At 63.0% G+C, this 56,666-nt stretch carries 49 protein-coding genes and 1 pseudogene (1 of these 50 running past the window's edge); 22 read left to right on the forward strand and 28 right to left on the reverse strand.

What is annotated here, in order from left to right; translation table 11 throughout:
- Positions 1-308 precede the first annotated feature (308 nt).
- A pseudogene (locus ACYCCG_RS16195) lies at positions 309-1,259 on the reverse strand (EAL domain-containing protein); the annotation flags it as partial.
- A 118-nt stretch (positions 1,260-1,377) separates the two neighbouring features.
- Positions 1,378-3,459 (reverse strand): carboxy terminal-processing peptidase, encoded by a 2,082-nt coding sequence (locus ACYCCG_RS16200; RefSeq protein ID WP_176685015.1) that lies wholly within the window; start codon positions 3,457-3,459, stop codon positions 1,378-1,380.
- 139 nt (positions 3,460-3,598) lie between these two features.
- On the opposite strand from ACYCCG_RS16200, the gene ACYCCG_RS16205 reads away from it, so the two are divergent.
- Positions 3,599-4,561 carry an NAD(P)H-quinone oxidoreductase gene (locus ACYCCG_RS16205; RefSeq protein ID WP_176685016.1) on the forward strand — a complete coding sequence of 321 codons (963 nt, stop codon included), beginning with the start codon at positions 3,599-3,601 and terminating at the stop codon, positions 4,559-4,561.
- A gap of 119 nt (positions 4,562-4,680) precedes the next feature.
- On the opposite strand, the gene ACYCCG_RS16210 is transcribed toward ACYCCG_RS16205, so the two are convergent.
- The 6 genes from ACYCCG_RS16210 to ACYCCG_RS16235 form a co-directional block, all read right to left on the reverse strand.
- Positions 4,681-5,334, reverse strand: a complete 654-nt coding sequence (locus ACYCCG_RS16210; RefSeq protein WP_176685017.1) for an HAD family hydrolase — start codon at positions 5,332-5,334, stop codon at positions 4,681-4,683.
- Positions 5,335-5,348: 14 nt separating this feature from the next.
- Positions 5,349-6,338, reverse strand: coding sequence for an ABC transporter ATP-binding protein (locus ACYCCG_RS16215; RefSeq protein ID WP_176685018.1), 990 nt, complete (start codon positions 6,336-6,338; stop codon positions 5,349-5,351).
- A gap of 1 nt (position 6,339) precedes the next feature.
- A complete protein-coding gene (locus ACYCCG_RS16220) occupies positions 6,340-7,134 on the reverse strand; it encodes an ABC transporter permease (protein WP_176685019.1) in 795 nt (264 codons plus the stop codon).
- Entirely contained in the window at positions 7,124-7,963 is an 840-nt protein-coding gene (locus ACYCCG_RS16225; RefSeq protein WP_103469327.1) for an ABC transporter permease, read from the reverse strand. The genes ACYCCG_RS16220 and ACYCCG_RS16225 overlap by 11 nt, the downstream gene beginning before the upstream one ends.
- Entirely contained in the window at positions 7,960-8,766 is an 807-nt protein-coding gene (locus tag ACYCCG_RS16230; protein WP_003252558.1) for an alkaline phosphatase family protein, read from the reverse strand. Before ACYCCG_RS16230 ends, ACYCCG_RS16225 begins: the two co-directional genes overlap by 4 nt.
- Positions 8,767-8,895: 129 nt before the next feature.
- The gene (locus tag ACYCCG_RS16235; protein ID WP_401100966.1) at positions 8,896-9,960 is read right to left on the reverse strand and encodes an ABC transporter substrate-binding protein; all 1,065 of its coding nucleotides are present in this window, start codon (positions 9,958-9,960) and stop codon (positions 8,896-8,898) included.
- A gap of 328 nt (positions 9,961-10,288) precedes the next feature.
- Here ACYCCG_RS16235 and ACYCCG_RS16240 point away from each other — a divergent pair, with 328 nt between their 5' ends.
- Positions 10,289-11,002 (forward strand): UTRA domain-containing protein, encoded by a 714-nt coding sequence (locus tag ACYCCG_RS16240; protein WP_176685021.1) that lies wholly within the window; start codon positions 10,289-10,291, stop codon positions 11,000-11,002.
- A 31-nt stretch (positions 11,003-11,033) separates the two neighbouring features.
- Here the strand turns inward: ACYCCG_RS16240 and ACYCCG_RS16245 are convergent, their stop codons facing one another.
- The 7 genes from ACYCCG_RS16245 to minC form a co-directional block, all read right to left on the reverse strand.
- Complete coding sequence (locus ACYCCG_RS16245; protein ID WP_459671138.1) at positions 11,034-13,181, reverse strand: mechanosensitive ion channel family protein; 2,148 nt, start codon at positions 13,179-13,181, stop codon at positions 11,034-11,036.
- Between the two features lie 44 nt (positions 13,182-13,225).
- On the reverse strand, positions 13,226-13,393 hold the full coding sequence (locus tag ACYCCG_RS16250; RefSeq protein WP_016501052.1) for a hypothetical protein: 168 nt from the start codon (positions 13,391-13,393) through the stop codon (positions 13,226-13,228).
- Between the two features lie 179 nt (positions 13,394-13,572).
- On the reverse strand, positions 13,573-14,862 hold the full coding sequence (locus ACYCCG_RS16255) for a M18 family aminopeptidase (protein ID WP_209964122.1): 1,290 nt from the start codon (positions 14,860-14,862) through the stop codon (positions 13,573-13,575).
- Positions 14,863-15,031: 169 nt separating this feature from the next.
- On the reverse strand, positions 15,032-15,667 hold the full coding sequence (locus ACYCCG_RS16260; protein ID WP_003252569.1) for an RluA family pseudouridine synthase: 636 nt from the start codon (positions 15,665-15,667) through the stop codon (positions 15,032-15,034).
- A gap of 151 nt (positions 15,668-15,818) precedes the next feature.
- Entirely contained in the window at positions 15,819-16,073 is a 255-nt protein-coding gene (gene minE / locus ACYCCG_RS16265; RefSeq protein ID WP_003252572.1) for a cell division topological specificity factor MinE, read from the reverse strand.
- Positions 16,074-16,076: 3 nt separating this feature from the next.
- Positions 16,077-16,889, reverse strand: coding sequence for a septum site-determining protein MinD (gene minD, locus ACYCCG_RS16270; RefSeq protein ID WP_003252574.1), 813 nt, complete (start codon positions 16,887-16,889; stop codon positions 16,077-16,079).
- Positions 16,890-16,998: 109 nt separating this feature from the next.
- On the reverse strand, positions 16,999-17,760 hold the full coding sequence (minC, locus tag ACYCCG_RS16275) for a septum site-determining protein MinC (protein ID WP_021782475.1): 762 nt from the start codon (positions 17,758-17,760) through the stop codon (positions 16,999-17,001).
- Positions 17,761-17,871: 111 nt separating this feature from the next.
- Here minC and ACYCCG_RS16280 point away from each other — a divergent pair, with 111 nt between their 5' ends.
- Both ACYCCG_RS16280 and ACYCCG_RS16285 read left to right on the forward strand, forming a co-directional pair.
- Entirely contained in the window at positions 17,872-18,807 is a 936-nt protein-coding gene (locus ACYCCG_RS16280; protein ID WP_209964125.1) for a lipid A biosynthesis lauroyl acyltransferase, read from the forward strand.
- 140 nt (positions 18,808-18,947) lie between these two features.
- Complete coding sequence (locus ACYCCG_RS16285; RefSeq protein WP_176685025.1) at positions 18,948-20,096, forward strand: patatin-like phospholipase family protein; 1,149 nt, start codon at positions 18,948-18,950, stop codon at positions 20,094-20,096.
- 87 nt (positions 20,097-20,183) lie between these two features.
- Here the strand turns inward: ACYCCG_RS16285 and ACYCCG_RS16290 are convergent, their stop codons facing one another.
- Positions 20,184-20,930, reverse strand: coding sequence for an MlaA family lipoprotein (locus tag ACYCCG_RS16290; protein WP_370844494.1), 747 nt, complete (start codon positions 20,928-20,930; stop codon positions 20,184-20,186).
- Between the two features lie 73 nt (positions 20,931-21,003).
- Positions 21,004-22,302, reverse strand: a complete 1,299-nt coding sequence (locus ACYCCG_RS16295) for an alpha/beta fold hydrolase (RefSeq protein ID WP_176685027.1) — start codon at positions 22,300-22,302, stop codon at positions 21,004-21,006.
- 190 nt (positions 22,303-22,492) lie between these two features.
- Here ACYCCG_RS16295 and ACYCCG_RS16300 point away from each other — a divergent pair, with 190 nt between their 5' ends.
- Positions 22,493-22,858: a hypothetical protein gene (locus ACYCCG_RS16300; RefSeq protein WP_176685028.1), complete on the forward strand. Its 366-nt coding sequence runs from the start codon at positions 22,493-22,495 to the stop codon at positions 22,856-22,858.
- Between the two features lie 145 nt (positions 22,859-23,003).
- On the opposite strand, the gene ACYCCG_RS16305 is transcribed toward ACYCCG_RS16300, so the two are convergent.
- Entirely contained in the window at positions 23,004-24,569 is a 1,566-nt protein-coding gene (locus ACYCCG_RS16305; protein ID WP_459671142.1) for a glycoside hydrolase family 17 protein, read from the reverse strand.
- A gap of 197 nt (positions 24,570-24,766) precedes the next feature.
- Between ACYCCG_RS16305 and ACYCCG_RS16310 the strand changes: the two genes are divergently transcribed.
- From ACYCCG_RS16310 to ACYCCG_RS16320, 3 genes are all read left to right on the forward strand, one after another.
- On the forward strand, positions 24,767-25,627 hold the full coding sequence (locus tag ACYCCG_RS16310) for a glycine betaine ABC transporter substrate-binding protein (protein ID WP_176685030.1): 861 nt from the start codon (positions 24,767-24,769) through the stop codon (positions 25,625-25,627).
- Between the two features lie 224 nt (positions 25,628-25,851).
- Positions 25,852-26,163, forward strand: coding sequence for a DUF485 domain-containing protein (locus ACYCCG_RS16315; protein WP_010952786.1), 312 nt, complete (start codon positions 25,852-25,854; stop codon positions 26,161-26,163).
- Positions 26,160-27,824, forward strand: coding sequence for a cation acetate symporter (locus ACYCCG_RS16320; protein WP_176685031.1), 1,665 nt, complete (start codon positions 26,160-26,162; stop codon positions 27,822-27,824). Before ACYCCG_RS16315 ends, ACYCCG_RS16320 begins: the two co-directional genes overlap by 4 nt.
- A gap of 115 nt (positions 27,825-27,939) precedes the next feature.
- Here ACYCCG_RS16320 and ACYCCG_RS16325 read toward each other — a convergent pair whose 3' ends face one another.
- Entirely contained in the window at positions 27,940-28,092 is a 153-nt protein-coding gene (locus ACYCCG_RS16325; protein ID WP_003252624.1) for a DUF3309 family protein, read from the reverse strand.
- Between the two features lie 206 nt (positions 28,093-28,298).
- Between ACYCCG_RS16325 and ACYCCG_RS16330 the strand changes: the two genes are divergently transcribed.
- Both ACYCCG_RS16330 and csrA read left to right on the forward strand, forming a co-directional pair.
- Positions 28,299-29,108, forward strand: a complete 810-nt coding sequence (locus ACYCCG_RS16330; RefSeq protein WP_252458988.1) for an SDR family oxidoreductase — start codon at positions 28,299-28,301, stop codon at positions 29,106-29,108.
- 120 nt (positions 29,109-29,228) lie between these two features.
- Entirely contained in the window at positions 29,229-29,408 is a 180-nt protein-coding gene (gene csrA / locus ACYCCG_RS16335; protein ID WP_176685033.1) for a carbon storage regulator CsrA, read from the forward strand.
- 14 nt (positions 29,409-29,422) lie between these two features.
- Here csrA and ACYCCG_RS16340 read toward each other — a convergent pair whose 3' ends face one another.
- From ACYCCG_RS16340 to mnmC, 5 genes are all read right to left on the reverse strand, one after another.
- On the reverse strand, positions 29,423-29,650 hold the full coding sequence (locus ACYCCG_RS16340) for a YheU family protein (RefSeq protein ID WP_004575803.1): 228 nt from the start codon (positions 29,648-29,650) through the stop codon (positions 29,423-29,425).
- A gap of 83 nt (positions 29,651-29,733) precedes the next feature.
- Positions 29,734-30,918, reverse strand: coding sequence for an osmoprotectant NAGGN system M42 family peptidase (locus ACYCCG_RS16345; RefSeq protein ID WP_176685034.1), 1,185 nt, complete (start codon positions 30,916-30,918; stop codon positions 29,734-29,736).
- Between the two features lie 205 nt (positions 30,919-31,123).
- Positions 31,124-32,869, reverse strand: coding sequence for an N-acetylglutaminylglutamine synthetase (gene ngg, locus ACYCCG_RS16350; RefSeq protein WP_459671145.1), 1,746 nt, complete (start codon positions 32,867-32,869; stop codon positions 31,124-31,126).
- A 3-nt stretch (positions 32,870-32,872) separates the two neighbouring features.
- Positions 32,873-34,660 carry an N-acetylglutaminylglutamine amidotransferase gene (locus ACYCCG_RS16355; protein ID WP_209964134.1) on the reverse strand — a complete coding sequence of 596 codons (1,788 nt, stop codon included), beginning with the start codon at positions 34,658-34,660 and terminating at the stop codon, positions 32,873-32,875.
- Between the two features lie 130 nt (positions 34,661-34,790).
- Complete coding sequence (mnmC, locus tag ACYCCG_RS16360) at positions 34,791-36,755, reverse strand: bifunctional tRNA (5-methylaminomethyl-2-thiouridine)(34)-methyltransferase MnmD/FAD-dependent 5-carboxymethylaminomethyl-2-thiouridine(34) oxidoreductase MnmC (RefSeq protein ID WP_459671147.1); 1,965 nt, start codon at positions 36,753-36,755, stop codon at positions 34,791-34,793.
- A gap of 136 nt (positions 36,756-36,891) precedes the next feature.
- Here mnmC and pap point away from each other — a divergent pair, with 136 nt between their 5' ends.
- Together pap and ACYCCG_RS16370 are read left to right on the forward strand one after the other, a co-directional pair.
- Positions 36,892-38,385 (forward strand): polyphosphate:AMP phosphotransferase, encoded by a 1,494-nt coding sequence (gene pap, locus ACYCCG_RS16365; RefSeq protein ID WP_339535333.1) that lies wholly within the window; start codon positions 36,892-36,894, stop codon positions 38,383-38,385.
- Positions 38,386-38,676: 291 nt separating this feature from the next.
- Positions 38,677-39,630 carry a DMT family transporter gene (locus ACYCCG_RS16370; protein ID WP_339444558.1) on the forward strand — a complete coding sequence of 318 codons (954 nt, stop codon included), beginning with the start codon at positions 38,677-38,679 and terminating at the stop codon, positions 39,628-39,630.
- 115 nt (positions 39,631-39,745) lie between these two features.
- Here ACYCCG_RS16370 and ACYCCG_RS16375 read toward each other — a convergent pair whose 3' ends face one another.
- Positions 39,746-41,140: a class II fumarate hydratase gene (locus ACYCCG_RS16375; protein ID WP_209964147.1), complete on the reverse strand. Its 1,395-nt coding sequence runs from the start codon at positions 41,138-41,140 to the stop codon at positions 39,746-39,748.
- 154 nt (positions 41,141-41,294) lie between these two features.
- On the opposite strand from ACYCCG_RS16375, the gene ACYCCG_RS16380 reads away from it, so the two are divergent.
- The 7 genes from ACYCCG_RS16380 (at position 41,295) to ACYCCG_RS16410 (ending at position 49,309) form a co-directional block, all read left to right on the forward strand.
- Positions 41,295-41,819 (forward strand): DUF2059 domain-containing protein, encoded by a 525-nt coding sequence (locus ACYCCG_RS16380; RefSeq protein WP_176685042.1) that lies wholly within the window; start codon positions 41,295-41,297, stop codon positions 41,817-41,819.
- Positions 41,820-41,829: 10 nt separating this feature from the next.
- Positions 41,830-42,126: a BolA family protein gene (locus ACYCCG_RS16385; RefSeq protein ID WP_010952797.1), complete on the forward strand. Its 297-nt coding sequence runs from the start codon at positions 41,830-41,832 to the stop codon at positions 42,124-42,126.
- A 227-nt stretch (positions 42,127-42,353) separates the two neighbouring features.
- Complete coding sequence (gene trhO, locus ACYCCG_RS16390; RefSeq protein WP_339444641.1) at positions 42,354-43,286, forward strand: oxygen-dependent tRNA uridine(34) hydroxylase TrhO; 933 nt, start codon at positions 42,354-42,356, stop codon at positions 43,284-43,286.
- Between the two features lie 3 nt (positions 43,287-43,289).
- A complete protein-coding gene (locus ACYCCG_RS16395; protein ID WP_339444642.1) occupies positions 43,290-43,922 on the forward strand; it encodes a DsbA family protein in 633 nt (210 codons plus the stop codon).
- Positions 43,915-45,747 carry an ABC transporter ATP-binding protein gene (locus ACYCCG_RS16400; protein WP_209964156.1) on the forward strand — a complete coding sequence of 611 codons (1,833 nt, stop codon included), beginning with the start codon at positions 43,915-43,917 and terminating at the stop codon, positions 45,745-45,747. The genes ACYCCG_RS16395 and ACYCCG_RS16400 overlap by 8 nt, the downstream gene beginning before the upstream one ends.
- A 289-nt stretch (positions 45,748-46,036) precedes the next feature.
- A complete protein-coding gene (locus ACYCCG_RS16405; RefSeq protein WP_459671152.1) occupies positions 46,037-48,493 on the forward strand; it encodes an EAL domain-containing protein in 2,457 nt (818 codons plus the stop codon).
- Between the two features lie 30 nt (positions 48,494-48,523).
- Positions 48,524-49,309: a TenA family transcriptional regulator gene (locus tag ACYCCG_RS16410; protein WP_010952802.1), complete on the forward strand. Its 786-nt coding sequence runs from the start codon at positions 48,524-48,526 to the stop codon at positions 49,307-49,309.
- A 118-nt stretch (positions 49,310-49,427) separates the two neighbouring features.
- Here ACYCCG_RS16410 and ACYCCG_RS16415 read toward each other — a convergent pair whose 3' ends face one another.
- The 3 genes from ACYCCG_RS16415 to ubiG all read right to left on the reverse strand — a co-directional run bounded on the left by ACYCCG_RS16415 (position 49,428) and on the right by ubiG (position 51,698).
- A complete protein-coding gene (locus ACYCCG_RS16415) occupies positions 49,428-50,168 on the reverse strand; it encodes a YciK family oxidoreductase (protein WP_176685048.1) in 741 nt (246 codons plus the stop codon).
- A gap of 157 nt (positions 50,169-50,325) precedes the next feature.
- Complete coding sequence (gene mupP, locus ACYCCG_RS16420) at positions 50,326-50,997, reverse strand: N-acetylmuramic acid 6-phosphate phosphatase MupP (protein WP_176685049.1); 672 nt, start codon at positions 50,995-50,997, stop codon at positions 50,326-50,328.
- A 2-nt stretch (positions 50,998-50,999) separates the two neighbouring features.
- The gene (gene ubiG, locus ACYCCG_RS16425) at positions 51,000-51,698 is read right to left on the reverse strand and encodes a bifunctional 2-polyprenyl-6-hydroxyphenol methylase/3-demethylubiquinol 3-O-methyltransferase UbiG (protein ID WP_012271034.1); all 699 of its coding nucleotides are present in this window, start codon (positions 51,696-51,698) and stop codon (positions 51,000-51,002) included.
- A 110-nt stretch (positions 51,699-51,808) separates the two neighbouring features.
- Between ubiG and mtnA the strand changes: the two genes are divergently transcribed.
- The 3 genes from mtnA to serC all read left to right on the forward strand — a co-directional run.
- Positions 51,809-52,885: an S-methyl-5-thioribose-1-phosphate isomerase gene (gene mtnA, locus ACYCCG_RS16430; RefSeq protein ID WP_176685051.1), complete on the forward strand. Its 1,077-nt coding sequence runs from the start codon at positions 51,809-51,811 to the stop codon at positions 52,883-52,885.
- Between the two features lie 365 nt (positions 52,886-53,250).
- Positions 53,251-56,022, forward strand: coding sequence for a DNA gyrase subunit A (gene gyrA, locus ACYCCG_RS16435; protein WP_459671155.1), 2,772 nt, complete (start codon positions 53,251-53,253; stop codon positions 56,020-56,022).
- 214 nt (positions 56,023-56,236) lie between these two features.
- Positions 56,237-56,666, forward strand: partial view of a 3-phosphoserine/phosphohydroxythreonine transaminase gene (serC, locus tag ACYCCG_RS16440; RefSeq protein ID WP_176685053.1) — the beginning only. Its footprint extends 656 nt past the window's final position; 430 of the gene's 1,086 nt are visible here — the first part of the coding sequence; it begins with the start codon at positions 56,237-56,239; the stop codon falls past the right edge of the window.

The raw sequence follows: 56,666 nt of genomic DNA on the forward strand, positions 1-56,666 counted from the left end.
ACTCAGGCCGTCGTGTAGGAGCGGGTTCACCCGCGAAGAGGCCGGCCCTGCTGGCCAATATCCACCCGCCGTTCACCGTTGCCGCCGCCACCGTATTCGCGGGTAAACCCGCTCCTACGCAGATCGGTGGTGGACACGCATCTGGGGTCGGACTCAGGCCGTCGTGTAGGAGCGGGTTCACCCGCGAAGAGGCCGGTCCTGCTGGCCAATATCCATCCGCCGTTCACCGTTGCCGCCGCCACCGTATTCGCGGGTAAACCCGCTCCTACCACGGTGGTGGGCACACATCGGGGGTTGGAATCAGGCTGTTGTAGGAGCGGGTTCACCCGCGAATAGGCCGGCACAGGCAGCGCATCCCTGTGAATCAACCCGCACCCCCTGCCATCGGCATCCACCACTTCCAATGCCTCCAGGTGCTGGTATCGGCCAAATAGCTCCAGCAGCTGCCCGATCGTGGCATTCAAGTGCACTGTCGGTTGTTCAGCCAGTGGCACCTGCGTCAGTGCTGGTAAAAGCCCGCTGTCGCGTACCCCCATCTCCTGTGGCCGCCCTAACAAGTAGCCCTGCACCAGGTCCACGCCCATCTCCACCAGCACCGCCAGCTCTTCCGCCAGCTCGATGCCCTCGGCAATCACCTGTGCCTTCGACGCTCGGGCGATCTGCAGAATGGAGCCAACAAACTCGCGCTTGAGCGGGTCACGGTGGATGCCGTCAATGAAGTGCCGGTCGATCTTCACGTATTCGGGGCGCAGCTCCGACCACAGGCGCAGGCTGGAATATCCCGCGCCCAGGTCGTCGATGGCAATCGAGAAGCCCATGTCGCGATAGTGGTGCAGGGCATTGGACAGCAGCTGGAAATCGTCGGTGGGCGTGTGCTCGGTCAACTCGATCACCACCCGGCTGGGCGGCAGGCCAACCTGTTCGAGCAGTTTCAGGGTCAGGCCAGAAGGGTAGTGCGGCTCCAGCAGCGATTCGGGCGAGATGTTGAGAAACAGTTTGCCCTGCAGTTGCTGCTCGCTGAAGCGTCGGCAGGCGCTTTCTCGGCAAGCGGCTTCCAGCTCGGTCAGGCGGCCGGCCTGGCGGGCGATGGTAAACAGGTTGAGCGGCGCATGCAGCGGGCTGTTGGACGGACCACGGCTCAGCGCCTCATGGCCGAACACCCTATGTTCACTCAGGCACACGATAGGCTGGAACAGACTGTGAATACTGCGTTGAGCCAGGATGGCACTCAAGGCACTGAGCTGTTCGGCAACGGTCATGATGTATTCCTGAAAATGAAAAGGCCGGGCATCTACATGCCCGGCCCCCATATTTCACGACAGCACGATGACTGTTTGATGACAGGTCGCATTATTCTGCCATCATTGCTGAGGTGCCTTACTTCTTGGCCACCTTGGTGCTGGCACTGAGGTAGTCGATCAGGATGCGACCGGTTTCCGCAAGGTAAGCGTCGTCTTCCGGCTTGGTGTTTTCATCCTCGACCGGCAGAGCGTCTTCGTCCTCTTTCTTCAGCTCTTTCAGCGGTTCTTCACCCTTGGCCTTGCGGCGGATGTTTTCCAGCGCCAGTTGCTTGGTCTCGATGCTGTCGTGGCGGGCGCGGCGTTCCTGTTCGTTGAGGCTGACGGTTTTCTCGTTCATCAGCTTCTGGGTCAGGGCCAGGCGGTCGCGGATGTAGGTGAACTCGGCATCCTTGTCGCTGCGTGCCTCATGCTGCGCCTTGAGCTGGGCCAGGAACGGCCTGAACGGATCGGCCACAGGCTTGACCACCGGGCGGATAGTGTCCCACGGCATGGCCTCTGGCAGGGCGCTCTCGCCGATTTCCTTGGTGTCGATGATCGATGGGTAGTCGATGTCCGGCAGTACCCCCTGATGCTGGGTGCTCTGCCCGGAAACGCGGTAGAACTTGGCCAGGGTCAGCTTCAGCTCGCCATGGTTGAGCGGCTGGATGGTCTGCACGGTGCCTTTGCCGAAGGTCTGGCCACCGATGATCAGCGCGCGGTGGTAGTCCTGCATGGCACCGGCGAAGATCTCCGATGCCGAGGCCGACAGGCGGTTGACCAGCAGTGCCAGCGGGCCCTTGTAGAAGGCCCCCGGGTTTTCGTCTTCCAGCACGTCGACGCGGCCGTCACTATTGCGCACCAGCACGGTCGGGCCTTTTTCGATGAACAGGCTGGTCAGCTCGGTGGCTTCCTGCAGCGAGCCGCCGCCGTTGTTGCGCAGGTCGATGACCACGCCATCGACTTTTTCTTTTTGCAGTTCGGTGAGCAGCTTCTTCACGTCACGCGTGGTGCTCTTGTACTCCGGGTCGCCCGCACGGTAGGCCTTGAAGTCCAGGTAGAAGGCTGGAATCTCGATGATGCCCAGCTTGTAGTCACGCCCGTCCTGCTTGAGCTTGAGCACCGACTTCTTCGCCGCCTGCTCTTCAAGCTTCACCGCTTCACGGGTGATCGACACAATCTTGCTGGTCTGGTCGCTAGGTGCATTGCTGGCCGGGATGATTTCCAGGCGCACCACCGAGCCTTTTGGGCCACGGATCAGCTTGACCACTTCGTCCAGGCGCCAGCCCACCACGTCGACCATTTCCTTGTTGCCCTGGGCTACGCCGATGATTTTGTCGGCCGGGGCCACCTGCTTGGTCTTGGCTGCCGGGCCTGCCGGCACCAGGCGCACGATCTTGACCTGGTCGTTGTCGCTTTGCAGCACCGCACCGATGCCTTCGAGCGACAGGCTCATGTTGATGTCGAAGTTCTCGGCGTTGTCCGGCGACAGGTAGTTGGTGTGTGGGTCGTAGGACTGGGCGAAGGTGTTGATGTAGGCCTGGAAGATGTCCTCGGCACGGGTCTGATCCAGGCGCGCGAGCTGGTTCTTGTAACGCTTGATCAGGGTTTCCTGGATCTGCTTGGGTTCCTTGCCGGCGATCTTCTGGCGCAGCACTTCGTCTTTCACGCGTTTGCGCCACAAGTCGTCGAGCTCGGCCTGGTTCTTCATCCACGGTGCGTCCTTGCGATCGATCAGCAAGGTTTCCTTGGTGGTGAAGTCCATCTTGTCCACGCCCTTGTTCAGCTCGGCCAGGGCGAAGTCCAGGCGTTGCTTGACGCGGTCGAGGTAGCGTTTGTAGATGGTGAAGCCCGGGTCCAGGTTGCCGCTCTTGAGGAAATCGTCGAATTGCCTTTTCCATTTATCGAATTCGGCAATGTCGGCAGCGGTGAAGTAGCTGCGCGCCGGGTCCAGCAGCTTGATGTAGCTGTCGTAGATAATGACCGAACGGGCATCGTCCAGAGGTGGCTTGCTGTAGTGGTGGCGCTTGAGCAATTCCACCACGTTGAGGCTGGCGACGATCTCGTCGCGGTCGGGCTGCAGGCTGTCCCACTTGTTGGCGGCCGCCGCATTGCCGCCGAGCGTGAGGCTGCCCAGGCCGATCATCACAGCCAGTGCGGTGCTTGGAAGGAAATGCTTCATGCTGATTCGACGTGGAGGCAATTGATCACGCATAGTAGGCCGTCTTTTCCGTTGCCGGTTCCATGGAGCCGGGCAAATACTGCAAAAGGCCTGAGGTAAGCGACCTCAGGCCCAGTCATGATTCAACTATGGAGGCACTGTGAAGGCATTGCAAGGCGTTGACGGACATGTGGAGTGGGTCGAGGCCGAGCGCCCGACCTGTGACGCGGGCCAAGTGCGCATTCGCGTGGCCGCAGCGGGGCTGAACCGCGCCGACCTGCTGCAGATGAAAGGTTTGTACCCGCCACCACCAGGTGCCAGCCCGTACATGGGACTGGAGTGTTCCGGGGTGATTGAAGAGGTGGGGGCTGGTGCCGATTGGCGCGTGGGTGACCGCGTTTGCGCCCTGCTGGCCAGCGGCGCCATGGCCGAGGAAGTGGTGGTCGATGCCCGTCACGTCCTGCCGGTACCCGAAGGCCTTGGCCTGCATGAGGCGGCAGCGCTGCCGGAGGTGTATGCCACCGCCTGGCTGAACATCTTCCAGCTCGGTGCGGTGAAGGCTGGCGAGAAGGTGCTGGTGCACGCCGGCGCCAGTGGCGTTGGCTCGGCCGCCATCCAGCTGTGCAAGGCGTTCGGCAGCCCGGTATGGGTCAGCGTCGGTTCGCAGGATCGTCTGGCCTACTGCCAAGCGCTGGGCGCTGCGGGTGGTGTGGTCCGTAACGAGAACCTGGACGAGCTGGAAGGTTTTGGCCCGTTCGACGTGATTCTCGACCCGGTGGGCGCTAGCTACGGTGAGCTGAACCTCAAACTGCTGGCCCGCGACGGTCGCTGGGTGATCATCGGCCTGATGGGCGGACGCAAGTTTGAGCTGGACCTGGCCCAAGTGCTGGGCAAGCGCCTGGAAATCACCGGTTCCACCCTGCGCAACCGTGACGACGGCTTCAAGGCCGAGCTGCTGAGCGAACTGCAGCAGCACGTATGGCCACTGTTTGCCGAGGGGCGTTTGTCGCCGCAGCTGGTCGATACCTATCCGGTGGAGTTTGCCCAGGCGGCGTATGCCGAGCTGGAGACCAATCAGGTGTCGGGCAAGCTGGTGATGGTGATCGACCCTAGCCTGGTGTAAGCCGGCCAGGCCCCTTCACGGGTAAACCCGCACCTGCATTGAGATCGCCACAATTTGAACACTGTGCGATGTAGGAGCGGGTTTACCCGCGAAGAAGCCGGCACAACCCACAAAAACCTTCAGCTCCAGCTCAGAATCGGCCACCCATTGATCTCGGCATGCTCGCGCAACACCGCATCCGGGTTCACCACATGCGGATGATCCACCTTCAATAGCAACGGCAAGTCATTCCTCGAATCGGAATAGAAACTCGCGCCTTCCAGGTTTTCCTGCTCCTGATCCAGCCACTCCAGCAAGCGAGTGATCTTGCCCTCACGATAGGTCAGCACCCCGAGGGTCTTGCCGGTGTACACCCCGTTCACTGCCTCCAGCTCGATGGCCAGGTATTCATCCACGCCCAGTCTCGCGGCAATCGGCCCGACCAGATGCGTACCCGAAGCGGAAATGATCAGGATGCGATCCCCACGCTTGCGGTGCTCGGCAATGCAGCGGCAGGCGTCACCGTAGATGATCGGTTCGATCACTTCTTCGACCCACGGTGCCACCAGGTGCTCGACTTCTTCCAGGGTACGCCCGGCAATCGGCTCCAGGCTGAAGGCCATGTAGTCCTCCATCTGCAGGTGGCCCCTGCCATAAGCTTCCATCAGTTCATGGTCGCGGCGCAGGAAATCCTTGCCGTCGACCCAGCCCAACCGGGCCATCTGCTCGCTCCACAGTGAGGCGCAGTCGCCGTGGATCAGGGTTTCATCCAGATCGAAAATTGCCAGTGCCATGGTGTTGAGTCTCCTTAAGCCACTTCCCGCAGCGCAGTGGGGTCGATCGACACGCTTACCCGTTTCCCGTCCGCGTGCAGGTCGGCCGGCGAGCGGTTGAGCACATCGACCACCAGCTCCACTTCGCGCACCCGCACCCGGTAGCGGATCACGTTGCCCAGCAGGCTGTGGCTGCGCACCTCGGCGTCCAGCTCGCCGTGCTCGCCAAGGGTGATCGACTCCGGGCGGATCGCCAGGCGGCTGGCCACCGGGCGCTGCAGCAGGCGGCTGGCGCTGTCGGCGTCGAGCAGGTTGTAGTTGCCGATAAAGCCGGCGGCAAACAGGTCCACGGGAGCGGTGTAGAGGGTTTCGGCATCGCCGCTCTGGACGATGCGCCCCTGGTTCATCAGGAAGATGCGGTCGGACATGGTTAGCGCTTCCTCCTGATCGTGAGTGACGAATATGGTGGTCAGCCCCAGTTCGCGCTGGATGGCGCGAATCTGCTCGCGCAGGTGCTTGCGGATACGCGCATCCAGCGCCGACAACGGTTCGTCGAGCAGCAGCAGGCGCGGGCGGGTGACCAGTGAGCGTGCCAGGGCCACGCGCTGGCACTGGCCACCGGAAAGCTGGTGCGGGTAGCGCCCGGCGAACTTGCCCAGCTCCACCAGCGCCAGCACCTCGTGTACCCGCAGTTGGCTTTCGTCGGCCTTGACCTTCTGCATGCGCAGGCCAAAGGCAACATTCTGCTCCACGGTCATGTTAGGGAACAGCGCGTAGCTCTGGAACACCATGCCGATGCCACGCTTTTGCGGGCTTAGCGGCACGATGTCTTGGCCGTCGAGCAGTATCTGCCCGCTGTCCACCGGGGTCAGCCCGGCAATGCAACGCAGCAGGGTGGACTTGCCGCAGCCGGACGGGCCGAGCAGGGTGACGAATTCGCCGCGTTCGATGTGGCAGTCGATACTCTCGAACACCGGGCTGCCGGCGTAGCTTTTCTGTAGTTTCTGTACGCTGACGAAGCTCATGTCAGGTCTTGTCCTTGTTCAGGCGGTTGGCGACCCAGGTCAGTACCAGCACGAAGGCGAAGTAGGAGATCACCAGCGCGCTGTTGAAGTGGCCGCTGCTGTTGCGCATGTTGTTCAGGTACACCTGCAGGGTCTCGTAGCGGGTGCCGACCAGCAGGTTGGCAAACACGAATTCGCCGAACAGGAACGAGAACGACAGCAGCACTGCCACCATCAGGCCCTGGCGCAGGTTCGGCAGCACCACCAGCAGTGCGGCCTGCCAGGTGCTGGCGCCGAGCAGCTGCGCGGCGTCCATCAGGTCGCGCAGGTTGATGGCCTGCAGGTTGTTGGTGATGGCCCGGTACATGAACGGCAGGGCGATGGTGAAGTAGCAGCCGATCAGGATCCACGGTGTGCCGACCATGGCCATCGGCCCGCTGCCATACAGCTGCAGCAGCCCCACCGACGACACCACTGGCGGCACCGCGAATGGCAGCAGGATGAGGATGTTCATCAGCGCGTCGAGCCGCGGGAAGTGGTAATGCACCACGAACAGCAGTGGCAAGATCAGCACCACCGACAGCAGCAGTGCACCTACGCACACCAGCAGCGACTGGCCGAAGGCCGCAAGGAAGCGCGGCTCGCTCCACAGCGCCGCATACCACTTGAGGGTCAGGCCGCTGGGCAGCAGGGTCGCCGACCAGCTGGTGGCCAGCGAGTAGAGGAGGGTGCCGGCCAGGGGCAGCAGCAGGATCAGGAACAGCAGGTAGACCACGAGGCGGTGGTACCAGCCGCCGGAACGGATGTCAGCGCGCATGGTAGCTCCTTTTCAGCAGCCATTGATGCACCACCGTGACCAGCGTCATCAGCCCCACCAGCACCATTGCCAGGGCGCTGGCCAGGTTCGGATCGAGGCTGATGTCGCCCGCCACCAGGCCGGCGATGCGGATCGGCAGTACGTTGAAGTTGCCGGTGGTCAGTGCGTACACGGTGGCGTAGGCGCCGAGGGCATTGGCCAGCAGGATGACGAAAGTGCCCAGCAGCGCCGGGGCCAGCACCGGCAGGCCGATGTGCCGCCAGTACTGCCAGTGGTTGGCGCCCAGCAGCGCGGCTGACTCGCGCCAGTCTTCGCGCAGGGCGTCGAAGGCGGGGTAGAGCAGCAATACGCCCAGCGGGATCTGGAAGTAGGTGTACACCAGGATCAACCCGCTTTTGGAATAGATACTGAAGTCCTCCAGCAGGCCAACTTGCTTCAGCAGCAGGGTCAGCGCGCCGTTGAAGCCGAGCAGGATGATGAAGGCAAAGGCCAGCGGCACACCGGCAAAGTTGCTGGTCATGTTGGCGAAGGCGCTGACGAAGTCGCGCAGCTTCGAGTCCACCTGGCGCAGCGAGTAGGCGCCGAGGGTCGCAATGACGATGCCGAACACGCTCGACCAGAAGCTGATTTCCAGGCTGCGTTGCAACGCCTGCAGGTAGAACTTGGAGGCGAACACCTTGCTGAAGTTGTCGATGCCCCAGCCGGCTTCCGATTGCAGGCTGTTGATCGCCACCCAGGCCAGTGGGGCGACCTGGAAGATGACGAAGAACACGGCGAACGGCAGCAGGCAGAGCAGGGCCAGGTAGCGGCCACGTATGCCGCCACTCACTTCAGTAGCTCCCGGCAAACCGTCTTGTCGTGCGCGGCGCCCAGCAGCTCGCAGATGGTGCCGCACAGTTCGGTCTGCAGTGGTTTGGCGGCCGGGTCCAGGCTGAAGGCGTCGCCGAAGACGAACAGCGGCACTTCACGTTCTTCAGCCAGCAGGCCGTTGTGCGAACGGTCGTTGTTCATGCCGTGGTCGGCGGTGACCAATACCTGGTAGCCCTCTTCGAGCCAACCGGGCAGGTAGTCGGCCAGCAGGATGTCGACGCTGCGTGCAGCATTGCGATACTGGCTGCTGTCCAGGCCGTGGCGGTGACCCACGTCGTCAACGCTCATCGGGTGCACCAGCAGGAAGTTGGGGGCGTGACGGCGGCGCAGGTACTCGCCATCGGCCAGAAGGTGCGAATCGGGGTAACGGTCGTCCCAGTAGAACAGCCCGTGCTGGATCGGCAGCTTCGGCGCGTGGGTGTGGCGGTCGCGCTGCGGGTCGAAGGGCGAGCGATTGTACAGCTCGCTCATCCAGTGATAGGCCGCCGCCGCGGTGCCCAGGTTGGCCTCGCGGGCGTAGTGAAACACGCTGCGCTGGTTGGACAGGCGGTTGATGTTGTTGTGCACGATGCCGCTGTCGATTGGCGGCACGCCGGTGAGGATGCATTCGTACAGCGGCCGCGACAGCGATGGCAGCTCGCATTCCACGCGGTACAGCGCGGCACGGTCGGCCTCGACGTAGGCGTGCAGGTGGCCCATCGCATGGTGGGCGACCTGGTAGTTGAGGCCGTCGAGCAGGACCAGGATGACGTTGTGTTGCATGTTTTCTCCAGTCATGAACCGCGTTGGCATCTTCGCGGGTAAACCCGCTCCTACATGTATCGCGTATCCCTGTGTAGGAGCGGGTTTACCCGCGAAAGGGCCGGATCAGGCGCTACAAAGCCCAGCCCCTTACTCCATCTCGATGATCACCTGCTCCTGCCACATCTGCGGCAGTTTCTTCGAGGTGGCTTCCCAGGCTTCGGCATTCTTGATCGGCTGGGCGGCAGCGTACTGGTCGTTGGGCAGCAGCTTGGCCTGCACATCCGCCGGCAGCTTCAGGTGCTCGGCCCGGATCGGCCGCGCATGGCCCTTGGCCAGGTTGATCTGCCCGGCGTCGCTGAAGATGTATTCACGGGTCAGCTTGGCCGCATTGGGGTGCTTGGCATACTTGTTGATGATGGTGGTATAGCCGGAGATCACCGTTCCGTCCGACGGGATCAGCACTTCAAAACGCTTGGGGTCGATCTGTTCACGGTAGCTCAGGCCGTTGAAGTCCCACACTACGCCAACTTCCACTTCGCCCTTTTCCAGGGTCTGGATGGTCGGGTTGGCCAGTGACAGGCGCTTCTGCTGCGCCAGCTTGGTGAACAACTGCAGGCCTGGCTGGATGTTCTGCTCGTCACCTTTGTAGGCGATGGCCGCAGCCAGCACGCCGTTGGCGGCCTGGGCGGCGGTGCCGACGTCACCGATGGCGACCTTGTACTTGCCTTTTTCCAGGTCATGCCAGGTTTTCGGCCGTTCCTCTTCCTTGACCAGGTCCTTGTTGATGATGAAGGCGATGGTCCCGGTATAGGCCAGCGCCCAGTGGCCGTCCTTGTCCTTGGCCCATTCCGGCACCTGGTCCCAGGTGCTTGGCTTGTAAGGCTGGCTGACGCCCTTGGTCACCGCGATCGGGCCGAAGGCGGCCCCCACGTCACCGATGTCGGCGCTGGCGTTGTCCTTCTCGGCTTCGAACTTGGCCAGTTCCTGGGCCGAACTCATGTCGGTGTCGCTGTGCTTGAGTCCGTACTTGCTGGCCAGGTCTTCCCAGGTGCCTTTCCAGTTGGCCCAGGCGTCGGGCATGCCCACGCTGTTGACAGTGCCTTCCTTGCGGGCGGCGTCTTCCAGGGCCTTGAGGTCAGTGCCAGCGGCCATGGCCGTGGTACACAACGCGATGGCCGAACCGAGCAGTGACGCCATGAAGAACTTTTTCATCCGAAGCTCCTTTGGGTGGGTGCCTTTACGATCGTTGTTCTGGGTAAAGCCGTTGCAAGCCTTTGACTGGCACCTTTGGTCTAGGTCAGCAAACCTTGAGCCAAGGTAGGCCGCTTGCGTGACAGTTTGATGTAGGGAGGGGGCCGGTGAGGGCCCTGAAGCTACAGCGTAGACCAGGTAATCGCCCCGGTTCTTCTGGCTTGGCGCGTTTCTGGCAGTACCTGGCACAAGCCTTTGTCACAGGATGTTCATCAGCCCTGCATAGGCTTGCACTATTCTCAATCTGCCCTGTGATGGGGCTGGACTAGTCCAGATAGGTAACCTTTTGATGCAGTCGACGCCCCCGCGTGCGGTAACAGCCATCTGCCATGCCCTGCAGGAGCAGATCGAGCATGGCCTGCTGGCGCCGGGAGGCAAGCTGCCGGCCGAGCGGCGGCTCAGCGAGGTGTTCGACACCACGCGCATTACCCTGCGTGAGGCGTTGGTGCAGCTTGAGGCCCAAGGCTTGATCTACCGCGAAGAGCGCCGAGGCTGGTTCGTTGCGCCGCAGCGCTTGACCTATGACCTGATCGAGCGCAGCCACTTCCATGCCATGGTGCGCGATCAGGGGCGGGTGGCCAGCACCGAACTGCTGTCGGCGAGGCTGCAGCCGGCTTCGGCTGCCATCTGTGCACGCTTGCAGCTGCCGGCGTTGTCCAGCGTGGTGCGCGTCTGCCGGTTACGGCGGATTGACGGGCGGGCGGTGCTGTATGCCGAGCACTACCTCAACCCCCGGTACTTTCCCGGCATTCTCGAACACGACCTGGCGCAGTCACTGACCGAGGTTTATGGGCGCGTGTATGGCATCGAATACGGGCAGGTGTGCTTCGAGATCCTGCCGACAGCGTTGCCGGTGGAGGCGGCCAGTGCCTTGAAAGTGTCGGCGGGCAGCCCGGGCTTGCACATTACCCGGGTCAACAGTGACCAGCATGGGCACTTGATCGACTGCGACCTCGAGTATTGGCGGCATGATGCGATCCGCATTCGTGCCCAGGCTGGATGAGGTGTTGCCTTCTTCGCGGGTAAACCCGCTCCTACGAACTGGCCTCCGTCATCCCACCCCCACCGGCTGTCACCACTTGCACCGACAATCGCGGCGTCGCCAGGTCAAGCCCGGCCTCGTCCAGCTGCCGCTTCAAGGCCAGGTTGAACGCCCGCGACACCTCCCACTGCTTGATCGGCGCGGTCTTGAAGCGCGCCCGCAAGATCGCCGAGCCTGACTCGAAGCTCTCCACCCCCTGCAGCTCCAGCGGCGACCAGATGTTGCGGCGCATCAGCGGGTCATTGCGCAGCTTCTGCCCCACTTCGCGAATCAGCGTGATCGCTTGGTCGATGTTCATGCTGTGCGGGATTGCCACGCGGAAGATCGCGTAGCCGAACTCCCGCGAGTAGTTCTTGATGCTCTTGATCTCGCTGAACGGGATGGTATGCACAATGCCGTCGATGTCGCGCAGGCGCACGGTACGAATGGTCAACCCTTCCACCGTGCCCAGGTGGCCGCCGACATCCACGTAGTCGTCGATGGCCAGCGAATCCTCGATGATGATGAACAGGCCGGTGATCAGGTCGGCCACCAGCGACTGCGCGCCAAAACCGATGGCCAGGCCGATCACACCGGCACCGGCCAGCAGCGGGGTGACGTTCATGCCCATGTTGGCCAGTGCGACGATGACCGCGATGATGAAGATGACCACGAACATCACGTTGCGGATCAACGGCATCATGGTTTGCGCGCGGGCGTTGGCCAGCCCCCGGCGCGAGCCCACCAGGGCATGGTGTACGGCGGTGTCGGCAAGGATCCACACCAGCCAGGCCACCATCAGCGTACCGGCCAGGCCCAGCAGGCGCAGGCTGACGTCATGGCCGTTGCCCTCGGCGAAGCTGATCATCGACACGCCCCACACGCGCAGGCCCAACTCGATAAACACCAGCCAGATGAACAGGTGCACCAGCAGGTAGCCGAAGTTGCGCAGGCGCTCGGTGTACACCGCCTGGCGCTTGCTGGCCCGCTTGGGGTTGGCAGTATGGCGGCGCACCAGGCCGTTGAGCACCATGCACACCACCACCAGCACCGTGCACATCAGCGACTGGCGTAGGGCGGTGCTGGTGTCGCCGGCGGAGACGAAGGTGGCGAACAGCGAAATGGCTACAAGGATCAGCGCTGGAATGAACCAGAAGCTGCCGAGGATCTCGATGGTATCGCTGAGGGTGCGTCGGGTCAGGCGCCTCGACAGTGGCTGGTTGCGGATCAGGTGGGCGATCGGGCGGCGGAAGCGCAGGATGAACAACCCGGTGCACAGCGCCGCAATCACATTGGCCAAGGTCGCCAGGGCGTGGGCCAGGTGGGTACCGAGGGCCACCAGCATGCGTGGATCGCTCATCGCCTCGCCAAACGCGGCGAAGCTGCCGATCAGCCACAACGGGCGAAACGCCTGGCGCCGCAGGATGTGCAGGGCACGGTGGCGGTGTGGGCCGTCCAGCAAGGAAAAGGCGATGACGCAAATGGCCGAAAAGCAGGTACCGACCACCAGGGCGTAGGCCAGCACCATGGCCAGGGATTTGCCCAGCGATGGCGGCAGCACGAAACTCAGGTACACCGTGAACACCAGCGCGACCAACCATGGGCCGAGCTTGCGCAAGGCAAAGCGCACCAGGTCCCAGGTACGCGGGTGCTGTGGCAGTTCTTCGCTCAGGCCAAAGCGCAGGCGTACCCGATGGCCGACCCAGTTGAAGGCGTAGGCCAGCACGCTCCACACGGCAATCACTGCAGCAAAACCGAACAGGATCGCCGGCCACTGGTGCACGGGCACCATCAGTTCGGTCAGTTCGGCCTGGGCCTGTTCGATTTCCGCAGCCCAGCGGTGGAATGGACTGGCATCGCCGCTGAACTGTTTTTCAAAGTCATGCAGGGCACCGCCGATCAGGCCGAGCACACCCTGTTCAACACTGGGTTGCGATTGCCGGGTGGCGTCGCGCAGTTTTTTCAGGTCGGCCAGCAGCTTGGCCCGTTGCTGGTCGTTTTCGAGGTTCTTGATCACCTCGTCCAGCGATTTGCCCAGCGGCTCGGTGGCCTCTGGCTGGGCGGGCGCGCTGCCGCCCAGCAGGCCAGGCAGGCCCGCCGCTTGTGCCGGGGCAATGAAAAGCAACAGCAGCAGGAACAGGTAACGCAGGAGGGCAGGCACTGGAAAATCTACCTCAGGTCAAACGATTGACCGAGTGTAGAGGTTTATGTCGGCAGTTTCTCGAGGATCTTCCAGCAGGTGAGGCCGAAAATACCCAAGGTGCCGATCCACATCATCAGTACACCGATGTTGCGTTCGCGCATGCTGAAGCCGATGGTCAGCAGCATCAGGAACAGGAACACCGGCACGAACAGAGACAGGAACGGGGACATGGACAGCAATCCTTTTGCAGTGGGGCCATATAACAAGCATAGCGCTTGGCAAACGAGGCGTGATTGACCTTGAGCATGTGCAAGCAGGCCTGGCCTCTTCGCGGGTGAACCCGCTCCTACGGGGACCGCACAACCCCGTAGGAGCGGGTTCACCCGCGAAGAGGCCAGGCCTGCTTACATCAAGGCAGCTCGCGGCTACGGTAGAACGCGGTCAGTACCTTCACCAGGTGCGCCAGGTCATGGCTGCCGCACAGCTCGCGAATGGAGTGCATGGCAAAGGTCGGCAAACCGATATCCACCGTGCGCACACCCAGGTGGCTGGCGGTGATCGGCCCGATGGTCGAGCCACAGCCCATGTCGCTGCGCACCACAAAGCTCTGCACCGGTACTTCCTCGGCCATGCACAAGTGGCGGAAGAACCCGGCCGTCTCGCTGTTGGTGGCGTAACGCTGGTTGTTGTTCACTTTGATCACGGGCCCGGCGTTGAGCTTCGGCCCGTGGTTGCCGTCATGCTTGTCGGCGTAGTTGGGGTGCACGCCGTGAGCGTTGTCGGCCGACACCATCAGCGAGCGCTGGAGGGTGCGCACATAGGTGTCGCCACCGGGCAGCAGGCGCTGCAGGGTCTGCTCCAGCATCGGGCCATCGGCACCGCAGGCCGAGCAACTGCCGACTTCTTCGTGGTCGTTGCACACCAGTACACAGGTTTCGTCGCTGTCGGCGGCCAGCAGGGCCTGCAAACCGGCGTAGCACGACAGCAGGTTGTCCAGGCGGGCGCCGGCGATGAAGTCACCATTCAGGCCGATCAGCGCGGCGTCCTGCGTGTCGTAAAAGCTGAGCTCGTAGTCCAGCACCACGTCGGCGATCAATTCGTGCTCGCGGGCCAGTTGCTCGGTGAGCAGGGCGCGGAAGTCAATGCGTTCGTCACCGGCCACTTGGGCGAGGATGGGGGGCAGCTCGTTCTGCGGGTTGATTGCCCAGCCTTCGTTGGCGGTGCGGTTCAGGTGGATCGCCAGGTTGGGGATGATCGCGATTGGCAGCTTGAAGTCGATCAGCTGGCTTTCGACCTTGCCGTCACGGCGGTAGGTGACGCGGCCGGCCAGCGACAGGTCGCGGTCGAACCAGGGTGCCAGCAACGCGCCGCCATACACTTCCACGCCCAGTTGCAGGAAACCTTGGCGCTGTAGCTCGGGCTGAGGCTTGACCCGCAAGCACGGGCTGTCAGTGTGGGCGCCGACCATGCGGATGCCATTGAGCAGCGGCGACTGCTTGCCCAGTTTGATGGCGATGATTGAAGAATCGTTGCGGGTGACGTAGTAGCGGCCGCCACCCTCGGGGTCCCAACTGTCGCGCTCGTCCAGGCGCTTGTAGCCGGCCGCTTCAAGGCGCTGGACCAGGCTGGCGGTGGCATGGAAGGGCGTGGGGGAGGCCTTGAGAAAGTCGATAAGGCCGGTATTCAGTGCATCGCGCATAGCTCACTCCAGACAGCAGTGGCGCGAGTTTAACGCAGAATGTCGACAATTTGTGTCTGCATCTTCGCGGCTAAAGCCGCTCCCACAGGTATTACACAGCCCCTGAGAGCAGCGCGGTCCCTGTGGGAGCGGCTTTAGCCGCGAAGAGGCCGGTACAGGCCCTGCGAAATCAGAACGGCGCCGGGCACTCGAACTTCAACCGCTGCCCGGACACCGGGTGGGTGAAGCTCAGCATCGAGGCATGCAGGCACAGCCGCTCATGGGCCGCCAGGGCTTGCGGGTTGGCATACAGCCGATCACCCAGCAGCGGGTGCCCGATCGACAGCATGTGCACGCGCAACTGGTGCGAACGCCCGGTAATCGGTGTCAACTCCACCCGACAGTAATCGCCGCAGCGCTCGACGATACGCCAGAAGGTCAGGGCGTGCTTGCCCTGCTCGTGGTCCACCACATGCCGTGGTTTGGTCGGTGGGTCGTAGCGCAGCGGCAGGTCGATGCTGCCGCTGTCCAGCGCCGGCTGGCCCCAGCACAGTGCGGTGTAGGCTTTCTCCGTTTCACGGTCGTGAAACTGGCGCGACAGCTCGCGGTGGCTGTCGGCATCGCGGGCCAGCAGGATGATGCCGGAGGTTTCCCAGTCCAGACGGTGCACGATCAGCGCATCGGGGTAGCCGTTTTCCTGCAGGCGGGTGATCAGGCAGTCCTTGTTGTCCTCGGCACGGCCAGGGACCGACAGCAGCAGGGTCGGTTTGTTGATCACCAGGATGGCAGCGTCTTCGAAGAGGATCTGGACATTCGACAGCGGCATTGCAGGTCTCACGAAAATAGCGTTAAACGCTGGGGCCGCTTTGCGGCCCTTCGCGGGCAAGCCCGCTCCTACAAAGGATATGCGTTCCCCTGTAGGAGCGGGCTTGCCCGCGAAGGGCTGCAAGGCAGCCCCAAGTTGTCGACTACGCGGATCAGCGATCCGGCAGGGTGATGTTCAGCTCGAGAATCGAGCAGCTGCCCTGGTTTTCCAGCTCGATATGCACATCATCGTTGCCGATGTTCACATATTTGCGGATCACTTCCAGCAGTTCTTTCTGCAGTGCGGGCAGGTAGTCCGGTTCGCTGCGTTGGCCGCGCTCGTGCGCCACGATGATCTGTAGACGCTCTTTCGCTACCGACGCGCTGGTCTGTTTCTGTCTGCCACGAAAGAAGTCAAAAAGGTTCATGGTTTATTTGCTCCCGAAAATGCGCTCGAAGAATCCCTTCTTCTGTACATCGATGAAGCGCATCGGCTTCTCTTTGCCCAGCAGGCGGTCGACCGCATCACTGTAGGCCTGGCCGGCATCGCTCTGGTCATCGAGAATGACCGGGATACCTTGGTTGGACGCCTTGAGGACGGCCTGCGACTCCGGGATCACACCCTTGAGCTTGATCGACAGGATTTCTTCCACGTCGGCCACGCTCAGCATTTCGCCTTTGACGACGCGCTCTGGGTGGTAGCGGGTGATCAGCAGATGCTCCTTGATCGGCTCTTCACCGTTTTCGGAGCGGCGCGACTTGCTCGACAGAATGCCCAGCATGCGGTCGGAGTCACGTACCGACGACACTTCCGGGTTGGTGACCACGATGGCTTCGTCAGCGAAGTACATGGCCAGGTGAGCACCTTTTTCGATACCGGCCGGCGAGTCGCAGATGACGTACTCGAAGTCCTTTTTCAGGTCCATCAGTACCTTTTCCACGCCTTCCTGGGTCAGCGCGTCCTTGTCACGGGTCTGGCTGGCGGCCAGCACGTACAGGTTCTCGAGGCGCTTGTCCTTGATCAGGGCCTGTTGCAGGTTGGCTTCACCGTTGACCACGTTGACGAAGTCGTACACCACGCGGCGTTCGCAGCCCATGATCAGGTCGAGGTTACGCAGGCCCACGTCGAAGTCGACAATGACGGTCTTGTGGCCGCGCAGTGCGAGGCCGGTACCAATGGCGGCGCTGGTAGTGGTCTTGCCCACACCCCCCTTGCCGGAAGTAACCACGAGAATCTTGGCCAAGGTGTTTCACCCCTAAAAATAGTCGGGACACTTGTCCCTGCAAAAAACTGAAATAGCTAAATAAAGGCAACGGTAAAAAAGTTGCTCTAAAAATGCTGGCAAGTATCCGTTAAAGACGGGTGATGTTCAACACGTCACCAGACAGGCTGACTTGCACGCTGGTCCCCCACAGTGGATCCCGGCGCAGGTCTTCGCAAACCTTGTACTGGCCGGCGATCGAGACCATTTCGGCGGTCATCTGCTGGCAGAAGATACGCGCCTTGGTGTTGCCTTTGATGCCGGCCAAGGCGCGGCCACGCATGGCGCCGTACACATGGATGTTGCCATCGGCCAGAAGTTCCGCACCTGGGCTGACCGAGGCGGTAACAATCAGGTCCCCCCCCTGAGCATAGATCTGTTGGCCACCGCGTACTGGCGAAGTAATGATGCGGGTCGGGCGCACCTCGGGTTCGGGGGGCGGTGGTGGCGCCGGGGCCGGTTCGGGCTTTTTGACCACCTCGGGCTCGGGCTCCAGCGGCCGTTCGCGGGCCCCTGACGGCGGCAGCACCGGCAGGTCGATGGCGATGGCAGCGGCGATGTCCTCGATGCGGTTGGCGCGGATGGCCAGGGTACGCAGGCCGTGGTGTCGGCAAATCCGCATCAAGCCGGGCAGGTCGACCGCCCCTTCGTCGGCCGGCAGCTTGTCCAGCGCCAGCACCAGCGGTGTATTGCTGAAGAAGTTAGGGGCCTGGGCGACTTTGGCCGCCAACTGGCGGTCGAGGGCTTCAAGGTCATTGCGTGCCAGTTCCAGTACCGTAATGGCGAGCATGCTGCCCTTGAGCTGGAACACGGAGGCGGTGTCGGGTGTGTGGTTTGGGCTCATGGTCTGCATAGACGGCTTGTTGCGAAAAAAGTGCCCTGACTTATAACGAGAACACCGGTTGCCCGCAACATGCGCTGATCCGTTGTAGAATGCGCGGCCTTTGTCTTTCCGGATGCTTCAATGGAACGCCCGCGTTTTCGTCTCTATTACCTTCACCCCAAGTTCTGGGGCCTGTGGCTGGGCCTGGGCCTGCTGTGGCTGGTAGTCCAGTTGCCGTACCGGGTGCTGCTGAAGATCGGTGCCGTGCTGGGCGCCGTCATGTATCACGTCGCCGGTGAACGTCGACGCATCGCCGCGCGTAACCTGGAGCTGTGCTTCCCGGAGCTGTCTGTCGACGAACGGCAGCGTTTGCTCAAGGCCAACTTCGCTTCAACCGGCATCGCCTTCTTCGAAATGGCCATGAGCTGGTGGTGGCCCAAGGCAAGGCTGGCGCGCCTGGCCCATATCGAGGGCCTTGAGCACCTGCAGGCCGCCCAGCAGGCGGGGCAGGGCGCGATCCTCATGGCGGTGCACTTCACGACCCTGGAAATCGGCGCCGCGCTGCTCGGTCAGCAGCACACCATCGACGGCATGTACCGCGAACACGGCAATGCACTGTTCGACTTCATCCAGCGCAGCGGCCGCGAGCGGCACAACCTCGACTCGCTGGCGGTGGAGCGCGAAGACGTGCGCGGCATGCTCAAGCTGCTGCGTTCGGGCCGGGCGATCTGGTACGCACCGGACCAGGACTACGGCGCCAAGCAAAGTATCTTCGTGCCGCTGTTCGGCATCCCGGCAGCGACGGTAACGGCCACTACCAAGTTCGCCCGGTTGGGGAAGGCGCAAGTGATCCCGTTCACCCAGAAGCGTCTGGAGGATGGCAGCGGCTATCGGCTGGTCATCCACCCGCCGCTGGCGGATTTCCCCGGTGAAAGCGAAGAGGCCGATTGCCTGCGCATCAACCGGTGGGTCGAGAGCGTGTTGCGCGAGTGCCCCGAGCAGTACCTGTGGGCGCACCGTCGGTTCAAGTCGCGGCCCGAAGGGGCGCCGCGGCTGTATGACAAGAAAAAGCGCTGAACCTTGTAAGCAGGCCTGGCCTCTTCGCGGGTAAACCCGCTCCTGCAGGATTACCACAGGTTCTGCATATTGCCCTGTGGGAGCGGGTTTACCCGCGAAGAGGCCGGGCATGAAAGCACCTTGACCCCAGGAAGGACTCCATGGCTCCACCCCCGGTAACCGGTCTCATCCTGTCTGGCGGCGGCGCCCGCGCCGCCTACCAGGTTGGCGTGCTGGCGGGCATCGCCGAGTTGCTGCCCGCCGGCGCGCACAACCCGTTCCCGGTCATCGTCGGCACCTCCGCCGGGGCCATCAACGCGGTCACCCTGGCCAGTGGTGCCGTGCACTTCAACGACGCCGTGCAGCGGCTCACTGCCTTCTGGCAGAATTTCCGCAGCCATCTGGTCATCCGCAGCGACTGGCCCGGGGTCGTGCGCCAGGCCAGCCGTTTCGTCGGCCACAACCTGCTGGGGCTGGGTGGCCAGGCCCCCGTGGCGTTGCTCGACAGCAGCCCTTTGCGCAGCCTGCTGCAAACGCACCTGAACCTGGATGGCATCGGCCACGCCTTGGCCGCCGAGCAACTGCGCGCCGTGGCAGTGACCGCCTTTGGCTACGAGTCTGGCCAGGCGGTGACCTTCTACCAAGGCCGCGGCACCATCGAGGCCTGGTTGCGTCACCGGCGTATTGGCGTACCTGCACCGTTGACCATCGACCACCTGCTGGCCAGCGCGGCGATCCCGCTGCTGTTCGCCCCGGTGCAACTAGGCGGTGAATATTACGGCGACGGTGCAGTGCGCCAATCGGCGCCGATCAGTCCGGCCTTGCACCTGGGGGCCAGCCGCGTGCTGGTGGTCGGGGTCAGCGGAAACCCGCAGCGGCCAGCGCCACCGTTGCCGCCCCAGCGTGTGTTCAGCGGGCAGCAGCCGAGCCTGGCGCAGATCGGCGGGCACATGCTCAACAGTACGTTCATTGACAGCCTGGAAGACGATATCGAACTGCTGCAGCGCCTCAACCACTTGAGCGGGCTGTTGCCAGCGCACCTGGATGCCCGGCGCCTGGGGCTGGCCCCGATTGACGTACTGGTGGTGGCACCCAGTCAGCCGCTGGACGAGATTGCCGCTCGGCACCGCCGCGAGTTGCCGGCGGCGTTACGCCTGTTTTTACGTGGGCCGGGGGCGACGCGCACCAGCGGGGCGGGGGTGCTGAGCTATTTGCTGTTCGAGGCCAGCTATTGCAGTGAACTGATCGAGTTGGGGCGGCGCGATGCCCTGGCCAAGAAGCGCGAGCTTTGCGAGTTCCTGGGGGGGTGATGTTGCTTGTGTGGGCCCTTTCGCGGGTGAACCCGCTCCTACAAGTTTGTGTAATACCTGTGCAGGAGCGAAAGGGCCGCAGCAGGCTTATTCGGCTATCTGCAACTTGCGCGCCTGGGTATACACATACCGCACCTTTTCATATTCGAACGGCGAGTTGAGCTGGCCATAGCGGAATTTGGTCGTATAGCGCTTGTCCACCACGCGCAAGGCGAAGATTTCCGGGTGGTCGCTGCTGACTTCAGCCACGTTCAGGTAGTTGACTGCCTGCTCTCCCGCATAGTCCACCACCAGCCCGGTGGTATCGCGCAGGTTCGATGGGCCTAGCACCGGCAGCATCAGGTACGGCCCATCCGGCACGCCATAGAAGCCCAGGGTCTGGCCAAAGTCTTCGCTCTGGCGCGGCAGGCCCATGCTGGTCGCCGGATCCCACAGCCCACCCACGCCGATAATCGTGTTGAACATCAGTCGCGCAGTGATTTCTGCAGAGCGCTTGGCTTTGAGCTGCAACACGCTGTTGAACAGGTTCGGCACATCGCCAAGGTTGTTGAAGAAGTTGCTCACCCCCGTGCGCACGAAACTTGGAGTGACATACTGGTAGCCATTCACCAGCGGCAGCAGCACCCATTGGTCCAGTCGGTAGTTGAAGTGATAGATGCGCCGGTTGATCGACTCCAGCGGGTCGTACACGTTAAGCGCCGCCAAGGTTGAGCGCTCGAATTCGCGCTGGTCCAGCCCAGGGTTGAATTTCAGCTCACGCAGCGGGTCGAGGAAGCCATCGGCTTCGGGCGCCAGGGGCGCGGTACTGCTCACCTGTGGGTCGGCTTCGACCACGCTGGCTCGTGGGGCGGTTTCGGCGGCCAGGGTGTGGCCAGCGGCAAGCAGGGCAGTGGCGAAGAGGAGTTTGTTAACCACGGAAGAACTCCAGCATGGCGTCACTGTTGACGCGGTAGTTGAGGTTGCCGCAATGGCCGCCATGGGGGTAGAGCGTCAGCCGGTCACCGAACACCTTGCGCAAAAAGCCAATGTCGCCCGGGCCGAGAATGACGTCGTCGGCGTTGTGCATCACGGCGATCTTGTCACTGCTGCGCAGGTAGTCTTCCAGGGCATACAGGCTGACTTGGTTGACCAATTGCAGGATGCTGTTGCCGTCGGTGCGGGCGCGCCACATCGGAATCACCTGTTCGGTCATGTAGCAGTCGAAGTCGCACTGCAGGGCGCGCTTGAAGAACGGCGTGAGGCTGCTGCCTTCGGTGATCGGGAATTTCGGCGGAATGATCAGGCCGCGGCGGTTGATCAGGTCGGAAGTGAAGGCGATGTCGGCTGCCGAGAAGCGGAACGAGGTGCCGATCAGCATGGCCATCTGTTCGTTGGACAGGTGCTGGCGCGACTGCTGGAAGTCGTACAGCAAGGCGTCGTTCAGGTCGATGTAGCCCTTGTCCTGGAAGTAGCGGGTGAGTTTTTCCAGCATCAGCTCATAGAACGTGGTGCTGCGGTCGATGCCCTTGACCTGGGTTTGCACCAGCTTGTCGAGGTTGTTGATCGAGGTGTAGAGGTTGACCGGTGGGTTGAGCAGCAGCACACGCTTGAAGTTGAAGCTGCGGCGGGTCTCGTCCAGGTGGCTGACGAAGGCGGCGTCGAGCGCACCCAGGCTGTAACCGGTGAGGTAGAAGTCACTGACCGGCAGGCGTGGATGCTGGGCGCGCACGGCCTGCATCACCCGGTACATGTCTTCGGCGTCTTCCTGGCTGATACCGGGGGTGGCAAAGCGTGAGGCTGCACTCATGAAGTCATAGCTGGTGGGCGATGACAGTTGCACCACGTGGAAGCCGGCCTGGTAGAACAGCTTTTTCAGGTATTCATTGATGCTGCTGCTGTAGGGCGCGCCGGTGCCGGCGATGATGAAGATCAGCGGCGCTTCGCGATCCTGGCGAGCCAGGCGGTACCTGAGCTTCTTCACTGCCCAGAAGTTGTCGGGCAACGTGAACTCACGTTCCGGGCGCAAGTTCAGGCTGTAATCGGACTGATTGATTTCATCGTCGCTGGGCAAGTCAGGGCGCTTGTCCGGCGGGGTGGTGGCGATGGTCGCCTCGAACGGGTTGGTCAAAGGGTAGCCATAGCTGGCAGCGTCGATATCCCGCGCTGAAGCGGCCACAGCCATGAGCAGGCTACCGAGCAGGGCAGCGAGGCGCAAAGATCGAAGCATGTAATCCCCCAAAAGAACGCAAGGTCGAGCAGTGTGCAGGCTAGGACCACAACCAGGCGGGCAAAGTTGCCCGCTGCGGTGGTCTTTGGCGTACTTGCTATCTGCAACATAGCTGCCGGTGTGTGATTTTGCCTTACAACCGGGCATAAGCGATCATGGATGCTTTCGATTACCGCTATTGGAGAACAGGATGTCTCGCTCGCTGCCGACGGCGTTGCTGGTGCTGTTTCTGGGGCTCTGGCTTGCGGCCAGTTATGGCGTGCGTTACGGCCTCATGGAGGATGGCCAGTGGGTAGGGCTGTGCGCAGTGCCGACGGCGTACTGGCAGTGCGAGGTGCGTTCGCTGCTGGGGTTGGGCATTCACTATCAGGTAATGGCCTGGGGCGGGCTGGGCCTTGCATTACTGGCCCAGTTCGTTTCCGCGCGTGCCGGCTGGTGGCTGGCAGTGTTGGCGTTGGTGTTCGCGGTGCCGGCGCTGGTGCTGTACACCGCCAGCATTGCGGTGTTTGCGCTGGTACTGGCGGGGTTGCGCCTGGTCAGGCAACCGCCATTGTAAGCAGCTGCGCGTACCTGTGGGAGCGGCCTTGTGTCGCGAAAGGCAGGGTTAAAGCTTCACAGCAAAAATTGCTGGGGCCGCTGCGCGCCCCTTTCGCGACACAAGGCCACACAAGGTCCGCGCTGGGCTTGAGGGATATGCAGTATCAAGCCTGGCGCATCCGCAAGCTGCGCCACAACGCCGCCGTCATCAGCACACTCACCACCGCCCAGCCCCAGGCCTGCTGGTTCTCCAGCCCTTCCACGAACAACTGCGGCGCCACTCCGGCGCCGACGATGAATGCCAGCAACGCCACCTCCGCCCGCCGTGCCCGCACCGGCCACAGCACATACACCAGCGCCGGCAACGCCAGGGCCGCACTGGGGAAGCTGCGGTAGCGCGGGTCGAACACCATTGCCAGCATGCTCACCGCCGCAGCAAAGCCCGCCGTCAGCAACAGCCAGCCGGCTCGCACCTGAAGCCAGGTGAACAAGCGCTCACGCCAGCCGGCCCGCCGCGCCAGCGCCAACAACGCATGGGCCAGCACCAGCAGGTTCAGCCCGGCCAGCATCAGTGCCCACAACCATTCCCCGGCAAAGCGCGCATGAGTACGCATCAACTCGCCCCACAGGCCCAGGCAAGCGGCGCCAAACGCCGCCAGCAATGGCAGCAGCAAGGCCGCCATCGGTGTAGCGGGGCGCCCGGCCAGCGCCAGCATGATCACCATCAGCACGGCGCTGGCCAGCAGCCACTGCGGCCAGTCATGCAGGTTGCTCACTGGCCCTTCGAGCACGCCCTTGTCCTGCCGGTCCGCATCGTATAGCCCCCAGTAACCCCCCACTGCGCCCTCATTGACGCGTTTCCAAGGTTGATCGAAGGCTTCGATCAGGTTGTAGTGCCAGCCATTGCGCTCGGCCATGGCCACAAAGCCACGGATGAAGCGCGCCTCATTGACCCGGCTGGGCACCGCGGTTTCACGCTGGCGGCCTTCGCTGGGCCAGCCGGTTTCGCCAATCAGTATGTCCTTGGGCGCGAAGCGTGTGCCGAACACACGGCGCACATCGGCAACGTGGGCCAAGGCATCGTCGATGCCACGCGGGTCGTCCTCCCAGTAGGGCAGCAGATGGATGGTCAGGAAGTCCACTGCCGGGGCCACCTGCGGGTGCTGCAGCCAGAACTCCCAGACATCGGCGTAGGTCACGGGCACCTTGACCTGGCGCTTCACCCGCGCGATCAATTTGGCCAGGTGGGCACCGGTCACCTCCTTGCGCAACAGTGTCTCATTGCCGACGATCACCGCGCTGACCACGTCAGAGTTGGCGTTGGCAGCGGCGATCAGCAGGTTGATTTCCTTCTCGGTGTCGGCCGGGTGTGCGTTCACCCAGGCGCCCAGCATCACCTTCAGGCCATGCTTGCGTGCCAGCGCCGGGATTGCCTCAAGACCGCTCATGGAATAGGTACGGATGCACTGAAACCGCTCGGCCAGTAACGCCAGGTCGGCGTCCATCCGCGTCGGTCGCAGGCGAAACGGCTGGTCATAAGGCGACTGATCTTTGTCGAACGGCGTGTACGAGGCGCATTGCAGTTTGTGCGCAGGGCTGGCCGCATCGGGCAGGTGCACCGGCTTGCCCAGCCCGTACCAGAGCCCCCCCAGCCCGAGCAGGGCCAGCAGGCAGGCAAGCAGGTACAACGGTAACAACAGGCGGCTACAACTGGGCATCGGGCGGTCCATCGTCTGGTACAAAAGGCTGGATAGTAGCCCGGCGCCAAACCTTTGGCATGCAAGGATCGCGCAGACCGATGCCGACCGATGGCGCTAATGGCATAGTGCTGTCGCATATGGGGCGGGTATAGGTCGCAGCTGGATCAGGTCGACTTGTGTTGCAGGACGATGATGCAATCTCCAAGACCTGACGAGGGGATGCTTTGATGGCAACTTTGAAGAAAATGCGACGTTTACTGGGTGTGGGCACCGCCCTGGTAATGGCCATGAGCGCTGCACAGGCTATGGCCAAAGAAGTAAGCATTGGTTACGTGGATGGTTGGGCCGACAGCGTGGCGACCACCAACGTGGCCGCCGAAGTAATCAAGCAAAAACTCGGCTACGACGTGAAGTTGCAGGCCGTGGCCACGGGGATCATGTGGCAGGGTGTGGCAACTGGAAAACTCGATGCCATGTTGTCGGCCTGGTTGCCGGTGACCCATGGTGAGTACTGGGCCAAGAACAAGGACAACGTGGTCGACTACGGCCCTAACTTCAAGGACGCCAAGATCGGCCTGATCGTCCCCGAATACGTCAAGGCAGTGAGCATCGCCGACCTCAAGACCGACAATACCTTCAAGGACAGAATTGTCGGCATCGACGCAGGCTCCGGTGTGATGCTCAAGACCGACCAGGCGATCAAGGACTATGACCTGACGGGTTACAAGTTGCAGGCCAGCTCGGGCGCGGCGATGACTGCGGAGCTGGGCCGTGCCTATGCCAAGCAGCAGTCGATTGCGGTGACCGGTTGGGTTCCGCACTGGATGTTCGCCAAGTGGAAGCTGAAGTTCCTCGAAGACCCGAAAGGCGTGTATGGCGCGGCAGAAACCGTGAACAGCATCGGCAGCAAGGAACTGGCAGCCAAGGCACCGGAAGTGGCGGAGTTCCTGAAGAAGTTCAACTGGCAGTCCAAGGACGAGATTGGCGAGGTGATGCTGGCGATCCAGGAAGGGGCCAAGCCTGAAGCGGCGGCCAAGGACTGGGTAGCCAAGCACCCTGATCGTGTGAAGGAGTGGACTGGCAAGTAAAAGCCTTCCAGGGCCAATGTTGTTTCTTCGCGGGTAAACCCGCTCCTACAGGCCTGTGCAAGCCCTTGTAGGAGCGGGTTTACCCGCGAACAGGTTTTCACGTTGTTACGCAATCGGTAAAACACCGTTGCATCTAAGACTAAGGTCGTCTGGTTGGCGTCCATCGGCAGCATAAAGTAAGGGCGTGGGTTCCATCCCGTATCTGTGCTGCTAGGACAAAAACAATGAACGACAGCATTTACCTCTCGATACAAAACAGCCCCCGTTTCAAGGAGCTGGTCACCAAACGCGAGCGGTTCGCCTGGATTCTCTCGGCGATCATGCTCGGCCTGTATTGCGCCTTCATCCTCCTGATCGCCTACGGTCCCCATGTGCTGGGCGCCAAGCTCAGCCCTGAGTCATCGATTACCTGGGGCATTCCCCTGGGCGTCGGTCTGATCGTTTCGGCATTCGTCCTGACCGCCATCTACGTGCGCCGCGCCAACGGCGAATTCGATGAGCTGAACAAGGAAATCCTGAAGGAGGCGCAACAATGATTCGCCCTGTCAAAGCCCTGGCCGTACTGGCCTGCGGAGCTTTTGCACCCGCCGTGTGGGCCGCCGATGCCCTGACCGGCGAGGTGCAGAAACAACCGCTGAACGTTTCCGCCATCGCCATGTTCGTGGCCTTCGTCGCCTTCACGCTCGGCATCACCTACTGGGCCTCCAAACGCAACAAGTCGGCATCGGACTATTACGCTGCCGGCGGCAAGATCACCGGCTTCCAGAACGGTCTGGCGATTGCTGGCGACTACATGTCAGCCGCCTCGTTCCTGGGTATTTCCGCACTGGTGTTCACCTCTGGTTACGACGGCCTGATCTACTCGATCGGCTTCCTGGTCGGCTGGCCGATCATTCTTTTCCTGATTGCCGAACGCTTGCGCAACCTGGGCAAGTACACCTTCGCCGACGTGGCCTCGTACCGCCTCGGGCAAAAGGAAATCCGCACCCTGTCTGCCTCCGGTTCGCTGGTGGTGGTGGCGTTCTACCTGATCGCGCAAATGGTCGGTGCCGGCAAGCTGATCGAGCTGCTGTTCGGCCTGGACTACCATGTGGCAGTGGTTCTGGTGGGTATCCTGATGTGCCTGTACGTGCTGTTCGGCGGTATGCTGGCCACCACGTGGGTACAGATCATCAAGGCTGTGCTGCTGCTGTCCGGTGCCAGTTTCATGGCGCTGATGGTGATGAAGCACGTGGGCTTTGACTTCAACACGCTGTTCACCGAAGCGATCAAGGTACACGCCAAGGGTGAGGCGATCATGAGCCCCGGCGGCCTGGTCAAGGACCCGATCTCGGCGTTCTCCCTGGGCCTGGCACTGATGTTCGGTACTGCCGGCCTGCCGCACATCCTGATGCGCTTCTTCACCGTCAGTGACGCCAAGGAAGCGCGCAAGAGCGTGCTGTACGCCACAGGCTTCATCGGCTACTTCTACATCCTCACCTTCATCATCGGCTTTGGCGCGATCCTGCTGGTCAGCACCAACCCGGACTTCAAGGACGCCGCAGGCGCCCTGCTGGGCGGCAACAACATGGCCGCGGTGCACCTGGCCAATGCGGTGGGTGGCAGTGTGTTCCTCGGCTTCATCTCGGCGGTGGCCTTCGCCACCATCCTGGCGGTGGTGGCTGGCCTGACCCTGGCCGGTGCCTCGGCGGTGTCCCACGACCTGTACGCCAGCGTCTGGCGCAAGGGCAAAGCCAACGACAAGGACGAGATCCGCGTATCGAAGATCACCACTGTCGCCCTGGGTGTGCTGGCGATCGGCCTGGGGATTCTGTTCGAGAAGCAGAACATCGCCTTCATGGTCGGCCTGGCGTTCTCCATTGCGGCCAGCTGCAACTTCCCGGTACTGCTGCTTTCGATGTACTGGAAGAAGCTGACCACCCGCGGCGCCATGATCGGCGGCTGGCTGGGCCTGGTGAGTGCGGTGACGCTGATGATCCTTGGCCCGACCATCTGGGTACAGATTCTCGGCCACGAGAAGCCAATCTACCCGTACGAGTACCCGGCGCTGTTCTCGATGGCCATTGCCTTCGTCAGCATCTGGTTCTTCTCGGTCACCGACAAGTCCAAGGCGGCTGAGGATGAGCGCGCGCTGTTCTTCCCGCAGTTCGTGCGTTCACAGACTGGCCTGGGTGCCAGCGGGGCGGTCTCGCACTAACGTCATTAACCTGCACTGAAAAACGCCCCGCCAGTCGGGGCGTTTTTTATTTTATGCAGGTGACTCGCTTGCCATTCGCCTCAAGTGATTGTCTGAAGTGGCTGTCCGCAGCGCGTCATATCATCCCAAGCAACAGTAGTACCAGCAGAATCACCAACACCACGCCGATTATGCCGGAAGGGCCATAGCCCCAGCTGCGCGAGTGGGGGAAGACCGGTAAGCCACCGATCAGCAGCAGAATCAGGATGATGATAAGGATCGTGGTCATGTCAAAGTCCTTGCGTGATTAGGGGGCAAGAGCCTGAGAATGCTGGCCTCTCGATAATTCGGACCGGTGCGGGTTGGTAAAGATTCCATCCCCGTGCAGCCGCCTACCCGGTCATGCCCGCCCATTCACTACCCTGATGAATCCTGCCGGATGGCGACGCCTTGATTAGACTCACCGGACTACTTGTCAGAACAAGGCCTGCGACCATGCAAAAACGCATCATGATCACCGGCGCCGGGTCTGGCCTCGGCCGCGAGATCGCCCTGCGCTGGGCGCGTGAGGGCTGGCGCCTGGCACTGGCCGATGTCAACGAAACCGGCTTGCGCGAAACGCTGGAGCAGGTTCACCAGGCCGGTGGCGACGGCTTCGTCCAGCGCTGCGATGTGCGCGACTATAGCCAGCTGACGGCCCTTGCCCAGGCCTGCGAAGAGAAGTTTGGTGGGGTCGATGTGATCGTCAACAACGCCGGCATCGCTTCGGGCGGGTTCTTCGCCGAGCTGTCGCTGGAAGACTGGGACTGGCAGATCGCCGTCAATCTGATGGGCGTGGTCAAGGGTTGCAAGGCGTTCCTGCCGCTGCTGGAGCGCAGCAAGGGGCGCATTATCAACATCGCCTCGATGGCTGCACTGATGCAGGGCCCGGGCATGAGCAACTACAACGTGGCCAAGGCCGGCGTGCTGGCATTGTCGGAAAGCCTGCTGGTGGAGTTGCGCCAGATTGAGGTGGCGGTGCACGTGGTGTGCCCGTCGTTCTTCCAGACCAACCTGCTGGACTCGTTCCGCGGGCCGAACCCGGCGATGAAGGCACAGGTTGGCAAGCTGCTTGAAGGTTCGCCGATCAGTGCGGCGGACATTGCCGATTATATCCATCAGCAGGTCGCTGCAGGCGAGTTCCTCATCCTGCCCCATGAGGCAGGGCGCCAGGCCTGGCAACTGAAACGCCAGGCCCCTGAGCGGCTGTATGACGAGATGGCCGAAATGGCAGTGAAAATGCGGGCAAAAGCCCAGTCGCGATGATTGGTCTGTAGGAGAAGTTACTCAAAAGCGTAAGGGGCTTCTGAATCGCAGTGGAGCTATTGAGTAGCTGAATACCTACGGGGCAGGCTCCGGTTTTCCCTTTCGCAGGAGGATCGGAACATGCTGGTAATTGGGCGCGAAGTGGGGGAGGTCATCATGATTGGCGATGATATCCGGATCGTCGTGGTGGAGACCCGGGACGGCGTGGTGCGCTTTGGTGTGGATGCTCCGCGTGAGGTGCCGGTGCATCGAGCCGAAGTTCACAAGCGCATCAAGGCGTCCAAGCAGAGCAAGGCCTGAACAGGCCTTGCCTGCTATTCGAGCAGCTCGCGGGGCACATCATGCTTGGCCAGCAACTGGCATTGCTGGCTTTCCAGGTCGAAAAGGATGAAAGCCTGGCCTTTGGCCAACGCCTGGCGTACCCGCAGCACGCGGGTTTCCAGCGGGGTGTCGTCGCCGTTGTCAGTGCCGTCGCGGGTGACGAAGTCCTCGATCAGGCGGGTCAGGGTTTCGGCTTGCAATTGGTCGTAGGGGATCAGCATGGTCGGGTGGTGTCTGAAATAGGTATGGGCATGCTACGCGAAACATTCGAGGTGTAGGGGCCGCTTTGCAGCCCCGTGGGCGTTTAGCCTTTGTTTCCGATCAGGCTGTCCACCGCCGGTACCCGCGTGTCGCTTTCCATCTGCGCATCATGCTCCAGTTGGTGGCTGAAGCGCTCGAGCGATGCATTGGCCGGCTGCGAGTCGCTGGCAAACACTGGCGGGCTCAGCAGGTAGGCTGACAACAACCGGCTCAGCGCTGCCAGGCTGTCGATATGGGTGCGTTCGTAACCATGGGTGGCATCGCAACCAAAGGCCACCAGCGCGGTACGAATGTCGTGCCCGGCAGTCACCGCCGAATGGGCATCGCTGAAGTAATAGCGGAACAGGTCGCGCCGCACCGGCAAGTCGTGGTCACCGGCCAGTTTCAGCAGGTGCCGGGACAGGTGGTAGTCGTAAGGCCCCGACGAGTCCTGCATGGCCACACTGACCGCATGCTCGCTGGAAGCCTGCCCAGGCGCCACCGGGGCGATGTCGATGCCGACGAACTCGCTGACGTCCCAGGGCAGGGCGCCGGCTGCTCCCGAGCCGGTCTCCTCGGTGATGGTGAACAGCGGGTGGCAGTCGATCAGCGGCTGGCGACCGCTTTCCACCACCGCCTTCAATGCCGCCAGCAATGCGGCCACGCCAGCCTTGTCGTCCAGGTGACGGGCGCTGATGTGGCCGCTTTCGGTGAACTCGGGCAAGGGGTCGAAGGCCACGAAATCCCCAATGCTCACGCCCAGTGCCTCACAGTCGGCGCGCGTGGCGCAGTAGGCATCCAGGCGCACTTCCACGTGATCCCAGCTGATCGGCATCTGGTCGATGGCCGTGTTGAAGGCATGCCCGCTGGCCATCAGCGGCAGCACGCTGCCACGGAATACCCCGGTATCGGTGAACACGCTAACCCGGCTGCCTTCGGCAAAACGGCTGGACCAGCAGCCGACGGGGGCCAGGGCCAGGCGGCCATTGTCCTGCAACTGGCGCACGCTGGCGCCGATGGTATCCAGGTGGGCAGAGACGGCGCGGTCGGGGGTGGCCTGCCGGCCTTTGAGGGTGGCGCGAATGGTGCCGCGGCGGGTCAGCTCGAAGGGGATGCCCAGTTCGTCAAGGCGTTCGGCCACGTAGCGCACGATGGTGTCGGTGAAGCCGGTGGGGCTGGGGATGGCGAGCATTTCCAGTAGCACGCGCTTGAGGTAGTCGAGATCGGGTTCGGGGTGTCGCTCGGACATGTTGGGGACTCCTTTACTCCTGTGCTGGCCTCTTCGCGGGCAAGCCCGCTCCTACAGGTACAGCGCTGCCTTCGCGGGCAAGCCCGCTCCTACAGGTACAGCGCTGCCTTCGCGGGTAAACCCGCTCCTACAGGTACAGCGCCACCTTCAAGGGCGGTGATATCCCTGTGGGAGCGGGCTTGCCCGCGAAGAGGCCGGCACGGGTTTACGCCAAAGGCCGGCTATGGGGAAACAGCAGGTCGATAAAACGCTCGGCCGTGGGCTGCGGTTCATGGTTGGCCAGGCCGGCACGTTCGTTGGCCTCGATGATCACGTACTCCGGCTGCCCGGCATCACGCACCATGAAGTCCAGCCCCACCACCGGAATTTCCAATGCGCGTGCCGCGCGCACGGCAGCATCGGCCAGCACCGGGTGCAGGCGTTCGGTGACGTCTTCCAGGGTGCCGCCGGTGTGCAGGTTGGCCGTACGTCGCACGGCCAGGCGCTGGCCGGCTGGCAGCACGTCGTCATAACCAACGCTCGCTGCGCGCAAGGTGCGCTCGGTTTCGTCGTCCAGCGGAATGCGGCTTTCGCCACCTGTGGCGGCCTGGCGGCGACGGCTCTGGGCTTCGATCAACTGGCGCACGCTGTGTTTGCCGTCGCCCAGCACCTGCGCCGGGTGACGGATGGCGGCGGCCACCACCTCGTAGCCGATCACCACGATGCGCAGGTCGAACCCGGCATGAAAGCTTTCCAGCAGCACGCGGCTGTCGAACTGGCGGGCGTGCGCCACGGCACGGGTGATGTCGTCGATACAGGTCAGGTTCACCGCCACCCCCTGGCCTTGCTCGCCATCGACTGGCTTGACCACCACCGCGCCATGCTCGTCGAGAAACGCCAGGTTGTCATCGGCATTGCCCGCCAGCTGTTGCGCGGGCACCTGCAGCCCGGCGTTGTGCAGGGCGTGCTGGGTCAGGCGTTTGTCCTGGCACAGGGTCATGGTCACGGCACTGGTCAGGTCGCTGAGCGATTCCCGACAGCGAATGCGCCGCCCGCCCAGGCTCAGGGTGAACAGGCCGCCAGCGGCGTCGTCCACCTGCACTTCGATGCCCCGGCGCAGGGCCTCGTCAACGATGATGCGTGCGTAGGGGTTGAGGTCGGCCTGCGGGCCGGGCCCGAGGAACAGCTGCTCGTTGATACCGTTCTTGCGCTTGACGGCGAAGGTGGACAGGTTGCGAAAACCCAGTTTCTGGTACAGGCGCTTGGCCTGGCGGTTGTCGTGCAGCACCGACAGGTCCAGGTAGGCCAGGCCACGGCTCATGAAGTGTTCGATCAGGTGGCGCACCAGCACCTCGCCCACGCCGGGGCGGGTGCAGTGTGGGTCCACCGCCAGGCACCACAGGCTGCTGCCGTGCTCGGGGTCATCGAACGCCTTGGTGTGGTTCAGGCCCATGACGCTGCCGATCACCGAGCCGCTGTCTTCGTCCTCTGCCAGCCAGTACACCGGGCCACCCAAGTGCCGGGGGGTAAGCAGTTCGGCGTCGACGGGGAGCATCCCGCGCGCCTGGTACAGGGTGTTGATCGCCTGCCAGTCGGCGGGGTTCTGTGCCCGGCGCACGCGAAAGCCGCGAAATACCCGCTGCGCCGGGCGATAGTCGGTGAACCACAGGCGCAGGGTGTCGGACGGGTCGAGGAACAGCTGCTGTGGGGCCTGGGCCAGCACCTGCTGCGGTGCGGCCACGTACAGGGCGATGTCGCGTTCGCCCGGGTGCTCGTCGAGCAAATCCTCGGCCAGGGAAACCGGGTCGGGGTAGGTGTGGCCTATCAGCAGCCGGCCCCAGCCGCAGTGCACGGCACGCGGTTGGTCGTGGGGCTGGCTGCCGTCGCCGGCCAGGCGCGCTTGCAGGCGCTCGTAGGACGGCGCCTGGCCGCGCAGCAGGCGCTGACCATAAGCGATTTCATGGGCTTTCATCGGTCAGATTCCTTGTTCGCTCAACCACAGGTTAAGCGCTGCCAGTTGCCACAGCTTGGAACCGCGCAATGGCGTCAGTTGACCGTGCGGGTTGCTCAGCAGGCGGTCGAGCATGGCCGGGTTGAACAACCCTCGGTCCTGGCTGGGGTCGGTCAACAGCTCACGTACCCAGCCCAGGGTGGCACCTTCCAGATGCTTCAGGCCCGGTACCGGGAAGTAACCCTTCTTGCGGTCGATCACCTCATGCGGGATCACCCGTCGCGCCGCCTGCTTGAGCACCTGCTTGCCGCCGTCGGGCAGCTTGAAGCGTGCGGGTATGCGTGCCGACAGTTCCACCAGGCGGTAATCAAGGAACGGCGTGCGCGCCTCCAGGCCCCAGGCCATGGTCATGTTGTCCACCCGCTTGACCGGGTCGTCGACCAGCATCACGGTGCTGTCCAGGCGCAGGGCCTTGTCCACGGCAGCCGGTGCGCCCGGGCGCGCGAAGTGTTCGCGTACGAAGTCGCCGGCGGCATCGGTTTCCAGCAGCCAGGGGGCCTGCACGGTGTCGCGGTACTCGGCGTGGCTGCGGTCGAAGAACGCATCACGATAGGCCGCATAGGCATCGTCGGCGCCGTCCACCTGCGGGTACCAGTGGTAACCGGCGAACAGTTCGTCGGCACCCTGGCCGCTCTGTACGCCCTTGCAGTGCTTGGCCACTTCCCGCGACAGCAGGTAGAACGCGATGCAGTCGTGGCTGACCATCGGCTCGCTCATGGCGCGGAACGCAGCCGGCAACTGGTCGATGATCTCGTGTTCGGCAATGCGCAGTTGGTGATGGCGGGTGCCGTAGTGCCTGGCGATCAGGTCGGAGTACTGGAACTCATCGCCGCGCTCTCCGCCGGCATCCTCGAAGCCGATGGAGAAGGTCGACAGGTCTTCCACCCCCACTTCGCGCAGCAGGCCGACCAGCAGGCTGGAATCGACCCCGCCGGACAGCAACACGCCAACATCCACAGCAGCCCGTTGGCGGATGGCCACGGCGTCCCGGGTAGCGTCGAGCACGCGGGTGGTCCAGCCTTCCAGGTCCAGTTCATGCTCGTCGGGGTGGGGGCCGTAGTGCAGTTGCCACCAGACCTGGCGTTCCACTTCGCCATGCTGGTCGATGCGCATCCAGGTGCCAGGCTCCAGCTTCTGCACGTTGGCCAGCAGGGTACGCGGTGCCGGTACCACGGCATGGAAGTTCAGGTAGTGGTTGAGAGCCACCGGGTCGAGCATCGGGTCGATGTCGCCGCCCTTGAGCAGCGCCGGCAGGGTCGAGGCAAAGCGCAGGCGCTCACCGTTGCGCGACAGGTACAGGGGTTTGACGCCGAGGCGGTCGCGGGCCAGGAACAGGCGCTGGTTGTCGCGCTCCCAGATGGCCAGGGCAAACATGCCGTTGAGCTTGGGCAGCAGGGCCGCGCCCCAGGCGTGGTAGCCCTTGAGCAGCACCTCGGTGTCGCCGTCGGACCAGAAGCTGTAGCCCAGCGCCTGCAGTTCCTCGCGCAGTTCGGGGAAGTTGTAGATGGCACCGTTGAAGGCCAACGACAGGCCCAGGGTGTTGTCGACCATCGGCTGCGCCGAGCCGTCGGACAGGTCCATGATCTTCAGACGCCGGTGGCCCAGGGCGATCGGGCCCTGGCTATGGAAGCCCCAGGCATCCGGGCCACGCGGGGCCAGGTGATGGGTAATGCGCTCTACCGCAGCCAGGTCGGCTGGGCGAGGGGCTTGGTCGATGGGGGTGAAACGCAATTCTCCTGCTAATCCGCACATAAGTCCTTACCGGTTTTTCCGTTGGGGAGGTGATGCCCCGGATTAGGGCACCTTAATGAACTGACATGTTTGCTTTTTGAGAGTTTTAGACCTTTTGGTTATAAGTGGATGGGCATACAGCTTGATGCTATCACGTCCCTCGAATCAACCGGCGCAACCCAAACCGGTTCGGATGGCAGGCCTCCACCACCGCCCGCGGCAATGGCAGCGGTTCCCCACATACCCAGGCCGCCACCAGCTCGCCACTCAACGGCGCCGTGATCAACCCGCGTGAGCCGTGCCCGCTGTTCACATACAACCCGCCCAACCAAGGGCAGGGCACATCCGGTACCTGCCGTGCATCACGGCCCAGCACTGCGTAGGCTTCGGCAAACGCCTGCCCGTCGGCGACCGGCCCGACGATCGGCAGGTAATCCGGGCTGGTGCAACGGAACGCTGCACGCCCCTGCAGTTGCTCAGCGTCCAGTTTAGCCACGCCCAGCCGCTGCGCCAGATCGACGGAAATTTCGTCCAGCAGTGCCAGGTTGCCCTGGTGCTCGGCCAGCGTCGGCGCAAGGTCCTCACTGTGGAAGTCAAAACTTGCCCCCAGTGTATGTTCACCCTCGCGCGGCGGTGCCACATAGCCTTCCGCGCACACCACGGTACGCAGTGCCTGGCTGCTGGCGGTGGCCGGCAAGCGGGTGATCTGCCCACGGATGCGCTTGAGTGGTAACTGCGCGCAAGGGGCGAAGCGCCGCACATCCGCTGCACCGGCCAGGACCACCACTGGAGCGCTGGCTAACAGCTGGTCTCCAGCCCAGGCCTGCCACTGTTCACCCACTTTGCGCAGTTCGAGCACTTCCTGGTGGGTCACCAGGTGAATACCTGGGTGCTGCAACTGCTGCTGACACAGTGCCGGCGGGTGCACCCAGCCACCTTCGGGGTAGAACAACCCGCCGCCAGGCAACGCCACGCCGGCGATGGCTTCGGCCTCGGTGCGCTCCAGCGGGTGCAGCAAGCCGCGGTCGAAGGCGGCAGCCAGCTTGCCCTGGCGTTCGGCCTCCTTGCTGTCGAAGGCCAGTTGCAGCACCCCGCAGGCATCCCAGTCACGGCCACGCTGCAAGCGCTGCAGCTGGCGCCGGGTGTAGCCGAACCCGGACAGGATCATCTGCGACAGCGCGGTGCCATGGGCAGACAGCTTGAGGTACAGCACCCCTTGCGGGTTGCCCGAAGCTTCCTGGGCTGGGGCTTCGTGGCGCTCCAGCACGGTAACCTGCCAGCCACGCCGGGCCAGGCTGGCGGCGCTGCTGCTGCCGGCAAGACCGGCACCGATCACCAGCGCCTCGCGCGGCCCCTGTGCAGCAGCGGGGCGTGCGTACCACGGCGCGTGTGGGCCGGGCAGGGGGCCGACGTAGGCGCCGCTCATCACTTCCCACTTCTTGCCGATGCCAGGCACCTTTTTCATGGCGAAGCCGGCTTCGACCAGGCTGCGGCGTACCCAGCCGGTGGTGGTGAAGGTGCCCAGCACCGTGTCCGGATGCGATAGCCGCGCCAGTTGCGCAAACAGCGCCGGGGTCCACATGTCGGGGTTCTTGGCGGGGGCGAAGCCGTCGAGGAACCACACATCGACCTGCGCGTCGAGCTGCGGCAGCTGTTCCAGCACATCGCCTATCAACAGGGTCAGGGTGACCCTGCCATCGGCGAAGGTGAACTGCTGAAAGCCCGGGTGCACCGCCACGTACTGCTCCAGCAGCGGCTCGGTATAGGCGGCCAGTTCAGGCCACAAGCTCACTGCGCGGGCCATGTCGGCGTGGCCGAGGGGGTACTTTTCGACGCTGACGAAGTGCAGGCGCGCGTCGCTGTGTGCGTGCTGGTCAAACAGCTGCCAGGCGCAGAAAAAATTCATGCCGGTGCCAAAGCCGGTTTCGCCGATCACCGTACAAGCATGCGGCGCCAGGTTTGCAAAACGTTCGGCCAGGCGGGTCTGGCCGAGAAACACGTGCTTGGTTTCTTCGATGCCTTCGTTGACTGCGAAATAGACGTCGTCATAGTGCCGCGAATGGGGGCGGCCCTGTTCATCCCAGTCGATCTGGGCGTGCTGGAGGAGGGTGGGCATGGTTGGCTCGGTTGCAGCGGATGGCGGGATTTTATGCCATCCGGATGAGCTGTGGGAGCGCGTTCATTCGTGAAGAGGCCCGTACAGGCAGAAATGAAATCCGCTAGTCTTGCTTATCCATTGAAGGAGCCAGTGCATGTTCGAATCTGCCGAAATCGGCCACAGCATCGACAAGGAGGCTTACGACGCCGAGGTACCCGCTTTACGCGAGGCCCTGCTCGAAGCCCAGTACGAACTCAAGCAGCAAGCGCGTTTTCCGGTGATCGTGCTGATCAACGGCATTGAAGGCGCCGGCAAGGGTGAGACGGTAAAACTGCTCAACGAGTGGATGGACCCGCGCATGATCGATGTGCTCACCTTCGACCAGCAGACCGACGAAGAGCTGGCCCGCCCGCCCGCCTGGCGTTACTGGCGGGCCTTGCCGCCCAAGGGGCGGATGGGGGTGTTCTTTGGCAACTGGTACAGCCAGATGCTGCAGGGGCGTGTGCACGGGGTGTTCAAGGATGCCGTCCTCGATCAGGCCATTACCGGTGCCGAACGCCTGGAGGAGATGCTTTGCGATGAAGGTGCGCTGATCATCAAGTTCTGGTTCCACCTGTCCAAGAAGCAGATGAAGGCGAGGCTGAAATCGCTCAAGGACGACCCGCTGCACAGCTGGAAGATCAGCCCGCTGGATTGGCAGCAATCGCAAACCTACGACCGTTTCGTGCGCTTCGGTGAGCGCGTGCTGCGCTGCACCAGCCGCGACTATGCGCCATGGCACATCATCGAGGGGGTAGACCCGAATTACCGCAGCCTGGCGGTGGGGCGCATTCTGCTGGAAAGCCTGCAGGCCGCGCTGGCCAATAACCCCAAGGGCAAGCACCAGGGCAACGTGGCCCCATTGAGCCATAGCATCGACGACCGCAGCCTGCTTGGCGCCCTGGACATGACGTTGCGGCTGGACAAGGCCGACTACCAGGAACAGTTGATCACCGAACAGGCCCGCCTGGCCGGCCTGCTGCGTGACAAGCGCATGCGCCGGCACGCGCTGGTGGCGGTGTTCGAAGGCAACGACGCCGCCGGCAAGGGGGGCGCCATCCGTCGCGTGGCGGCGGCGCTGGATCCGCGTCAGTACCGCATCGTGCCGATTGCCGCACCCACTGAAGAAGAGCGCGCCCAGCCCTACCTGTGGCGGTTCTGGCGGCACATCCCGGCACGTGGCAAGTTCACCATCTTCGACCGCTCCTGGTATGGCCGGGTGCTGGTGGAGCGGGTGGAAGGCTTCTGCAGCCCGGCCGACTGGATGCGTGCCTACAGCGAGATCAACGACTTTGAAGAGCAGTTGGTGGATGCGGGCGTGGTGGTGGTGAAGTTCTGGCTGGCGATCGATCAGCAAACCCAACTGGAGCGTTTCGAAGAGCGTGAGCAGATTCCGTTCAAACGCTACAAGATCACCGAGGATGACTGGCGCAACCGCGACAAGTGGGACGAATACTCCCAGGCTGTGGGCGACATGGTCGACCGCACCAGCAACGAGATTGCCCCATGGACGCTGGTGGAAGCCAATGACAAGCGCTGGGCGCGGGTGAAGGTGGTGCGCACCATCAACGAGGCGCTTGAGGCGGCGTTTGCCAAGCACAAGAAATAGCCGAAGGTCAGGTTGCCTGTTCTGGCCTCTTCGCGGGTAAACCCGCTCCTACCGGGGATCGCGTGCTGAGCTGCGCCCCGGATGTTGGACAAAAAATCCAACACCGGGGCGCAGCTCACGCTCCCGTAGGAGCGGGTTTACCCGCGAAGAGGCCAGCACAGGCAACACCTCCCCCCAGCCATGCCCCAAAAGAATGACCTGATGAATTCTTTTCTCGGCACTCTCCACCGTCCCCGTCCTCCAACCCCGTAGAATTCAACAACCCCCACTACGGGCTTGATCGAGGATTTTATGCACACCACTTCTGGCCGCTGGGGCTATGGGCTGTTCCTGGCACTTCTGACAGCGCTGCTCTGGGGCATCCTGCCGATCAAGCTCAAGCAGGTACTGCAAGTGGTCGACCCGATCACTGTCACCTGGTACCGGCTGCTGGTCTCCGGCGGCCTGCTGTTCGCCTGGCTGGCGGCTCAGCGGCGATTGCCGTCCATCCGCAAGCTGGCGCCCAGGGGCAAGGGCCTGGTGCTGGTTGCGGTGCTCGGCCTGATGGGCAACTACGTGCTCTACCTGATCGGTCTCAAACTGCTTAGCCCGGGCACCGCACAACTGGTGGTACAGATCGGCCCGGTGCTGTTGCTGGTGGCCAGCGTGTTCGTGTTCCGCGAGCGCTTCAGTGTGGGGCAGGGCATGGGGCTGTTGGTGCTGCTGGCAGGGTTTGGCCTGTTCTTCAACCAGCGCCTGGAAGAGCTGCTGACTTCACTGGGTGCCTATACTACCGGCGTGTTGACCATCTTGCTGGCGACCAGCATCTGGGTGTTCTACGCCCTGAGCCAGAAGCAGTTGCTGACCGTGTGGCACTCGCAGCAGGTGATGATGGTGATCTACCTCAGCTGCGCTGGGTTGCTGACCCCTTGGGTGCACCCGCTGGAGGCCTTGCAACTGACCCCGGTGCAAGGCTGGCTGCTGCTGGCCTGTTGCCTGAACACCCTGGTGGCGTACGGCGCGTTCGCCGAAGCGCTGGCGCACTGGGAGGCGTCGCGGGTAAGTGCCACGCTGGCGCTGACCCCGTTGGTGACCTTCGTTGCGGTGGCGCTGGCAGCATGGGTGTGGCCTGACTATGTGCATGCCGAGGACATCAACGCCCTGGGCTATGTGGGGGCGGTCACGGTGGTGTTCGGTTCGGCGCTGGTAGCGCTGGGGCCCTCGCTGGTGGCGGGTTGGCGGGCCCGCAGGGCGCGGTTGGCCTAGGTCTGTCGATTGCCTGTACCGGCCCTTTCGCGGGTAAACCCGCTCCTACAATGGATCGCCTCTCGGTGTAGGAGCGGGTTTACCCGCGAAAGGGCCGGTACAGGCTACAGAGCAGTCAGCCCTTGCCCCCCGGCGCCAGCATGTTCTCCGGCCGCACCCACTGGTCGAACTGCTCATTGGTCAGGTACTTCAACGCCAAGGCCGCCTCGCGCAAGGTCTTGCCCTCGCTGTAAGCCTTCTTGGCAATTTCCGCCGCCTTGTCATAACCAATATGCGGGTTCAGCGCGGTCACCAGCATCAACCCGCGCTCCAGGTGCGCGGCCATCTGCTCGGCATCCGGCTCGATACCCGCCACGCAATGCTGCTGGAAGTTGCGGCAACCATCGGCCAGCAACTCGATGGACTGCAGCAGGTTATGGATGATCACCGGCTTGAACACATTCAGCTGCAAATGCCCCTGGCTGGCGGCAAAGCCGATGGCCGCGTCGTTGCCCAGTACCTGGCAGGCCAGCATCGACAGCGCCTCGCACTGGGTGGGGTTGACCTTGCCCGGCATGATCGAGCTGCCCGGCTCGTTGGCGGGCAGGCGCACCTCGGCCAGCCCGGCGCGCGGACCGGATCCCAGCAGGCGCAGGTCGTTGGCGATTTTCATCAGGGCCACGGCCAGGGTCTTCAGGGCCCCCGCCAGGCTGGTCAGCGGTTCGTGGCCGGCGAGGGCGGCGAACTTGTTGGGCGCGGTGATGAGCGGCAGGCCGGACAGCGCCGCCAACTCGGCAGCGATGGCTTCAGCAAAACCCTGCGGGGCGTTGAGCCCGGTACCCACGGCAGTACCGCCCTGAGCCAGTTCGCACACCGCCGGCAGGGTGGCGCGTATGGCGCGCTGGGCGTAATCGAGCTGGGCGACGAAGGCCGACACTTCCTGGCCGAAGGTAATCGGCGTGGCGTCCATCATGTGCGTGCGGCCGGTTTTCACCAGCTTGTGGTGACGCATCGACAGCTCGGCCAGTCCCGAAGACAATTCGGTGACGGCCGGCAGCAGCTTTTCATGCACCGCCAGGGCTGCCGCAATGTGCATGGCGGTGGGGAAGCAGTCGTTGGAGCTCTGCGAGCGGTTGACGTGGTCATTGGGATGTACTGGCGCCTTGCCGCCACGGCCTTTGCCGGCCAGTTCGTTGGCGCGCCCGGCGATCACCTCGTTGACGTTCATGTTGCTCTGGGTGCCGCTGCCCGTCTGCCAGACGACGAGCGGGAACTGATCGTCGTGCTGGCCATCCAGCACTTCATCGGCGGCCTGTTCGATCAGCCGGGCGATGTCGGCCGGCAGGTCGCCATTGCGGTCGTTGACGCGCGCAGCGGCCTTCTTGATCAGTGCCAGGGCGTGCAATACCGCGAGGGGCATGCGTTCCTTGCCAATGGCGAAGTTGATCAGCGAACGCTGGGTCTGCGCACCCCAGTAGGCGTCCTCCGGAACTTCGACCGGGCCCAGGCTGTCTGTCTCGATACGGCTCATTCTGTACTCACTCCTGTGTAGTTCGAAATCGCAGTTTAGGCCCTGATTCGACCGAGCGGTTCCGTCGCTCGTCGTGCCACTTGAGCACTTCGCCACCACGGCGCAGAATGCTCTACCCTGAGGTGCCCGCCACCCTCTCTTTGAAGGAAATGCAATGACCCGTCTCCGTGTCCTTTGTGCTGCCGTTGCCCTGGCTTGCGCCAGCGGCCAGGTACTCGCTGCCACCGCCAGCCACAACGCTGCTGCCGAGAAATTCCTGACCCTGGCCAACGCCGACAAGCTGGGCACCCCGGTGTACATGCAAGTGCAGCAGATGTTCGCCCAGCGTTTCGCCCAGACCAAAGCCCCGTCCGCCAAGCAGCCCGTACTGGAAAGCTACCAGGCCAAGGCCAATGCCGCGCTGGACAACGCCATCGGCTGGAAAAAGCTGAAGCCGAAGATGGTCGACCTGTACACCCGCACCTTCACCGAGCAGGAGCTGAAGGACCTGGTGAAGTTCTACGAATCGCCGCTGGGCAAGAAAGTGCTGCGTGAAATGCCCAAGGTCACTCAGCAGTCGGCGCAGCTGACCCAGCAGAGCCTGGAGCCAGCAGTACCGGTGGTGAACAAGCTGCTGGAAGACATGACCAAAGAGCTGGACCCGAACGCAGGCAAGGCCGCCGCCCCAGCGAAGAAGTGAGTACGCCGCAATGACCATGCAACAACGAATCGAACAGCAACTGGCCGCCCTGGCGCCGCAACATCTGGAAGTGCTCAACGAAAGTCACATGCACAGTCGTGGTCAGGAGACCCACTACAAGGCGGTGATCGTCAGCGAGCAGTTTGCCGGGTTGAACAGCGTCAAGCGCCACCAGAAGGTGTACGCCACCATGGGTGAGCTGATGGGCGAGATCCACGCCCTGGCCATCCATACCTACACCGCCGAAGAGTGGGCCAAGGTCGGCGTTGCACCGGCCTCGCCCGTTTGCGCCGGCGGCGGGCACTGAAACCTTTCTGTTGTTCTGGTAGAATCCTGCAAAATCCGGGGGCCGCTTTGCGGCCCTTTCGCTACACAAGGCCGCTCCCACAGGAACCGCACTAGCCATCGGGTTACGCGGTCCCTGTGAGAGCGGCCTTGTGTCGCGAAAGGGGTGCAAAGCGCCCCCATGCTTTTTCTGTACCTGTCAAACCCGGTCCGCCCCTTACGAGGGCAACCACCTGGAGATTCCGTTACATGTCTCAAGCCATCGTCGTCGCGGCGCTGTACAAGTTCGTCACCCTGGAAGACTACGTCGAGCTGCGCGAGCCGCTGCTCAAGACCATGCTCGACAACAACGTCAAAGGCACCCTGCTGCTGGCCCAGGAGGGCATCAACGGTACCGTTTCGGGCACCCGGGAAGGCATTGATGGCCTGCTGGCCTGGTTGCGCGATGACCCGCGTCTGGTCGATATCGACCATAAAGAGTCGTACTGCGACGAACAGCCGTTCTACCGCACCAAGGTCAAACTCAAGAAAGAGATCGTCACCCTCGGCGTGCCGGGCGTAGACCCCAACCAGGCCGTTGGCACCTATGTCGAGCCCAAGGACTGGAACGCCCTGATCAGCGACCCGGAAGTGCTGCTGATCGACACCCGCAACGACTACGAAGTGGCCATCGGCACATTCAAGGGCGCCATCGACCCGAAGACCGAAACCTTCCGAGAGTTCCCGGAGTACATCAAGGCCAATTTCGACCCGAGCAAGCACAAGAAGGTCGCCATGTTCTGCACCGGCGGCATCCGTTGCGAAAAGGCCTCCAGCTACATGCTCGGTGAAGGCTTCGAGTCGGTCTATCATCTTAAGGGCGGCATCCTGAAATACTTCGAGGAAGTGCCTCAGGAAGAAAGCCTGTGGGACGGCGACTGCTTCGTCTTCGACAACCGGGTCACGGTGCGCCATGACCTGAGCGAAGGCGAGTACGACCAGTGCCACGCCTGCCGCCACCCGATCAATGCAGAGGAGCGCGCGTCCGAGCACTATTCGCCAGGTGTCAGCTGCCCGCATTGCTGGGACAGCCTGAGCGAGAAGACCCGGCGCAGTGCCATCGACCGGCAGAAGCAGATAGAGCTGGCCAAGGCCCGCAACCTGCCGCACCCGATCGGTTACAACTACAAAGCCGAGGCTTGAAGCATGTCTGCACGCCTGATCTATGTGATGGACCCGATGTGCTCCTGGTGCTGGGGTTTTGCGCCAGTGGCCGCGGCCCTGATCGCCCAGGCGCGTGAGGCAGGCGTGCCCACCCACTTGGTACCGGGCGGGCTGCGCACTGGCGGCAGCGCCCTGGACAGCTCCACTCGCAAGTACATCCTGGAACACTGGCAGGCAGTGGCTGATGCTACCGGCCAGCCGTTCCGCTTCGAGGGGGCCATGCCTGACGGCTTCGTCTACGACACCGAGCCGGCCTGCCGCGCCCTGGTCACGGCCCGCGAGCTGGATGCCGAGCGCGTCTGGCCGCTGCTGGCGTCGATTCAGCGTTCGTTCTACGAGCAGGGCGTCGATGTGACCACCGCGCCGCAGCTGGTCGAGCTAGCCTCGCAGTGTGGCTTCGACCGTGCCGTGTTCGCCGAAACCTTCGCCCGTGCCGATACCCGCGCCGCCACTGCAGCCGACTTCGCCTGGGCCCAGGACCTGGGTATTGCCGGGTTCCCGACCCTGCTGGCCGAGCGCAATGGCCAACTGGCCTTGCTGACCAACGGCTATCAGCCGCTGGAGCGCCTGCAACCCTTGCTCGGCCGCTGGCTGCAGCAGGCCGCCTGTGCTTGATGTGCCTGGGTCACCCGACCCGGTACCGGGCAAGCCATACACTGCGGGCGATCGACTGAGCTGGGCGGAAATCCGCCGCCTGGCCCTGCATCACAAGAAAAACCTCTGGTCCGCGAACCTCATTGCGTTACTGGCGGCGTGTTGCAGTGTGCCCATTCCGCTGCTGCTGCCGCTGCTGGTGGACGAAGTGCTGCTCGGCCACGGCGATGCCGCGCTGAAGTGGATGAACCACCTGCTGCCGTCCGGCTGGCAGGTGGCGGCCGGCTACATCGGCCTGATGCTGGCGCTCACCCTGTGCCTGCGCCTGGCTGCGCTGGCGTTCAACGTGATCCAGTCCAAGCTGTTCGCCGGTCTGGCCAAGGATATTGTCTACCGCCTGCGCATCCGCCTGATCGAGCGGCTCAAGCGTATTTCGCTGAAGGAATACGAAAGCCTGGGCAGCGGTACGGTGACCACCCACCTGGTCACCGACCTGGACACCCTGGACAAGTTCGTTGGCGAAACCCTAAGCCGCTTCCTGGTGGCCATGCTGACCTTGACCGGCACCGCGGCCATCCTGATCTGGATGCACTGGCAGCTGGCCTTGCTGATCTTGCTGTTCAACCCGCTGGTGATCTACTTCACCGTGCAGTTGGGCAAGCGCGTCAAACACCTGAAAAAGCTCGAAAACGACAGCACCGCGCGCTTTACCCAGGCGCTGGCGGAAACCCTCGATGCCATCCAGGAAATCCGCGCCGGCAACCGCCAGGGCTACTTCCTTGGCCGCCTGGGCCTGCGTGCCCGCGAAGTGCGCGATTACGCCGTGGACTCGCAATGGAAAAGCGATGCCAGTGGCCGTGCCAGCGGCCTGCTGTTCCAGTTCGGCATCGACATCTTCCGCGCGGCGGCCATGCTGACCGTGCTGTTTTCCGACCTGTCGATCGGCCAGATGCTGGCGGTGTTCAGCTACCTGTGGTTCATGATCGGCCCGGTGGAGCAACTGCTTAATCTGCAATATGCGTACTACGCCGCAGGCGGTGCGCTGAGCCGCCTCAACGAGCTGCTGGCGCGTGCCGACGAGCCGCAATACCCAGCCGCCAGCGACCCGTTCGCCGGGCGCGAAACGGTGGGCATTGAAGTGCGCGACCTGCGCTTTGCCTATGCCGACGAGCCGGTACTCGAGCACCTCGACCTGTCCATCGCTGCGGGTGAGAAGGTGGCGATTGTCGGTGCCAGCGGCGGCGGCAAGAGCACGTTGGTGCAGCTATTGCTGGGCCTTTATAGCGCCCAGGCCGGGACCATCCGCTTTGGCGGGGCCAGCCTGCAGGAAATCGGCCTGGAAACCCTGCGCGAGAACGTCGCGGTGGTGTTGCAGCACCCGTCGCTGTTCAACGACAGCGTGCGTGCCAACCTGACCATGGGCCGTGACTGCAGCGATGATGCGTGCTGGCAGGCGCTGCGCATCGCCCAGCTGGATGCCACCATCGCCGCCTTGCCGCAGGGCCTGGACAGTGTGGTGGGGCGTTCAGGCGTGCGCTTGTCCGGTGGCCAGCGCCAGCGCCTGGCCATTGCCCGCATGGTGCTGGCTGAGCCCAAGGTGGTGATCCTCGACGAGGCCACCTCAGCCCTGGATGCTGCAACCGAGTACAACCTGCATCAGGCCTTGGCGCGCTTTCTCAGCGGCCGCACCACGCTGATCATCGCCCACCGGTTGTCAGCGGTGAAACAGGCCGACCGAGTGCTGGTGTTCGATGGCGGGCACGTGGCCGAAGACGGCGACCATCAGCAACTGATTGCCGAGGGTGGGTTATATGCCAAGCTTTATGGGCACCTGCAGCAGAGCTGATTATCTGGTTGCCTTCACCGTACTTGTGGAAGCAACCGTCTTGCTCAATTTCTAAAAGCTGGTGCGATCCCTGTGGGAGCGGGCTTGCCCGCGAACACGGGCGAAGCCCGTGCCATCCACCGCGGTGTCTTCTTCGCGGGTAAACCCGCTCCTGCAATGGCCAGCGCATACGCTGCATAAATCCCCCCGATTCCTTGTCATAAAAATCCCCTCCACAGCAATGGCAAATGGCCTACGCTGTGCTTGTCTGGGTCGATTTACGCCTTATCTGCTCTGTGACAGGGACTCCATGAAGGGAAATCGCACACTCGAAGCGCCAAAGTTGCTCGGCATCACATGGCCTTTCATCGCCGTAGTGGTCCTTCAGGTGGCGTTGGGCAGCCTCAGCCTTTACACGCTCTCGGCCGTGCGCGCCTATGTCGCGGGCGAAAGCCTGTGGTCCAAGGCGCAGAAAGATGCCATCTACTACCTCAGTCTATACAGCGAGACGCGTGACGACAGCACCTACCAACGTTATCGCCAGGCCATTACCGTGCCTCAGGGTGACCAGCGCCTGCGCGAGGTGCTCGACCTCCCCAACCCTGATCTGGACGCCGCGCGACAGGCGGTACTGCAAGGTGGCAACCACCCTGACGATGTCACGCGTATCATCTGGTTCTATCGCAACTTCCGCCATGTCAGCTATATGCAGACAGCCATCGATTACTGGGACATCGGCGACGACTATCTGGCCAAGCTGGATGTACTGGCCGGTGAAATGCGCCAGCGTTTTGCCAGTGGCCCGGTGGATGCAGACACTGTCAGCGAGTGGAAGGCCCGTATTGTCGCCATCAACGAAGGCGTGACCCCGGCGGCCAAGGCCTTCAGTGATGCCTTGGGCGAGGGCTCGCGCGTCGTGCTGCGGGTGCTGCTGATCACCAACCTGCTGACCGCGATGTTCCTGATTGCGATTGCCTGGGGCCGCTCCAGCAAGCTGTTGGCCCAGCGCCAGGCCTTTGCCAGCGCCCTGCAGCAAGAAAAAGAGCGTGCGCAGATTACCCTGCAGGCCATCGGTGATGCGGTGATCACCACCGATGTCGAGGGCAATATCGGCTATATGAACCCGGCCGCCGAACAATTGACCCACTGGCAATCCGGCCAGGCCCAGGGCCTGCCACTGTCGGCGCTGTTCAGCCTGGTGGATGAACACGCCGAGGATGACGGTCGCAGCCTGGTCGAACAGGTGCTCAGCGGCAGCCTCAAGGGCGGCTCCGAGCATGCCCGGCTGATCCAGCGCCTGGACGGCAGTACCGTGTCGATCAACCTGGTAGGCTCGCCGATTGTCAGTGATGGCCAGGTCAGTGGCATCGTGCTGGTGCTGCACGATATGACCCAGGAACGCCAGTACATCGCCAATCTGTCCTGGCAGGCGACCCACGATGCCCTGACCGGTCTGGCCAACCGCCGCGAGTTCGAATACCGCCTGGAGCAGGTGCTCAACGACCTGGCACGCCAGGCTGGGCGGCATTCGCTGATGTTCCTCGACCTCGACCAGTTCAAGCTAGTCAACGACACCTGTGGCCACGCGGCCGGCGATGAGTTGCTGCGACACATCTGTGCTGTGCTGCAATCCGGCCTGCGTGAGGGCGATACGCTGGCGCGGCTGGGTGGCGATGAATTTGGCGTACTGCTGGAAAACTGCCCGCCCGACCAGGCTGAGCGCATTGCCGAACAACTGCGTCAGCTGGTGCAGAGCCTGCACTTCGTATGGAAAGGGCGGCCGTTCGTGACCACGGTCAGCATCGGCCTGGTGCACATGGCCCAGGCCCCTGGCACCCTGGAGGCCTCGCTGCGCGCCGCCGACATGGCCTGCTACATGGCCAAGGAAAAGGGCCGTAACCGGGTGCAGGTGTACCACGCCGACGACAGCGAACTGTCCATGCGGTTTGGCGAAATGGCCTGGATCCAGCGCTTGCATGTGGCCCTGGAAGAAAACCGCTTTTGCCTCTACGCCCAGGAAATCGCCCCGCTTAAAACCTTCGAGGGCCCGGGTCATATCGAAATTCTGTTGCGGCTGCACGACGAAAGCGGCCGCACCATCCTGCCCAGCAGCTTCATCCCTGCGGCCGAGCGCTACGGCCTGATGACCGCGCTGGATCGCTGGGTGGTGCGCAACGTGTTCATGGTCATACACCAGTGCCTGGAAGAAGGGCGTGAAGGTCCGTTGTCGACCTGTGCGATCAACCTGTCGGGGTCCAGCATTGGCGACGACAAGTTCCTTGAATACCTCCAACGGTTGTTCGTCGAATACGCCATTCCGCCGCGCATGATCTGTTTTGAAATTACCGAAACCAGCGCCATTGCCAACCTGGGCAGCGCTATTCGCTTCATCAACGAGCTGAAAGGGCTGGGGTGCCGTTTCTCGCTTGATGATTTTTGCGCCGGCATGTCGTCGTTCGCCTATCTCAAGCATTTGCCCGTGGACTACCTGAAGATTGACGGGAGTTTCGTCAAGGACATGCTCGACGACCCGGTCAATCGGGCCATGGTCGAGGTCATCAACCATATCGGCCATGTGATGGGTAAACGCACTATTGCCGAGTTCGTCGAAACACCCTTGATCGAGCAGGCCTTGCAGGAAATAGGCGTGGATTACGCCCAGGGCTACCTGATCGAACGCCCCCAGGTGTTCACCTGTGACAGTCTGCAGCGCCAACGGATAGCCGCCCGGCCTCTGTTGCAGCGAGCACCTGGCACGTTTCGCTAATTGGAAATCACAAGGATCAAGGAGCTGAAAGTGATTGATGCATTCGTTCGTATCGGGCCTTTGATGGACCCCGCCAGTTACCCCCAATGGGCCCAGCAGCTGATTGAAGACTGCCGCGAGAGCAAGCGCCGGGTGGTTGAGCATGAGTTTTATGCCCGTCTACGCGATGGCCAGCTGAAGCAATCGACCATCCGTCAGTACCTGATCGGTGGCTGGCCGGTGGTGGAGCAGTTTTCGTTGTACATGGCGCATAACCTGACCAAAACCCGCTATGGCCGGCACCAGGGCGAGGACATGGCGCGGCGCTGGCTGATGCGCAACATCCGCGTCGAGCTCAACCATGCCGACTACTGGGTGAACTGGTGCCAGGCGCACGGTGTGCACCTGCACGAGTTGCAGGCGCAAGAAGTGCCGCCCGAGCTGAACGGCCTGAACGACTGGTGCTGGCGGGTGTGTGCCACCGAGAACCTGGCCATTTCGATGGCGGCGACCAACTACGCCATCGAAGGCGCGACCGGTGAATGGTCGGCGGTGGTGTGCTCGACCGACACCTATGCCCAGGGGTTCCCTGAAGAAGGGCGCAAGCGGGCGATGAAGTGGCTGAAGATGCATGCCCAGTATGACGATGCGCACCCGTGGGAGGCGCTGGAAATCATCTGTACCCTGGCCGGTGAGAACCCGACCCTGGGCTTGCGGACCGAGCTGCGCAGGGCGATCTGCAAGAGTTACGACTGCATGTTCCTGTTCCTGGAGCGCTGCATGCAGCTGGAAGGGCGCCAGCAAGGCCGCATGCGGCCGGCGTTGGCAGCCGGCTGATCGTTCGCCTGTAGCGGCCTCTTCGCGGGCTTGCCCGCTCCCACAGGTATGGCTCAGTCCTTGAGGGCTGCGCAGTGCCTGTGGGAGCGGGCAAGCCCGCGAAGAGGCCAGTGCAGGTTTATTGGGCGTTGAACGCCTGCCCGTTCACCCCTGTGCTGTCCGGCCCCATCAGGTACAGGTACACCGGCATGATTTCTTCGGGCAGCGGGTTGTTCTGCGGGTTCTCGCCGGGGTAGGCCTGGGCCCGCATCGCCGTGCGCGTGGCGCCTGGGTTGATGCTGTTGGAACGTACCGGCGCCACGCCTTCCAGTTCATCGGCCAAGGTCTGCATCAGGCCCTCGGTGGCGAACTTCGACACGCCATAGGCGCCCCAGTAAGCCCGGCCCTTGCGCCCGACGCTGCTGCTGGTGAATACCACCGATGCGTCTTCCGACAGCTTCAGCAGCGGCAGCAGGGTGCTGGTGAGCATGAAGGTGGCATTGACGTTGATGTGCATCACGCGCATGAAGTTGTCGCCTGACAGCTGTTCCAGCGGCGTACGCGGACCGATGATCGACGCGTTGTTGAGCAGGCCGTCAAGGCGGCCGAACTGGCCTTCGATCATCGCCGCCAGCTCGTCGTACTGGTGTGGCAGGGCGGTTTCCAGGTTGAACGGGATGACCACCGGCTGCGGGTGACCGGCAGCTTCGATCTGGTCGTAGACCTCGTTCAGGTTGGCCTCGGTCTTGCCCAGCAGCAGCACGGTGGCACCTAGTGCGGCATAGGCCTTGGCAGCCGCGGCACCAATGCCACGGCCGGCACCGGTAACCAGGATGACCCGGCCTTGCAGCAGGTCGGGGCGGGCGGTGTAGTCGAACATGGTTCTGTCCTTCGAGTTCGTGTGGGCGGCCTGGGGCTATCGTAGGAGCGGGTTTACCCGCGAATGCGTCCGATCAGGCGCCAGTGTTGTCTGGGCTGGCGCATTCGCGGGTGAACCCGCTCCTACAAAGAGGCGGTGCCCGGTCATCGGTCTGGGTTCAGCAGCCGCACAGCGCGCTGTCGATCACTTTGCGCAGTTCCAGCGGGTGGTCCACCACCACGTCGGCACCCCAGTTGTTGGGGTTGTCCTCTGGATGAATATAGCCGTAGCGCACCGCCGCCGTGCGGGTGCCGGCGTCGCGGCCAGACTCGATGTCGCGCAGGTCGTCGCCGACGAACAGTACACTGGCCGGGTCCAGGTTCAGCGTCTTGCAGGCCAGGATCACTGGCTCGGGGTCGGGTTTGCTGTTTTTCACATGGTCCGGGCAGATCAACAGCGCCGAACGCTCGGCCAGGCCCAGTTGCTGCATGATCGGCTCGGCGAAGCGCACCGGCTTGTTGGTGACTACGCCCCACAGCAGGTTGCCTTTCTCGATGTCGGCCAGCAGCTCGGCCATGCCCTCGAACAGCTTGCTGTGCACCGCGCAGTCACGCTGGTAACGCTCGAGGAACTCCAGGCGCAGGGCCTCGAAGCCGTCAGCCTCCGGGTCCATGGCGAACGCAGTGGCAACCATCGCGCGGGCGCCACCCGAGATCACGCCGCGGATCAGGTTGTCGTCAACGGCCGGCAGCCCGCGCTCGGCGAGCATGGCCTGGCAAATGGCGATGAAGTCCGGCGCCGTGTCCAGCAAGGTGCCGTCCATGTCGAAGAGTACTGCTCGCAAACGCATGCTTATTCCTCGCGCAGGGTCTGGATCATGTAGTTGACGTCGACGTCGCTGTTGAGCTTGTAGTGCTTGGTCAGCGGGTTGTAGGTGAGGCCGATGATGTCCTTCACCTGCAGGCCGGCATCGCGGCTCCAGGCGCCCAGCTCGGAGGGGCGGATGAACTTCTTGAAGTCATGGGTGCCGCGCGGCAGCATCTTCAGGATGTACTCGGCGCCGACGATGGCCAGCAGGTAGGCCTTGGGGTTGCGGTTGATGGTGGAGAAGAACACCTGGCCACCAGGCTTGACCATGCGGTAACAGGCGCGAATCACCGAAGACGGGTCGGGCACGTGCTCGAGCATTTCCAGGCAGGTGACCACGTCGAACTGTTCAGGCATTTCCTCGGCCAGGGCTTCGGCGGTGATCTGCCGGTATTCGACCTGCACGCCCGACTCCAGCTGGTGCAGCTGGGCCACTGCCAGCGGTGCTTCACCCATGTCGATACCGGTGACCGTGGCACCGCGCAGGGCCATGGCTTCGCTGAGGATGCCGCCACCGCAACCCACGTCCAGCACTTTCTTGCCGGCCAGGCTGGCGCGCTCGTCGATCCAGTTGACGCGCAGCGGGTTGATTTCGTGCAGCGGCTTGAACTCGCTTTCGCGGTCCCACCAGCGGTGGGCCAGCGCTTCGAACTTGGCGATTTCGGCGCGGTCGACGTTGCTCATTGAACAGTCCTCTGAAACTTCGCAAAATTGCGTCGGAGTATACCCGAGCGCTCGGCCCCGAGGGTCGCTATAATCGCCGGCTTTTGATATCCGAATGACGGGGAGAGGCAATGCGCGAGCGACTTTTGGCGGCGGAGAAGGTGACCGCGATCCGCTGGCAGGGCGGCGCCTTGCACCTGCTCGACCAGCGCCTGCTGCCGTCGGAGGAGCGTTGGCTGGCCTGCGACAATGTTGCGCAGGTGGCCGCAGCCATCCGCGACATGGCGGTGCGTGGCGCCTCGGCAATCGGTATTGCCGCAGCTTACGGCCTGGTACTGGCCCTTGAAGAGCGGCTGGCCGAAGGCGGCGATTGGGAAATGGACCTGGAAGACGACTTTCTCACCCTTGCCGAAGCGCGTCCTACCGCCGCCAACTTGTTCTGGGCGCTGAACCGCATGCGCGAGCGCCTGCAGCGCCTGCGGCCGGAAGAAGACGCTCTGGCAGCGCTGGAGGCTGAAGCGGCGGCCATTCACGAGAGCGACCGTGAGGCCAACCTGACCATGGCCCAGCAGGGTATCGAGCTGATCCGACGCCATCAGGGCAATGCCCAGGCCCTGCTCACCTTCGGCAATGCCGGCGCCCTTGCCACTGGCGGCTTTGGCACCGCGCTGGGGGTGATCCGTGCCGGCTACCTGGAAGGCATGGTCGAGCGGGTTTATGCCGGTGAAACTCGCCCTTGGCTGCAGGGCTCCCGTCTGACCGGCTGGGAACTGGCCAACGAGGGCATCCCGGTGACCCTTTGTGCCGACTCTGCGCTGGCCCACCTCATGAAGACCAAAGGCATCACCTGGGTGGTGGTGGGGGCGGACTGCATCGCTGCCAATGGCGACATGGCCGGCAAGATCGGCACCTATCAGCTGGCCGTCAGTGCCATGCACCATGGCGTGCGCTTCATGGTGGTGGCGCCGAGCACCAGCATCGACCTGAACCTGGCCACGGGCGAGGATATCCCGCTGGAGGAGCGTGACGCCGACGAGTGGCTGGACTTCGGCGGTACCCGGGTGTCGCCGGGTGTCGAGGTATTCAACCCGGTGTTCGATGTGACCCCGGCCGACCTGATTGACGTTATCGTGACCGAACGGGGTGTTGTCGAGCGCCCGGATACCGCCAAACTGGCCCAGTTGATTTGCCGCAAGCGCCTGCACTGATTTTGTATCGCCTCACCGGCCTCTTCGCGGGCTTGCCTGCTCCCACAGGGATATCGCATGGCCTTAGGGCTGTGGTGAACCTGTGGGAGCGGGCGAGCCCGCGAAGAGGCCGGTGCCGGCAATACAAAAACCAGGTTTCAAACGCGGCTGAGACCAACTGCCACCTCTCCCCACCGCCCCCGCGTTTGTGATAACATCCGGCAGTTTCCAAGACCGCCCATCACGGCGGCCTTCATTGCGCAGATCCATGGCACAACTCATTGATTTGTCGTAAGTCGTCGCACCCTTATGCGCTGCGGCGGCGAGCTTCGTTCGGCCCTTGATGGAGCTGCGAAGTTTCACCAGAAAAAGGAATCAGGCTTCTCATGGGCGAACTGGCCAAAGAAATCCTCCCGGTCAATATCGAAGACGAACTGAGACAGTCTTACCTCGACTACGCGATGAGCGTGATTGTCGGGCGAGCGCTGCCCGATGCGCGTGACGGCTTGAAGCCCGTGCATCGCCGCGTTCTCTATGCGATGAGCGAACTGGGCAACGACTGGAACAAACCGTACAAGAAATCCGCCCGTGTGGTCGGTGACGTGATCGGTAAGTACCACCCGCACGGCGACACTGCGGTCTACGACACCATCGTGCGTATGGCCCAGCCGTTCTCGTTGCGCTACCTGCTGGTCGACGGCCAGGGCAACTTCGGTTCGGTGGACGGCGACAACGCCGCAGCCATGCGATACACCGAAGTGCGCATGACCAAACTGGCCCACGAGCTGCTGGCCGACCTGCACAAGGAAACCGTCGATTGGGTGCCCAACTACGACGGCACCGAGCAGATCCCGGCGGTCATGCCGACGCGTATTCCCAACCTGCTGGTCAACGGTTCCAGCGGTATCGCCGTGGGCATGGCGACCAATATTCCGCCGCATAACCTCGGCGAGGTCATCGATGGCTGCCTGGCGCTCATCGACAACCCGGAAGTCACCATCGATGAGCTGATGCAGCACATCCCTGGCCCGGACTTCCCGACTGCCGGCATCATCAACGGTCGCCAGGGCATCATCGAGGCCTATCGCACCGGGCGTGGCCGTATCTACATGCGCGCCCGCTCCGAGATCGAAGACATCGACAAGGTTGGCGGCCGCCAGCAGATCGTGATCACCGAGCTGCCGTACCAGCTGAACAAGGCGCGCCTGATCGAAAAGATCGCCGAGCTGGTCAAAGAGAAGAAGATCGACGGCATCACCGAGCTGCGCGACGAGTCCGACAAGGACGGCATGCGCATCGTCATCGAGCTGCGTCGCGGCGAGGTGCCAGAGGTGGTGCTCAACAACCTCTACCAGCAAACCCAGCTGCAGAGCGTGTTTGGCATCAACGTGGTGGCTCTGGTCGACGGCCGTCCGCGCCTGCTCAACCTCAAGGACCTGCTCGAAGCGTTCGTGCGTCACCGCCGTGAGGTGGTGACCCGTCGTACGGTATTCGAGCTGCGCAAGGCCCGTGAACGTGGCCATATCCTTGAAGGCCAGGCGGTCGCGCTGTCCAACATCGACCCGGTCATTGCCCTGATCAAGGCTTCGCCGACGCCGTCCGAAGCCAAGGAAGCCCTGGTTTCCACGCCGTGGGAATCCAGTGCCGTGCAGGTCATGGTCGAGCGCGCCGGCGCCGATTCCTGCCGTCCTGAGGACCTGCCGGAGCAGTACGGTCTGCATGACGGCAAGTACTTCCTGTCGCCGGAACAGGCCCAGGCCATTCTCGACCTGCGCCTGCACCGCCTGACCGGCCTGGAGCACGAGAAGCTGCTGGCCGAGTACCAGGAAATCCTCGAGCAGATCGGCGAGCTGATCCGCATCCTCAGCAGCGCCGAGCGCCTGATGGAAGTGATTCGCGAGGAGCTGGAGGCCATCCGTGCCGAGTACGGCGATGCCCGTCGCACCGAAATCCTCAATGCCAGCCACGACCTCAACTACGGCGACATGATCCCGGAAGAAGAGCGCGTGGTCACCATCTCCCATGGTGGTTATGCCAAGACCCAGCCATTGTCCGCCTACCAGGCCCAGCGCCGCGGTGGCAAAGGCAAGTCGGCGACCGGCGTGAAGGACGAGGACTACATCGAGCACCTGCTGGTCGCCAACAGCCACGCCACCCTGTTGCTGTTCTCCAGCAAGGGCAAGGTGTACTGGAAGAAGACCTACGAAATCCCCGAAGCGTCCCGCGCTGCCCGTGGTCGCCCGCTGGTCAACCTGCTGCCGCTGGAGGAGGGTGAGCGCATCACCGCCATGCTGCAGATCGACCTCGAAGCGCTGCAGCAGAACGCCGACCTCGACGAAGAACTGGAAGAAGCTGAAGACACCGTGCTCGAGGGTGAGCTGGTAGAGGCCGAGGAAGTCGACGAAGAAGACGGTGACACCCCGGAGTGGGTTGCAGAGCCGACCGGCGCGTACATCTTCATGGCGACCGCTTCCGGTACCGTCAAGAAGACCCCGCTGGTGCAGTTCGCCCGTCCGCGTTCCAACGGCCTGATCGCCCTGAAGCTGAAAGAAGGCGACACCCTGATTGCCGCGGCCATCACCGATGGTGCCAAGGAAGTCATGATGTTCTCCGACGCTGGCAAGGTCATCCGCTTTGCCGAGAGCGTCGTGCGTGAAATGGGTCGCAACGCCCGTGGTGTACGCGGTATGAAGCTGGGCAAAGGTCAGCAGATCATTTCGATGCTTATCCCGGAGTCCGGCTCGCAGATCCTCACCGCCTCCGAGCGTGGCTTTGGCAAGCGCACCCCGCTGTCCAAGTTCCCACGTCGCGGCCGCGGTGGCCAGGGTGTGATCGCCATGGGTACCAAGGGGCGCAACGGCTTGCTGATCGGTGCTATCCAGGTGCAGGAAGGCGAGGAGATCATGCTGATTTCCGACCAGGGTACGCTGGTTCGCACCCGGGTTGGCGAGGTATCCAGCCTGGGCCGCAACACCCAGGGGGTTACGTTGATCAAGCTGGCGGCCGATGAGACGCTGGTGGGCCTGGAGCGTATCCAGGAGCCGTCCGAGGACGAACTCGATGAGGTGATCGAGACGGACGAGGAGGGTGTCGAGGCTGTAGCGCCAGACAATGAAAATGAAGAAGCAGCGGGTACCGAAGAGGCCCCGCAAGAGTAATCAAGCGTGAAACCCGAACGGGGCGACCAAGGTCGCCCCGTTTGACTGATAACAGCTGGCAAAGCCCGACCTTGTGGGAGCGGGCATGCCCGCGAAGCAGACACTGCGGTAGATGGCACCGGCTTTGCCGGTGTTCGCGGGCTCGCCCGCTCCCACAGGGTCGCTGCTAACCCATGTGATAGTTTTTGTTCTATTTGGCAGAGCGAGAGTGGATGTGAGCAAACGAGCCTTTAACTTCTGCGCAGGCCCTGCCGCGCTTCCTGACGCTGTCTTGCAGCGCGCACAGGCCGAGATGCTGGACTGGCGTGGTAAGGGCTTGTCGGTGATGGAAATGAGCCATCGCAGCGACGATTACGTGGCCATCGCCGAAAAGGCCGAGCAGGACCTGCGTGACCTGCTGTCCGTCCCCTCCAACTACAAGGTGCTGTTCCTGCAAGGGGGCGCCAGCCAGCAGTTCGCTGAAATCCCGCTGAACCTGTTGCCGGAAAACGGCACAGCCGACTACATCGAAACCGGCATCTGGTCGAAAAAGGCCATCGAGGAAGCGCGCCGTTTCGGCAACGTCAACGTCGCCGCCACTGCCAAGCCTTACGACTACCTGGCCATCCCCGGCCAGAACGAGTGGAACCTGACCCAAAACGCTG

It is taken from the genome of Pseudomonas sp. VEM90 (assembly GCF_054611535.1).

Excerpts from the sequence above, each read along its gene's own strand:
- ACYCCG_RS16395 (WP_339444642.1), top strand. The coding sequence starts at position 43,290 with ATGTCTGCACGCCTGATCTATGTGATGGACCCGATGTGCTCCTGGTGC.
- ACYCCG_RS16295 (WP_176685027.1), bottom strand. The coding sequence starts at position 22,302 with ATGCTTCGATCTTTGCGCCTCGCTGCCCTGCTCGGTAGCCTGCTCATG.
- ACYCCG_RS16340 (WP_004575803.1), bottom strand. The coding sequence starts at position 29,650 with ATGCTGATCCCCTACGACCAATTGCAAGCCGAAACCCTGACCCGCCTG.
- ACYCCG_RS16240 (WP_176685021.1), top strand. The coding sequence starts at position 10,289 with ATGCAGTCGACGCCCCCGCGTGCGGTAACAGCCATCTGCCATGCCCTG.
- csrA (WP_176685033.1), top strand. The coding sequence starts at position 29,229 with ATGCTGGTAATTGGGCGCGAAGTGGGGGAGGTCATCATGATTGGCGAT.
- ACYCCG_RS16210 (WP_176685017.1), bottom strand. The coding sequence starts at position 5,334 with ATGGCACTGGCAATTTTCGATCTGGATGAAACCCTGATCCACGGCGAC.
- ACYCCG_RS16305 (WP_459671142.1), bottom strand. The coding sequence starts at position 24,569 with ATGGACCGCCCGATGCCCAGTTGTAGCCGCCTGTTGTTACCGTTGTAC.
- ngg (WP_459671145.1), bottom strand. The coding sequence starts at position 32,869 with ATGAAAGCCCATGAAATCGCTTATGGTCAGCGCCTGCTGCGCGGCCAG.
- ACYCCG_RS16285 (WP_176685025.1), top strand. The coding sequence starts at position 18,948 with ATGGCTCCACCCCCGGTAACCGGTCTCATCCTGTCTGGCGGCGGCGCC.
- ACYCCG_RS16320 (WP_176685031.1), top strand. The coding sequence starts at position 26,160 with ATGATTCGCCCTGTCAAAGCCCTGGCCGTACTGGCCTGCGGAGCTTTT.
- ACYCCG_RS16385 (WP_010952797.1), top strand. The coding sequence starts at position 41,830 with ATGACCATGCAACAACGAATCGAACAGCAACTGGCCGCCCTGGCGCCG.
- ACYCCG_RS16235 (WP_401100966.1), bottom strand. The coding sequence starts at position 9,960 with ATGAAAAAGTTCTTCATGGCGTCACTGCTCGGTTCGGCCATCGCGTTG.
- ACYCCG_RS16255 (WP_209964122.1), bottom strand. The coding sequence starts at position 14,862 with ATGCGCGATGCACTGAATACCGGCCTTATCGACTTTCTCAAGGCCTCC.
- ACYCCG_RS16415 (WP_176685048.1), bottom strand. The coding sequence starts at position 50,168 with ATGTTCGACTACACCGCCCGCCCCGACCTGCTGCAAGGCCGGGTCATC.
- ACYCCG_RS16300 (WP_176685028.1), top strand. The coding sequence starts at position 22,493 with ATGTCTCGCTCGCTGCCGACGGCGTTGCTGGTGCTGTTTCTGGGGCTC.
- ubiG (WP_012271034.1), bottom strand. The coding sequence starts at position 51,698 with ATGAGCAACGTCGACCGCGCCGAAATCGCCAAGTTCGAAGCGCTGGCC.
- ACYCCG_RS16280 (WP_209964125.1), top strand. The coding sequence starts at position 17,872 with ATGGAACGCCCGCGTTTTCGTCTCTATTACCTTCACCCCAAGTTCTGG.
- ACYCCG_RS16230 (WP_003252558.1), bottom strand. The coding sequence starts at position 8,766 with ATGCAACACAACGTCATCCTGGTCCTGCTCGACGGCCTCAACTACCAG.
- pap (WP_339535333.1), top strand. The coding sequence starts at position 36,892 with ATGTTCGAATCTGCCGAAATCGGCCACAGCATCGACAAGGAGGCTTAC.
- ACYCCG_RS16380 (WP_176685042.1), top strand. The coding sequence starts at position 41,295 with ATGACCCGTCTCCGTGTCCTTTGTGCTGCCGTTGCCCTGGCTTGCGCC.
- ACYCCG_RS16345 (WP_176685034.1), bottom strand. The coding sequence starts at position 30,918 with ATGTCCGAGCGACACCCCGAACCCGATCTCGACTACCTCAAGCGCGTG.
- trhO (WP_339444641.1), top strand. The coding sequence starts at position 42,354 with ATGTCTCAAGCCATCGTCGTCGCGGCGCTGTACAAGTTCGTCACCCTG.
- ACYCCG_RS16370 (WP_339444558.1), top strand. The coding sequence starts at position 38,677 with ATGCACACCACTTCTGGCCGCTGGGGCTATGGGCTGTTCCTGGCACTT.
- mnmC (WP_459671147.1), bottom strand. The coding sequence starts at position 36,755 with ATGCCCACCCTCCTCCAGCACGCCCAGATCGACTGGGATGAACAGGGC.
- ACYCCG_RS16200 (WP_176685015.1), bottom strand. The coding sequence starts at position 3,459 with ATGAAGCATTTCCTTCCAAGCACCGCACTGGCTGTGATGATCGGCCTG.
- mtnA (WP_176685051.1), top strand. The coding sequence starts at position 51,809 with ATGCGCGAGCGACTTTTGGCGGCGGAGAAGGTGACCGCGATCCGCTGG.
- ACYCCG_RS16405 (WP_459671152.1), top strand. The coding sequence starts at position 46,037 with ATGAAGGGAAATCGCACACTCGAAGCGCCAAAGTTGCTCGGCATCACA.
- minE (WP_003252572.1), bottom strand. The coding sequence starts at position 16,073 with ATGAACCTTTTTGACTTCTTTCGTGGCAGACAGAAACAGACCAGCGCG.
- ACYCCG_RS16260 (WP_003252569.1), bottom strand. The coding sequence starts at position 15,667 with ATGCCGCTGTCGAATGTCCAGATCCTCTTCGAAGACGCTGCCATCCTG.
- ACYCCG_RS16325 (WP_003252624.1), bottom strand. The coding sequence starts at position 28,092 with ATGACCACGATCCTTATCATCATCCTGATTCTGCTGCTGATCGGTGGC.
- minC (WP_021782475.1), bottom strand. The coding sequence starts at position 17,760 with ATGCAGACCATGAGCCCAAACCACACACCCGACACCGCCTCCGTGTTC.
- ACYCCG_RS16330 (WP_252458988.1), top strand. The coding sequence starts at position 28,299 with ATGCAAAAACGCATCATGATCACCGGCGCCGGGTCTGGCCTCGGCCGC.
- mupP (WP_176685049.1), bottom strand. The coding sequence starts at position 50,997 with ATGCGTTTGCGAGCAGTACTCTTCGACATGGACGGCACCTTGCTGGAC.
- ACYCCG_RS16250 (WP_016501052.1), bottom strand. The coding sequence starts at position 13,393 with ATGTCCCCGTTCCTGTCTCTGTTCGTGCCGGTGTTCCTGTTCCTGATG.
- ACYCCG_RS16215 (WP_176685018.1), bottom strand. The coding sequence starts at position 6,338 with ATGAGCTTCGTCAGCGTACAGAAACTACAGAAAAGCTACGCCGGCAGC.
- ACYCCG_RS16375 (WP_209964147.1), bottom strand. The coding sequence starts at position 41,140 with ATGAGCCGTATCGAGACAGACAGCCTGGGCCCGGTCGAAGTTCCGGAG.
- ACYCCG_RS16315 (WP_010952786.1), top strand. The coding sequence starts at position 25,852 with ATGAACGACAGCATTTACCTCTCGATACAAAACAGCCCCCGTTTCAAG.
- ACYCCG_RS16355 (WP_209964134.1), bottom strand. The coding sequence starts at position 34,660 with ATGTGCGGATTAGCAGGAGAATTGCGTTTCACCCCCATCGACCAAGCC.
- gyrA (WP_459671155.1), top strand. The coding sequence starts at position 53,251 with ATGGGCGAACTGGCCAAAGAAATCCTCCCGGTCAATATCGAAGACGAA.
- ACYCCG_RS16310 (WP_176685030.1), top strand. The coding sequence starts at position 24,767 with ATGGCAACTTTGAAGAAAATGCGACGTTTACTGGGTGTGGGCACCGCC.
- ACYCCG_RS16220 (WP_176685019.1), bottom strand. The coding sequence starts at position 7,134 with ATGCGCGCTGACATCCGTTCCGGCGGCTGGTACCACCGCCTCGTGGTC.